Origin of the sequence: Actinomadura sp. NPDC023710 (genome assembly GCF_040639875.1) — a bacterium.
Classification (GTDB): domain Bacteria; phylum Actinomycetota; class Actinomycetes; order Streptosporangiales; family Streptosporangiaceae; genus Spirillospora; species Spirillospora citrea.
Genome location: NZ_JBFAGB010000033.1, coordinates 57,486 through 113,490, shown reverse-complemented (window position 1 = coordinate 113,490; position 56,005 = coordinate 57,486). Strand labels below are relative to the sequence as shown.

The 56,005-nt window shown below is 73.1% G+C and carries 45 protein-coding genes and 1 tRNA gene (1 of these 46 running past the window's edge); 23 read left to right on the top strand and 23 right to left on the bottom strand.

Annotated elements, in window-relative coordinates; all coding sequences use genetic code 11:
- Window positions 1-101: 101 nt before the first annotated feature.
- Window positions 102-1,490: a cystathionine beta-synthase gene (locus AB0H37_RS32330; protein WP_360616698.1), complete on the bottom strand. Its 1,389-nt coding sequence runs from the start codon at window positions 1,488-1,490 to the stop codon at window positions 102-104.
- Window positions 1,491-1,676: 186 nt separating this feature from the next.
- Between AB0H37_RS32330 and AB0H37_RS32325 the strand changes: the two genes are divergently transcribed.
- The 3 genes from AB0H37_RS32325 to AB0H37_RS32315 all read left to right on the top strand — a co-directional run bounded on the left by AB0H37_RS32325 (window position 1,677) and on the right by AB0H37_RS32315 (window position 4,672).
- Window positions 1,677-2,870 carry an SGNH/GDSL hydrolase family protein gene (locus AB0H37_RS32325; protein WP_360616697.1) on the top strand — a complete coding sequence of 398 codons (1,194 nt, stop codon included), beginning with the start codon at window positions 1,677-1,679 and terminating at the stop codon, window positions 2,868-2,870.
- Window positions 2,871-2,996: 126 nt separating this feature from the next.
- Window positions 2,997-4,217 (top strand): acetyl-CoA C-acetyltransferase, encoded by a 1,221-nt coding sequence (locus AB0H37_RS32320; RefSeq protein WP_179832706.1) that lies wholly within the window; start codon window positions 2,997-2,999, stop codon window positions 4,215-4,217.
- 227 nt (window positions 4,218-4,444) lie between these two features.
- Window positions 4,445-4,672 carry a DUF4287 domain-containing protein gene (locus AB0H37_RS32315; RefSeq protein WP_179832705.1) on the top strand — a complete coding sequence of 76 codons (228 nt, stop codon included), beginning with the start codon at window positions 4,445-4,447 and terminating at the stop codon, window positions 4,670-4,672.
- Window positions 4,673-4,845: 173 nt separating this feature from the next.
- Here AB0H37_RS32315 and AB0H37_RS32310 read toward each other — a convergent pair whose 3' ends face one another.
- The 3 genes from AB0H37_RS32310 to AB0H37_RS32300 form a co-directional block, all read right to left on the bottom strand.
- Window positions 4,846-5,637, bottom strand: coding sequence for a Bax inhibitor-1/YccA family protein (locus AB0H37_RS32310; protein WP_329094902.1), 792 nt, complete (start codon window positions 5,635-5,637; stop codon window positions 4,846-4,848).
- A gap of 557 nt (window positions 5,638-6,194) precedes the next feature.
- Window positions 6,195-6,267: transfer RNA gene (locus AB0H37_RS32305), tRNA-Leu, on the bottom strand.
- Between the two features lie 113 nt (window positions 6,268-6,380).
- Window positions 6,381-7,730: an NAD(P)/FAD-dependent oxidoreductase gene (locus AB0H37_RS32300; protein WP_329094903.1), complete on the bottom strand. Its 1,350-nt coding sequence runs from the start codon at window positions 7,728-7,730 to the stop codon at window positions 6,381-6,383.
- Between the two features lie 247 nt (window positions 7,731-7,977).
- Here AB0H37_RS32300 and AB0H37_RS32295 point away from each other — a divergent pair, with 247 nt between their 5' ends.
- The gene (locus AB0H37_RS32295) at window positions 7,978-8,607 is read left to right on the top strand and encodes a DUF4232 domain-containing protein (RefSeq protein WP_360616696.1); all 630 of its coding nucleotides are present in this window, start codon (window positions 7,978-7,980) and stop codon (window positions 8,605-8,607) included.
- Here AB0H37_RS32295 and AB0H37_RS32290 read toward each other — a convergent pair.
- The gene (locus AB0H37_RS32290) at window positions 8,604-9,425 is read right to left on the bottom strand and encodes a uracil-DNA glycosylase (RefSeq protein ID WP_179832701.1); all 822 of its coding nucleotides are present in this window, start codon (window positions 9,423-9,425) and stop codon (window positions 8,604-8,606) included. The genes AB0H37_RS32295 and AB0H37_RS32290 overlap by 4 nt on opposite strands.
- 140 nt (window positions 9,426-9,565) lie before the next feature.
- On the opposite strand from AB0H37_RS32290, the gene AB0H37_RS32285 reads away from it, so the two are divergent.
- Window positions 9,566-10,342 (top strand): DUF2510 domain-containing protein, encoded by a 777-nt coding sequence (locus tag AB0H37_RS32285; protein ID WP_360616695.1) that lies wholly within the window; start codon window positions 9,566-9,568, stop codon window positions 10,340-10,342.
- A 158-nt stretch (window positions 10,343-10,500) separates the two neighbouring features.
- Here AB0H37_RS32285 and AB0H37_RS32280 read toward each other — a convergent pair whose 3' ends face one another.
- The 4 genes from AB0H37_RS32280 to eno form a co-directional block, all read right to left on the bottom strand.
- Window positions 10,501-11,454 (bottom strand): Ppx/GppA phosphatase family protein, encoded by a 954-nt coding sequence (locus AB0H37_RS32280; RefSeq protein ID WP_329094910.1) that lies wholly within the window; start codon window positions 11,452-11,454, stop codon window positions 10,501-10,503.
- Window positions 11,451-11,996, bottom strand: a complete 546-nt coding sequence (locus AB0H37_RS32275) for a DUF501 domain-containing protein (protein WP_179832699.1) — start codon at window positions 11,994-11,996, stop codon at window positions 11,451-11,453. Before AB0H37_RS32275 ends, AB0H37_RS32280 begins: the two co-directional genes overlap by 4 nt.
- 51 nt (window positions 11,997-12,047) lie before the next feature.
- Entirely contained in the window at window positions 12,048-12,512 is a 465-nt protein-coding gene (locus tag AB0H37_RS32270; RefSeq protein ID WP_329094912.1) for a septum formation initiator family protein, read from the bottom strand.
- Between the two features lie 79 nt (window positions 12,513-12,591).
- Complete coding sequence (gene eno, locus AB0H37_RS32265) at window positions 12,592-13,875, bottom strand: phosphopyruvate hydratase (RefSeq protein WP_179838404.1); 1,284 nt, start codon at window positions 13,873-13,875, stop codon at window positions 12,592-12,594.
- Between the two features lie 235 nt (window positions 13,876-14,110).
- Here eno and AB0H37_RS32260 point away from each other — a divergent pair, with 235 nt between their 5' ends.
- The 4 genes from AB0H37_RS32260 to AB0H37_RS32245 all read left to right on the top strand — a co-directional run bounded on the left by AB0H37_RS32260 (window position 14,111) and on the right by AB0H37_RS32245 (window position 18,299).
- A complete protein-coding gene (locus AB0H37_RS32260) occupies window positions 14,111-15,157 on the top strand; it encodes an ABC transporter substrate-binding protein (protein WP_329094914.1) in 1,047 nt (348 codons plus the stop codon).
- Entirely contained in the window at window positions 15,154-15,930 is a 777-nt protein-coding gene (locus tag AB0H37_RS32255) for an ABC transporter ATP-binding protein (RefSeq protein ID WP_360616694.1), read from the top strand. Before AB0H37_RS32260 ends, AB0H37_RS32255 begins: the two co-directional genes overlap by 4 nt.
- Complete coding sequence (locus tag AB0H37_RS32250; RefSeq protein WP_329094916.1) at window positions 15,920-16,798, top strand: ABC transporter permease subunit; 879 nt, start codon at window positions 15,920-15,922, stop codon at window positions 16,796-16,798. The genes AB0H37_RS32255 and AB0H37_RS32250 overlap by 11 nt, the downstream gene beginning before the upstream one ends.
- 142 nt (window positions 16,799-16,940) lie before the next feature.
- A complete protein-coding gene (locus AB0H37_RS32245) occupies window positions 16,941-18,299 on the top strand; it encodes a HAMP domain-containing sensor histidine kinase (protein WP_360616693.1) in 1,359 nt (452 codons plus the stop codon).
- Window positions 18,300-18,338: 39 nt separating this feature from the next.
- Here AB0H37_RS32245 and AB0H37_RS32240 read toward each other — a convergent pair whose 3' ends face one another.
- The 7 genes from AB0H37_RS32240 to mfd all read right to left on the bottom strand — a co-directional run bounded on the left by AB0H37_RS32240 (window position 18,339) and on the right by mfd (window position 27,852).
- Entirely contained in the window at window positions 18,339-18,695 is a 357-nt protein-coding gene (locus tag AB0H37_RS32240) for a tetratricopeptide repeat protein (protein WP_179832694.1), read from the bottom strand.
- Window positions 18,696-18,747: 52 nt separating this feature from the next.
- Window positions 18,748-18,966 carry a hypothetical protein gene (locus tag AB0H37_RS32235; protein ID WP_360616692.1) on the bottom strand — a complete coding sequence of 73 codons (219 nt, stop codon included), beginning with the start codon at window positions 18,964-18,966 and terminating at the stop codon, window positions 18,748-18,750.
- Between the two features lie 60 nt (window positions 18,967-19,026).
- On the bottom strand, window positions 19,027-19,971 hold the full coding sequence (locus AB0H37_RS32230; RefSeq protein WP_179832692.1) for an NADP-dependent oxidoreductase: 945 nt from the start codon (window positions 19,969-19,971) through the stop codon (window positions 19,027-19,029).
- Between the two features lie 102 nt (window positions 19,972-20,073).
- Window positions 20,074-22,527, bottom strand: a complete 2,454-nt coding sequence (locus AB0H37_RS32225) for a transglycosylase domain-containing protein (protein WP_360616691.1) — start codon at window positions 22,525-22,527, stop codon at window positions 20,074-20,076.
- A 70-nt stretch (window positions 22,528-22,597) separates the two neighbouring features.
- On the bottom strand, window positions 22,598-23,572 hold the full coding sequence (locus AB0H37_RS32220) for a MazG family protein (RefSeq protein ID WP_360616690.1): 975 nt from the start codon (window positions 23,570-23,572) through the stop codon (window positions 22,598-22,600).
- A 5-nt stretch (window positions 23,573-23,577) separates the two neighbouring features.
- Window positions 23,578-24,234: a hypothetical protein gene (locus AB0H37_RS32215; RefSeq protein ID WP_179832689.1), complete on the bottom strand. Its 657-nt coding sequence runs from the start codon at window positions 24,232-24,234 to the stop codon at window positions 23,578-23,580.
- 39 nt (window positions 24,235-24,273) lie between these two features.
- Complete coding sequence (mfd, locus tag AB0H37_RS32210; protein ID WP_360616689.1) at window positions 24,274-27,852, bottom strand: transcription-repair coupling factor; 3,579 nt, start codon at window positions 27,850-27,852, stop codon at window positions 24,274-24,276.
- Between the two features lie 259 nt (window positions 27,853-28,111).
- On the opposite strand from mfd, the gene AB0H37_RS32205 reads away from it, so the two are divergent.
- The 6 genes from AB0H37_RS32205 (at window position 28,112) to AB0H37_RS32180 (ending at window position 35,486) form a co-directional block, all read left to right on the top strand.
- Window positions 28,112-28,996: a class I SAM-dependent methyltransferase gene (locus AB0H37_RS32205; protein ID WP_329094931.1), complete on the top strand. Its 885-nt coding sequence runs from the start codon at window positions 28,112-28,114 to the stop codon at window positions 28,994-28,996.
- Window positions 28,997-29,126: 130 nt separating this feature from the next.
- Window positions 29,127-30,596, top strand: coding sequence for an adenylyl-sulfate kinase (gene cysC, locus AB0H37_RS32200; RefSeq protein ID WP_329094933.1), 1,470 nt, complete (start codon window positions 29,127-29,129; stop codon window positions 30,594-30,596).
- 103 nt (window positions 30,597-30,699) lie between these two features.
- A complete protein-coding gene (locus AB0H37_RS32195) occupies window positions 30,700-31,668 on the top strand; it encodes a sulfite exporter TauE/SafE family protein (RefSeq protein WP_329094935.1) in 969 nt (322 codons plus the stop codon).
- Complete coding sequence (locus AB0H37_RS32190) at window positions 31,646-32,437, top strand: WecB/TagA/CpsF family glycosyltransferase (protein WP_179832684.1); 792 nt, start codon at window positions 31,646-31,648, stop codon at window positions 32,435-32,437. The genes AB0H37_RS32195 and AB0H37_RS32190 overlap by 23 nt, the downstream gene beginning before the upstream one ends.
- A gap of 106 nt (window positions 32,438-32,543) precedes the next feature.
- Window positions 32,544-33,815, top strand: coding sequence for a hypothetical protein (locus tag AB0H37_RS32185; protein ID WP_360616688.1), 1,272 nt, complete (start codon window positions 32,544-32,546; stop codon window positions 33,813-33,815).
- Between the two features lie 57 nt (window positions 33,816-33,872).
- A complete protein-coding gene (locus tag AB0H37_RS32180; protein ID WP_179832682.1) occupies window positions 33,873-35,486 on the top strand; it encodes a DNRLRE domain-containing protein in 1,614 nt (537 codons plus the stop codon).
- A gap of 127 nt (window positions 35,487-35,613) precedes the next feature.
- Here the strand turns inward: AB0H37_RS32180 and AB0H37_RS32175 are convergent, their stop codons facing one another.
- A complete protein-coding gene (locus AB0H37_RS32175; RefSeq protein WP_360616687.1) occupies window positions 35,614-38,454 on the bottom strand; it encodes a PKD domain-containing protein in 2,841 nt (946 codons plus the stop codon).
- A 398-nt stretch (window positions 38,455-38,852) separates the two neighbouring features.
- On the opposite strand from AB0H37_RS32175, the gene AB0H37_RS32170 reads away from it, so the two are divergent.
- From AB0H37_RS32170 to AB0H37_RS32135, 8 genes are all read left to right on the top strand, one after another.
- Window positions 38,853-40,256 carry a hypothetical protein gene (locus AB0H37_RS32170; protein WP_229810288.1) on the top strand — a complete coding sequence of 468 codons (1,404 nt, stop codon included), beginning with the start codon at window positions 38,853-38,855 and terminating at the stop codon, window positions 40,254-40,256.
- Window positions 40,253-41,479, top strand: a complete 1,227-nt coding sequence (locus tag AB0H37_RS32165; RefSeq protein ID WP_360616686.1) for a hypothetical protein — start codon at window positions 40,253-40,255, stop codon at window positions 41,477-41,479. The genes AB0H37_RS32170 and AB0H37_RS32165 overlap by 4 nt, the downstream gene beginning before the upstream one ends.
- Window positions 41,476-42,339 (top strand): sulfotransferase domain-containing protein, encoded by an 864-nt coding sequence (locus AB0H37_RS32160; protein WP_360616685.1) that lies wholly within the window; start codon window positions 41,476-41,478, stop codon window positions 42,337-42,339. Before AB0H37_RS32165 ends, AB0H37_RS32160 begins: the two co-directional genes overlap by 4 nt.
- A 7-nt stretch (window positions 42,340-42,346) precedes the next feature.
- Window positions 42,347-43,822, top strand: coding sequence for a hypothetical protein (locus AB0H37_RS32155; protein ID WP_329094946.1), 1,476 nt, complete (start codon window positions 42,347-42,349; stop codon window positions 43,820-43,822).
- 89 nt (window positions 43,823-43,911) lie between these two features.
- Window positions 43,912-46,041: a hypothetical protein gene (locus AB0H37_RS32150; protein ID WP_360616684.1), complete on the top strand. Its 2,130-nt coding sequence runs from the start codon at window positions 43,912-43,914 to the stop codon at window positions 46,039-46,041.
- Window positions 46,028-47,686 (top strand): polysaccharide biosynthesis C-terminal domain-containing protein, encoded by a 1,659-nt coding sequence (locus AB0H37_RS32145; protein ID WP_360616683.1) that lies wholly within the window; start codon window positions 46,028-46,030, stop codon window positions 47,684-47,686. Before AB0H37_RS32150 ends, AB0H37_RS32145 begins: the two co-directional genes overlap by 14 nt.
- Complete coding sequence (locus AB0H37_RS32140) at window positions 47,670-48,989, top strand: ParB N-terminal domain-containing protein (protein ID WP_360616682.1); 1,320 nt, start codon at window positions 47,670-47,672, stop codon at window positions 48,987-48,989. Before AB0H37_RS32145 ends, AB0H37_RS32140 begins: the two co-directional genes overlap by 17 nt.
- Window positions 48,986-50,314, top strand: coding sequence for a chromosome condensation regulator RCC1 (locus AB0H37_RS32135; protein ID WP_360616681.1), 1,329 nt, complete (start codon window positions 48,986-48,988; stop codon window positions 50,312-50,314). The genes AB0H37_RS32140 and AB0H37_RS32135 overlap by 4 nt, the downstream gene beginning before the upstream one ends.
- A gap of 14 nt (window positions 50,315-50,328) precedes the next feature.
- Here AB0H37_RS32135 and AB0H37_RS32130 read toward each other — a convergent pair whose 3' ends face one another.
- The 6 genes from AB0H37_RS32130 to AB0H37_RS32105 all read right to left on the bottom strand — a co-directional run.
- Window positions 50,329-51,174 (bottom strand): hypothetical protein, encoded by an 846-nt coding sequence (locus AB0H37_RS32130; protein ID WP_360616680.1) that lies wholly within the window; start codon window positions 51,172-51,174, stop codon window positions 50,329-50,331.
- A 92-nt stretch (window positions 51,175-51,266) separates the two neighbouring features.
- Entirely contained in the window at window positions 51,267-52,163 is an 897-nt protein-coding gene (locus AB0H37_RS32125; RefSeq protein WP_329094960.1) for a glycosyltransferase family A protein, read from the bottom strand.
- A gap of 85 nt (window positions 52,164-52,248) precedes the next feature.
- A complete protein-coding gene (locus AB0H37_RS32120) occupies window positions 52,249-53,511 on the bottom strand; it encodes a GTP-binding protein (protein ID WP_329098391.1) in 1,263 nt (420 codons plus the stop codon).
- 47 nt (window positions 53,512-53,558) lie between these two features.
- Complete coding sequence (gene cysD / locus AB0H37_RS32115) at window positions 53,559-54,476, bottom strand: sulfate adenylyltransferase subunit CysD (protein ID WP_179832671.1); 918 nt, start codon at window positions 54,474-54,476, stop codon at window positions 53,559-53,561.
- Window positions 54,477-54,600: 124 nt separating this feature from the next.
- Window positions 54,601-55,545 (bottom strand): 3'(2'),5'-bisphosphate nucleotidase CysQ, encoded by a 945-nt coding sequence (locus AB0H37_RS32110; RefSeq protein ID WP_329094962.1) that lies wholly within the window; start codon window positions 55,543-55,545, stop codon window positions 54,601-54,603.
- 178 nt (window positions 55,546-55,723) lie between these two features.
- Window positions 55,724-56,005, bottom strand: the end of a protein-coding gene (locus tag AB0H37_RS32105) for a sugar transferase (RefSeq protein ID WP_329094964.1). It continues 1,194 nt past the right edge of the window; only the last 282 of its 1,476 coding nucleotides appear in the window; its start codon lies off the right edge, out of view — the gene reads right to left on this strand; it ends in the stop codon at window positions 55,724-55,726.

Here is a 56,005-nt window from a genome sequence, read left to right as displayed (position 1 = left end):
CCATCCCGGACACACGCTCAATGCTCCAGCAGGCGCAAAAGCCTCAGCTGCTTCTCGTCGATCTCCAGGCGCTCGGCCGTTCTCCGGTCGTCTCCCCCGGGTCAGCCGGTGGAGTCGGACAGGAACGCCAGCAGGTCCTGCCGGGTGATGAGGCCCTTGGGCTTGCCGTCCACGAGGACGACGGCGGCGCCGGACTTCTCCAGGACGCCGACGGCCTTGCTGACCGGCTCGCCGGAGCCGAGCGTCGGCAGCGGCACCGACATGTGCGACTCGACCGGCTCGGTCATCTTGGCCTGGCCCTTCACCATGATGTCGAGCAGGTCGGTCTCCCCGACCGAACCGACCACCTCGGCCGCCATGACCGGCGGCTCCTCCTTCATCACCGGCAGTTGCGACACCTCGTACTCGCGCATGATGGCGATCGCGGTCTGCACGGTCTCGTGCGGGTGGACGTGCACGAACTCCGGCAGCGTGCCGCCCTTGCGGGTGAGCACCTCGCCGACCCGCGCCTCCTCGGTGGAGGGGGTGAGGAAGCCGTAGTCCGCCATCCAGCTGTCGTTGAAGATCTTGCCGAGGTAGCCGCGACCGCCGTCGGGCAGCAGCACCACGATCACCGCGTCCGGATCGGCGCGCTCGGCCACGCGCAGCGCGGCGACGACGGCCATCCCGCAGGACCCGCCGACGAGCAGCGCCTCCTCGCGGGCGAGGCGGCGCGTCATGGTGAAGGAGTCCTTGTCGGACACCGCGATGACCTCGTCGCAGATGCCGCGGTCGTAGGTCTCGGGCCAGATGTCCTCGCCGACGCCCTCGGTGAGGTAGGGGCGCCCGCTGCCGCCGGAGTAGACCGAGCCCTCCGGGTCCGCGCCGACGATCCGGACCCGCCCGCCGGAGACCTCCTTGAGGTACCGGCCGACGCCGCTGATCGTGCCGCCGGTGCCGATGCCCGCGACGAAGTGCGTGATGCGGCCCTCGGTCTGCTCCCACAGCTCCGGCCCGGTCGTCTCGTAGTGCGACTGCGGGTTCTGCGGGTTGGTGTACTGGTTCGGCTTCCACGCGTCGGGGATCTCGGTGACCAGGCGGTCCGACACCGAGTAGTAGGAGTCGGGGTGCTCGGGGTTCACCGCCGTCGGGCAGACGACGACCTCGGCGCCGTACGCCCGCAGCACGTCGATCTTGTCCTTGCCGACCTTGTCGGGGCAGACGAAGACGCAGCGGTAGCCGCGCTCCTGCGCGACCATGGCGAGCCCGACCCCGGTGTTGCCGGACGTCGGCTCGACGATCGTCCCGCCGGGGCGCAGCTCGCCGGACTTCTCGGCGGCGTCGATCATGCGGACCGCGATGCGGTCCTTCACCGACCCCCCGGGATTGAAGTACTCCACCTTGGCGAACAGCTGCGGCTCCCGGCCGCCCCCCACGCCGGCGGTCACCTTGCGCAGTCGGACGAGCGGAGTGTTGCCCATCAGTTCGACGAGCGAGTCGTGTACGTGCACCGCGACATCCTTGTCGTTCAGTGTGTTGATCTTAATGATGCGGCCCTGTTCCGCCGCCGGTCACAAGCGCGAACCGGCGCGGGGGCCGAAAGGTTTCCCGTTCCCGACGGTAGCCGAGATCGGCCACCGCAGGTATCGCGGCCCTTTCGCGTGGGTAGGAACTTATTCACGGAGGGTCAGCGCAGTATGTGGAGAGCATTCACCGCGCGGCGCATCGCCGCCGCCGCGGCCTACGGCGGTGGAGGCATCACCGCACTCGGCGGCATCACGTTCGGCCTGCTGCTGATGCAGGCCAGGCTCGCCCGCAGGACCATCCTCGCACGGCCGAACGGCGACCCGCCGATCGCCGACGGGCTGTACGGCGGGACGCGCGGCGGTGAGCCGCTGTCGCTGGTCGTCCTCGGCGACTCGACCGCCGCCGGGCTCGGCGTGCACGCCTCGGAGGAGACGCCCGCCGCGCTGCTCGCGGCCGGGCTGTCCGCGATCGCGGGACGTCCCGTCCGGCTGACGAACGTGGCCCGGTCCGGATCCCGCTCGCAGGCGCTCGGCGGCCAGGTCGACCAGGCCCTGCAAGCCCGTCCCGACGTCGCCGTCATCATGATCGGCGCCAACGACGTGACCGGGCGGGTCCCGGCCGCCGAGTCCGTCCGCCACCTCGCCCGCGCGGTGGAGCGGCTGCGCGGCGCCGGCGGCGAGGTCGTCGTCGGCACCTGCCCCGACCTCGGCTCCGTCAAGTCGCTGATGCCGCCGCTGCGCTGGTTCGCGCGGCGGGCGAGCCGGCAGCTCGCCGCCGCCCAGACGATCTCCGTCGTCGAGCGCGGCGGCCGGTCGGTGTCGCTCGGCGATCTGCTCGGCCGCGAGTTCGCCGCCGACCCGCTCTCGATGTTCAGCGAGGACCGCTACCACCCGTCCGCCCGCGGCTACGCCGCCGCGTCGGCCGCCGTGCTGCCGTCGATGGCGTCCGCGCTCGGCCTCGGCCACGACCTGTCCGACCACCTGACCGCGGACGTCCTCCCCGTCTACCTGGCCGCCGCCGAGGCCGCCGAGCGGGCCGGTACGGAGGTCAGCGGCGCGTCGGTCGCCGGGCTCGACCGCGGCCCCCGGGGCCGCTGGGCCACGCTGCGGTATCCGCTGCGCCGCCCCGCGCTGCGCCTGCCCCGGCGCCACGGGTCCGATCGCCTTCCCCCCGAGGACGACGGGGCCTTCACGGAGCCGGGGCCCGCCCGGTCACCGGTGGCGGGCCCCGGCCGTCCGGGACACCGGCCGCGCTGGCGGTGGCCTGGCCGGTGGCGTCGGCCCCACTCTCCGGTGCTCGGCGTCCCGGGCGCATGGGGCGGCGGTCACCCGGCCGCCGGGACCTGGCCCAGGTGGGCGAGGTAAGCCCACACTTATTGGACACGCCGTCCATCAGGCCCGGGGGGCGGCGTGTACGCCGCGGGGGACCAGCGGCTAGATTGCTGGTGACCGGTGAGTAACACCGTTGGCCGCTGAGAAGGAGACCCGCACATGCCCGAGGCAGTCATCGTCGCAACCGCGCGCTCGCCGATCGGGCGCGCCTTCAAGGGGTCGCTCAAGGACATCCGGCCCGACGACCTCACCGCCCAGATGATCACCGCCGCGATGGCGAAGGTCCCGCAGCTGGACCCGAGCCAGATCGACGACCTGCTGCTCGGCTGCGGCCTGCCCGGCGGCGAGCAGGGCTACAACATGGGGCGCGTGGTGTCGGTCCTGCTGGGCTGGGACAACGTGCCCGGCGCCACCATCACCCGGTACTGCTCGTCCTCGCTCCAGACGACGCGGATGGCGCTGCACGCGATCCGCGCCGGGGAGGCCGACGTCATCGTCTCGGCGGGGGTCGAGACCGTCAGCCGGTTCGCCAAGGGCAGCAGCGACGGCCTGCCCGACACGCAGAACCCGCTGTTCGCCGATGCCCAGGGCCGCACCGCCAAGGCCGGCGAGGGCGGCGCCCCCGCGTGGCACGACCCGCGCGAGGACGGCGCCCTGCCCGACATCTACATCGCGATGGGCCAGACCGCCGAGAACGTGGCGGCCCTGCGCGGCGTGTCCCGGCAGGCGCAGGACGAGTTCGGCGTCCGCTCGCAGAACCTCGCCGAGAAGGCCCTCGCCAACGGGTTCTGGGAGAAGGACATCACCCCGGTGACGCTCCCGGACGGCTCCGTCGCCGCCAAGGACGACGGTCCCCGCCCTGGCACCACCTACGAGAAGGTGTCGCAGCTCCAGCCGGTGTTCCGCCCGGACGGGACGGTCACCGCCGGCAACTGCTGCCCGCTGAACGACGGCGCCGCCGCGGTCGTGGTCATGAGCGACACCAAGGCCGCCGAGCTGGGCATCACCCCGCTGGCCCGCATCGTGTCGACCGGCGTCACCGGCCTGTCTCCCGAGATCATGGGCCTCGGCCCGGTGGAGGCGTCCCGCAGGGCCCTCGCCAAGGCCGGGATGACGATCGACGACATCGACCTCGTCGAGATCAACGAGGCGTTCGCGGCGCAGGTGCTGCCGTCCGCCGACGAGCTCGGCATCGACCACGACAAGCTGAACGTCAACGGCGGCGCGATCGCGGTCGGCCACCCCTTCGGCATGACCGGCGCCCGGATCACCTCCACGCTCCTCAACGGCCTCAGGTTCCACGACAAGCAGTTCGGTCTGGAGACGATGTGCGTGGGCGGAGGCCAGGGCATGGCCATGGTCCTGGAGCGCCTCTCCTAGAGGTAAGCCCGACCTTGCCTGGGGAAACGGAACCCACACCAGCGCATGGTGGCCCGCACGAAACCGCCCACGGGCGGCTTCATGCGGGCCACCTGCGCGTTTCCGGGGATCATCCCCGTTACAGATGATCTACGTAACGCAATAGATAGGTCCCCGTTAGGGGGTTGTCACATGCGGAGAGGTGTTGCAGAGTCGGCAGGAAGAGCCCCGCGACCTGGAGGTGCCAATTGTCACTGAACCACTCGCCGGAGACCCACAGCAAGCTGATAGCCCGCATTCCGCAAGTCACCGGACGTGACATCCCCGAGTGGTTCACCACGATCGAGGACGGACCCTCGTTCACCCGCTGCGAGGAACGCAGCACCTGGCTGGCCGAGGAGCACAACCTGTCCCACGGCTACGCCGCCGCCCTGGTCCGCGAGCACGAGCGCACGCGCCGCGCCCGCCACTACTGAACTGAGCACGCGCCTCCCCCGGGAGGACGCGCGGTCCGACTTCACAACGAACGTGGCGGGATCCCGCCAGAGGATGCCCCCGCCGTCGTGCCGCTGAGCGCCACGACCTTGGCGCAGAGATCCCGCACAGATCAGCCCCACGCCGTCCGGCGCGGGGCTGATCGTCGCGAGGGCTAGTCGCGCCCGGAGAAGTAGCTGAGCAGCCGCAGGATCTCCAGGTAGATCCACACCAGGCTCAGCACCAGCCCGAACGCGCAGTACCAGGCGAACTTCTCGGGCGCCCCCGTCCGGACCCCGGTCTCGACCGCGTCGAAGTCGAGCAGCAGGAAGAAGCAGCCGACGAGGATCGCGGCGACGCTGAAGATGTAGGCGAGCGGGCTGCCGGGGTCGCGGATCCCGATCCCGTGGTCGCCGCCGAACAGGTGCACCACCAGGTTGACGATCATCAACCCGATCAGCGCGAGCCCGGCGGCCATGACGAAGCGGGCGAACTTGGGCGTGACCCGGACGATGCGCAGCGCGTAGACGGCGAGGGTGGCGCCGAACGCCAGCGCCGTCCCGACCACCGCCTGGAAGACCACCCCGTGGTAGAGGTCGTTGTAGGAGTGGCTGACGAGGCCGACGACGACGCCGTAGACCGCGGCGAACGCCAGCACCGTCGCCGCGTTCGCCTTGCGGCCGAACGCGATGAACGCCCAGATGCCGATCTCGGCGATGAGCGCCACGACCAGCACGGGCGCGGCGAGCGAGGTGGGCACGAGCGCCCACGCCAGCGCCGCCGTGATCATCAGCGTCACGAGCGTCAGGAACCCGCGGACGACGACGTCGTCCATGGTCATCGGCCTGGTGGCGGCCGGCGCGTACCCGGGCGCGCCGTACCCGGCCCCTCCGTAGGGCTGCGCGCCGTACCCTCCGGCCCGCTGGTCGAAGGCGCTCCCCCGGAACGCGGGGTTTCTGCTCTCCATCAGGTCTCCACTTCGGCCGACGTGACCTACCAGTCTAAACCGCGGTCCCCCCAGTTGATCAGCCCAAAACCCGCTCACCGGCCACCGGTTCCAAGCCCTCACGGACGCGCACAGACCTCGCCCCAAAGAGCGAAGGCGAAGCCGAGCCCCCACAGGTACGCACCGACCCCGACCCGGGAAAGCGATGGCGAAGCCGAGCATCCGCGGATGCTCACATCGGCCCGAAGAGCGACGGCGAAGCCGAGCCCCCCAGGTGCGCACCGAGCCCGGCCCGGGTAAGCGAAGGCGAAGCCGAGCACCGCCCGGACATACACCAACCTGAGCCACGGACGAAGCCGAGCATCCGCGGATGCTCACAGACCCGGCCCGGAGAGCGAAGGCGAAGCCGAGCCCGGCCGGACACGCGCCGACCTCAGCCACCGGGAATGCGATGGCGAAGCCGAGCCCCCGCGAGGGCGGAGCCCGAGCATCGGGGGTTCCAGGGGGTCGCCCCCTGGGCGGACACCGCGAGCCCCGGCGAAGCCGATCAGAGATCGGCGAGCAGGGTTCGCCGCACGTGCCCCTGGTCGGACTCGAACCGACACACTGGCTCTTTTAGGGAGCCCGCCTCTGCCGTTGGGCTACAGGGGCGGGGTCATCATATCGAGTCAGTGGCTGTCACCGCCGTCTCCGGGGGCCGTGAGAAGGGAGCTCCGGCGGCCGGGTTCGGCCAGTGGAACGGTCCGGGCGGTCAAGCGCGGTTGTCAGATGTCGTGCTTGCGGCCGGCGGCGAGTTCGAACTCCTGGCGGGGCCATTCGAGTTCTCCCAGCGAGACGATCTCGCGGCGGAAGAACGCGGAGAGCGTCCAGTCCATGGTGATGCGGAACTTGCGGTTGACGGTCGGCATGCGCGACAGGTGGTAGGTGCGGTGCATGAGCCACGCGGGGAGGCCGCGGAGCTTGAGCCCGTAGACGTTGGCGACGCCCTTGTGCAGGCCGAGGCCGGCGACCGAGCCGACGTAGGCGTGCACGTACGGCTTGCGGGGCTTGCCGCGCAGGTCCGCCACGATGTTGTCGGCGAGGCGCTTGGCCTGCCGGACGGCGTGCTGGGCGTTGGGCGCGGTGAAGTCCCCGGTGTCGGTGAGGTCGGGGACGGCGGCGTTGTCGCCGGCGGCGTAGACGCCGTCGAGCCCTTCGACGGTGAGTTCGGCGGTGGCCTTGATGCGGCCCTTGTCGTCTAGGGGCAGGTCGCTCTCCTTGACGACGGGGTGCGGTTTCACGCCGGCCGTCCAGACGAGGGTGCCGGCCTCGAACTCCTCGCCGTCGCTCAGCACCATGCGCCGCTTCTCGGCGGACTTGAGCAGCGTGTTCATCTTGACCTCGATGCCGCGACGGCGCAGGGCCTCGGCGGTCCAGCGGCCCATCTCGGGGCCCACCTCGGGGAGGATGCGGTCGGTGGCCTCGACCATCATCCAGCGCATCTCCTTCTCGTCGATCGTCGGGTACCACTTGCAGGCGTCGCGGGCCATGTCCTCCAGCTCGGCCATGGCCTCGACGCCCGCGAAACCGGCACCGACGAACACGAAGGTGAGGGCGCGCCTGCGGACGGTCTCGTTGTCCGGGTTGGACGCGGCGATGTCGAGCTGGTGCAGGACGTGGTTGCGCAGGAAGATCGCCTCTTCGACGGTCTTGAAGCCGATCCCGCTCTCGGCGAGGCCCGGGATGGGCAGGGTCCGCGAGATGGAGCCGAGGCTGATCACGAGCATGTCGTACTCCACGTCCCGCTCCGGCACGCCGGCGGTGTGCGCTCCGGCCGGCCGGAGGGTGACCCGCCGGGAGGCGCTGTCGATCCGCGTCACGAACCCGTTCACGATGCGGCAGCGGTTCAGGACCTTGCGCAGCGGCGCGACGACGTGGCGGGGCTCCAGGTTCCCCGCGGCCGCCTCCGGCAGGAAGGGCTGGTAGGTCATGTAGGACTGCGGGTCGATGACGGTGACGGAGACCTCGCCGCGACGCAGTTCGCCGCGCAGCCTCTTCTGCAGGCGCAGGGCCGTGTACATGCCGACGTACCCGCCGCCGACGATCACGATCTGTTTCGTGCGCTGGATTGGCATATCCGGAGCGATACCCGGTTATGCCGCGGGCTCACGCCCCAGGAGAGGCGCGAACTTCCTCAGCGCGCCCGACATCTCAATCGATGTACCGCCAATAGGGAGACGGCGAGGTCAGGGCCCGACGGGGGCGCCAAGCGGTCGCGGGCGGCGGATCGGTGCAGGGGCCGGTCCGCCGCGCCACGGCCGCTTGGCCAAGGCCCTGCCTCGCCGTCGAACTCTTTGCAGGACGGCTCCCACGGGGGAAGTGATGCCACGAATCATCTGGGGGACCATCACCGTCGCCGCCTTCACCGCTCTCGCGGGTTGCGGCGGAAGCAGCTCGGCAGCCGGGCGCACATCGTCCGAGGGGGACGGCCCGACGCCCACGCCGACCGGTGGCGCGAACTTCGGCTCGCCCGACCCGACGACCGTTGGGCAGGCGACGCCCACCGTCAGCCCCGGGAACGGGACCGGCGCACAGGAGCCGCACTGCACCACGGGAATGCTCACCGTGACCCTCAGTGGTCTCGACGCGGGCACCGGCAACCGCTACGCGGCGCTCACGCTGACCAACAAGTCCGGAAGGCCCTGCACGGCCGGCGGCTGGTCCGGGCTCCAGCTCCTCGGTGCGGCCGGGAAGATCCCCACCAAGGTCTTCCGGGAGGGAAGGGCGCGCACGATCGTGATCCCCGGCGGCGGCCACGCCTACGAGCGGCTGCACTGGGCGGTCGTCCCCGCCGACGACGAGACGGGGACGACCTGCGAGCCCGTCGCGACCGCCCTGAGGGTGATCCCGCCGAACCGGACCGAGCCCATGAACGGGAAGTGGCGGTACGGGCCGGTCTGCCGGTACGGCGAGATCCGGTTGACGCCCCTCGCCACGACCCCTCCGGCCTAGTGGAAGTCGCGGGCGCGGACGAAGACCGCGTCCAACATGTCCTCGGTGACGCGGCCGGTGAAGGTGTTCTGCTGGCTCGGGTGGTAGCAGCCCAGCAGCAGGACGGGGTCGCGCCGGGACGCCGACGGCGGTGGCGCCAGCTCGACCTCGGCGCCGTGGCCGAACTTCGGCCGGGGGCGCGGCACCGCGTACCCGGCCTGCTTCAGCGCGGGCCACACGCCCTGCCAGGCGAACCCGCCGAGGCACACCACGCAGCGGACGCTCGGAGCGACCTGCTCGACCTCGCGCGCGAGCCACGGCAGGCAGGTCGTCCGCTCCAGGGGCGTCGGCTTGTTGTCGGGCGGGGCGCACCGGACGGTCGCCGCCATCCGCGCGCCGAGCAGCCGCTGCCCGTCGCCCGCGTGGACGCTGGTCGGCCGGGCCGCCAGCCCGACCCGGTGCAGGGACGCGAACAGCCAGTCGCCGGAGCGGTCGCCGGTGAAGATGCGGCCGGTGCGGTTGCCGCCGTGCGCGGCCGGGGCCAGCCCGACGATCAGGATGCGCGGCCGCTCGTCGCCCCATCCGGCGACGGGACGGCCCCAGTACCGCTCGTCCGCGAAGGCCCGGCGGCGCTGGACGGCGACCTTCTCCCGCCACTCCACGAGCCGGTCGCAAGCGCGGCACACCGACTGGCGGGCGCACAGCTCGTGCAGATCGGGCGCCCCGGCGGCCAGCTCGATGACGTCGCCGGCGCCGTGCGCGACGGGGGTCGCGGGGGCGGCGGGGTCTTCCGGCCACCCTGACCCGGGCGGCACGAACGGAGGGTTGGCGGGCGGCATACCACCGATCGTCCCACGCCACAGCCGATGGCCGGGTTCCGCCCATGGCGGGTGGGAGGCGGGTCCGGTCGGTACGATGCGTTCGCCGGTCGGGGAGGCAGGTGTCTCGGCACGCGCGTTGTGCGAAGCGGGAGGCAGGAGTGTCGCAACCAGGCTGGTACCCCGACCCCTACGGCACGGGCAGCCTGCGCTGGTGGGACGGCGAGACCTGGACCGAGCGGCTGAACCCCGAGCCCGACCGGCCGCCCCGGCTCCCGCGCAGGGAGCAGCCGCAGGACACCGGGTCCGCCGGCGGGGCTCACCACGCCGCCCCGCACGCGCCGACCTGGGACCGCGCCCCGTCCGTCCCCTCCCTGGAGGTGAACGTGCGCGGCCTGCACCTGCACGCCGACGACCAGGGCGTCGCCTACGGGGACGCCTCGCTCGCCTGGCCGCACGTGGAGTGGGTGGCGTACTGGGCGGCGGAGCGCCCGGCGGGCGGCGGCCACCTCCCCGGCACCCAGTGGATCTTCCAGGCGGGGCGGTACCCGTTCCGCGGCGGGCTCCGCGTGGAGGTGGTGATCGAGCCGGGCGCGCTGCCCGGCCGCGCGCCGGGCCCGGACGGCGAGCCGGAGCGCGTCTGGGGGCGGCTGATCCAGCTCTGCCAGGAGCAGGCGGAGCCGCGGCTCGTCGAGGAGCTGGCCGGCCGCGTCCGCGCGGGCGAGTCGGTCGACGTGGCGCAGGGGCTGACCGTTCATCCGGGCGGCGTGCGCGGCAACCGGGTTTCGCTGAGCTGGTCGTCGATCTCCGCCGCGACCGTCGACCGGGGCCGGGTCTGGATCCAGCAGGCCGGCGGCACCACGCCGATCCTCTACGTCCCGCAGCAGAACCCGAACGCGGTGCTGATCCCCGCCCTGCTGGCGCGGCTCAAGCACTAGGGCGGAAGTGGCCTGGGCCACGCACGCGAACGCGTCACCTGCCCGGTGGAGCGAAGCCGGAGGCGAGCGGAACCGGGCAGATCGCGAAGCGATGCCGCGTTCGCCCAGGCACGGTCACGTAGCGAGCCGCCAGGCGAGCGAAGTGGGCCGGGACTGAATCAACACAGCGACCAGGCGATGCCGTCGAGGATGTCGTGCTCGCTGACGACGACGGCCCCGAACCCGTACTCGCGCATGATCCGGTCGAGGATGAGCGCGCCCGCGCCGATCACGTCGACGCGGCCGGGGTGCATGACGCCGAACTCGGCGCGCTCGGCGCGGGTGGCGTGCAGCAGCCGCCGCGTCACCTCGTGCACCTGGCCGGCGGTGATCCGTGCCAGGTGGATGCGGTCCGGCTCGTAGGTCGGCAGGTCCAGCGCGATGCCGGCGACCGTGGTGACGGATCCGGCGAGCCCCACGAGGGTGCGCGCCTCGTCCACCGGGACGGTCTCCCGGACGGCGGCGAGTGCGGTGTCGATGTCGGCGGCGGCGTTGGAGATCTGCTCGGGCGAGGGCGGGTCGTCCTTCAGGTGCCGCTCGGTCATCCGCACGCAGCCGATGTCGATGGAGCGGGCCGCGGCCGCCGAGGAGCTGCCGAGCACGATCTCGGTGGACCCGCCGCCGATGTCGACGACCAGGTAGGGGCGGGCGGGGCGCAGCTTCGCCAGCTCGCGGGTGGCGCCGGTGAACGACAGCCCGGCCTCCTCGTCCCCGCTGATCACCTCGGGGACGACGCCGAAGATGTCGACGACGCCGCTGACGAAGTCGGCCCGGTTGGCGGCGTCGCGGGTCGCGCTGGTCGCCACCACCCGGGTCTTGACCGGCCCGCGCCCGTCGCCGTGCCGCTCGATCAGCTCGGCGTACCCGCGCATCGCGGTGAAGGTGCGCTCCAGCGCGGCGGGCGACAGCCGCCCGGTCTCGTCGACGCCCTCCCCCAGCCGGACGATCTCCATCCGGCGCTCGACGTCGGTCAGGGTGGCGGCGCCCTCGCCGTCACCGCCTCCGGCCGCGATGTCGGCGATCAGCAGGCGGACCGAGTTGGTCCCGCAGTCGATGGCCGCGACGCGCGTCACCGCGCCTCCCCGGGTTCAGGTTCCGATTCGACAGGTTCGCCAGGTTCGATCTGGACGCAGGGCCCCGAGCGCCACCAGTCGGGCAGCGCGTCCAGGGCTTCGCGGCCGAACGGGTTGCCGCCCGGCACCGCCAGCTCGTGCGCGACGAGGGCGTGCAGGCACTTGACGCGCTCCGGCATTCCGCCGGCGCTCTGCATGCCCTCGGGAAGCGGTTCGACGCCGTCCTCGCGTGCGGCCTCGTCGCGGCGGCGCAGGTAGTCCTCGTGGGCGGCGGCGTACTTCGCCGCCAGGGACGGGTCGTCGGCGAGCCTGGCCTGCATGTCGCGCATGACGCCGCTCCCCTCCAGCGTCCCGATGGCCGAGGCCGCCTTCGGGCACGTCAGGTAGAACAGCGTGGGGAAGGGCGTCCCGTCCGGGAGCCGCGGCGCCGTCTCGATCACGGCGGGCAGCCCGCACGGGCAGCGTCCCGCCACACGGCGGACGCCGCGCGGCTCGCGCCCGAGCTGGGCCGCGACCGCGGCCGTGTCACGTGCATCGATCATGTATCCACCCGCGGATCCGGGGATCCGTTCTCCTCCGCGCCTCAAGGAACGTCAGCGGGGCCTGTCGGCGGCCTCCACCGACCGCCACAGCGTCTCGTACCAGGGTGGCCTGCTCTCCGTTCCGCTCTTGCGGGACTGCTGCCCGTCCCCTTCGCCGCCGTCCAGGACGATGTAGCACTTCACGTCAGGACGACAGTAATGGAGCCGCCGCGTCGCCTCACGCTCAATGTACGACTTGTCGCCCAGCTGTTGCTTGCGTTGGGCGAGGATCTCGACCTGGCGGCGGGACACCGCCTCCTGGCGGCGCAGATCGGCGATCTCCTTGCGCTGGGCGATGTACTCGCGAACAGGGTAGGCGAGGCTCAGCGCGATCGCGCACATCACGACCGCGAGGATGGCGGCGCGGCTCGTCAGCGCCGGGTTCGAGCGGCGTGTCCGGCCGCTCCGCGCCCCGTTCTCGCCCGACCCGCGGTCGGCGTCGCCGTGGCCGGTCTCGTGGTCGTCGCCCTGCGCCATCGTGTCCCCTGCCTGTGGCTCGGCTGCCGGAACCCGGTGCCCGGCGGGACGGGGACGCCGCCCCGCCGGGTCACGCGGCTCAGCCCTGCGCGTCGAAGCGCGGGAACGCGGCGGCGCCGGCGTAGCGGGCGGCGTCGTCCAGCAGCTCCTCGATGCGCAGCAGCTGGTTGTACTTGGCGACCCGGTCGCTGCGGGCGGGGGCGCCGGTCTTGATCTGGCCGCAGTTGGTCGCGACGGCGAGGTCGGCGATCGTGGTGTCCTCGGTCTCGCCGGAACGGTGGCTCATCATGCAGCGGTAGCCGCTGGTCTGCGCGAGCGAGACGGCGTCGAGGGTCTCGCTGAGCGTGCCGATCTGGTTGACCTTGACCAGCAGCGCGTTGGCGGCGCCGGACTTGATCCCGCGGCCGAGGCGCTCGGGGTTGGTGACGAAAAGGTCGTCGCCGACGAGCTGGACGCGGTCGCCGACGGCGGCGGTGAGGCCCTCCCAGCCGGCCCAGTCCTCCTCGTCGAGGGGGTCCTCGATGGAGACGAGCGGGTAGCTGCCGAGCAGCTCGCCGTAGTAGGCGGCCATGTCGTCGGCGGACCGCTTGGTGCCCTCGAACGCGTACTGGCCGTCGGCGTGGAACTCGGTGGCGGCGACGTCCAGCGCGAGGGCGATGTCGCGGCCGGGGGTGAAGCCGGCCTTGCGGATCGCCTCCAGGATGAGGTCGAGGGCGTCCCGGTTGCTCGGCAGCTCGGGGGCGAAGCCGCCCTCGTCGCCGAGGCCGGTGTTGAGGCCCTTGGACTTCAGCACCGACTTCAGCGCGTGGTAGGTCTCGGCGCCCCAGCGCACCGCCTCGGCGAAGGTGGCCGCGCCGATCGGCGCGATCATGAACTCCTGGATGTCGACGTTGGTGTCGGCGTGCGCGCCGCCGTTCAGGATGTTCATCATCGGGACGGGCAGCAGGTGCGCGTTCGGGCCGCCCACGTACCGGAACAGCGGCAGGCCCGCGGAGTCGGCGGCCGCCTTGGCGACGGCGAGGCTGACGCCGAGGATGGCGTTGGCGCCGAGCGCGGACTTGCCGGGGGTCCCGTCGAGGTCGATCAGCAGCTGGTCGATCAGGCGCTGGTCGGAGGCGGGGTAGCCGACGAGCTTCTCGTCGATGGTCTCGTTGACGGCCTTGACGGCGTTCCGGACGCCCTTGCCGCCGTAGCGCTCGCCTCCGTCGCGCAGCTCGACCGCCTCGAACTGGCCGGTGGAGGCGCCGCTCGGGACCGCCGCGTGCGCCTCGGTCCCATCGGCGAGCAGCACCTCGACCTCGACGGTCGGGTTGCCGCGGGAGTCAAGGATCTCCCGGGCGAGTACGGCCTCGATCGACGACACGGGGAACCCCCTGATGGTGCGGATGGTCGGTGCGGTCACCGAGCCTATCCGCGCGGCCCGGCCGCCGCCCAACCGCCTCGCCGTGGCCCGGCGAGAGGCATACATAAGGGACGTACGCAGCGAAACCCGCTCCAGTTGGCGACCGCATCGTGCCAGGAAGGCGACTTGACGCGGAGAACGCCCGCCTTATCTACTATGCAGGTCAAACAGACTTGATTGATAGGGAATCATGACAATGCATCGTGGACTCCGCGGGCGCATCGCCGGCGTGGCACTGGCCGTTCTGGTCGCAGCGGGCACGCTCGGCGCCTGTGGCGGCGGCGATGAGGAGTCCGGCGGGGACGCGGCCCCGCTCCGGCTCGGCTACTTCCCGAACATCACCCACGCGACCGCCCTGGTCGGCGTCGAGAAGGGCATCTTCGCCAAGCACCTCGGCGCCGCGCCGAAGACCGCGACGTTCAACGCCGGCCCGGCCGCCGTGGAGGCGCTGTTCTCCGGCGCGATCGACGCGACGTTCGTGGGGCCCAACCCGTCCATCAACGCCTGGTCCAAGTCGCACGGCAAGGCGGTCCACATCATCTCCGGCGCGGCCTCGGGCGGCGTGTCGCTGGTGGTCAAGCCCGGGATCAAGGACGTCCAGGGCCTGCGCGGCAAGAAGATCGCGACCCCGCAGCTCGGCAACACGCAGGACGTCGCGCTGCGGTACTGGCTGAAGAAGAACGGTCTCACCGCGAACAAGGACGGCAGCGGGGACGTCAAGATCGTCCCGCAGGAGAACGCCCAGACGCTGCAGACGTTCGCGCAGGGCGACATCGACGGGGCCTGGGTGCCCGAGCCGTACGCCTCGCGGCTGATCCTGGAGAACAAGGGCGAGAGGCTGCTGGACGAGAAGTCGCTGTGGCCCGGCGGCAAGTTCGTCATCACCAACCTGCTCGTCAGCCAGGAGTACGAGAAGAAGCACCCGGAGCAGGTCAAGAAGCTGCTCCAGGGCGTCGTCGAGGCCACCGACTTCATCAACCAGAGCAAGCCGGACGCCGAGAAGGTCACCAACGACGCCCTCGCCAAGCTGAGCGGCAAGCCGCTGAAGCAGGACGTGCTCACCGCGGCCTTCAAGGAGATCGACTTCACCACCGACCCGGTCGCGTCCTCGCTGGTCGCCGGCGCCGCCCACGCCGAGGAGATCGGGCTGCTGGAGAAGACCGACCTGGCCGGGATCTACAACCTGGCCCCGCTCAACGGCGTGCTCAAGGCGGGCGGGAAGGCACAGGTCAGCGACCGATGACCGCGGACACGGCGGTCCGCCTCAGCGAGGTCTCCAAGGCGTTCGGGACGGGCGGGTCCGCGCTCCTCGCGCTCGACAAGGTCTCCCTGGACGTGGCGCCGGGCGAGTTCACCTGCCTGGTCGGCGCGTCCGGCTGCGGCAAGAGCACCCTGCTCAACCTGGTCGCCGACCTCGACCGCCCGAGCGCCGGGACGATCGACAAGCGCGGCGCGCGGGTCGCGCTGATGTTCCAGGAGCCCGCTCTGTTCCCGTGGCTGACCGTGACCGGCAACCTCGAACTCGCCCTGAAGATGCGCGGCGTCCCCCGGGGCGAGCGGCGGAGCCGGGCGGGCCGCCTGCTCGACTCGGTGCACCTCGGCGGGTTCGGGGGCAGGCGCCCGCACCAGCTGTCCGGCGGCATGCGGCAGCGGGTCGCGCTGGCCCGCGCCCTGGCCCTCACCGAGGACGACGCCGGCGAGGGCCAGGGGACCGTCCTGCTGATGGACGAGCCGTTCGGCGCGCTCGACGCGATGACCCGCGACCTGCTGCACGACGAGATCGAGCGGATCTGGCGGGAGCGCGCCCTGACCGTGCTGTTCGTCACCCACAACGTCAGGGAGGCGGTGCGGCTCGGCGACCGGGTGGTGCTGCTCAGCAGCCGGCCCGGCCGGGTCGTGCAGGAGTTCCCCGTCCCGATGGAGCGGCCGCGGCGGATCGACTCCCCCGAGGTCGCCTCCCTGGCCGGGACCATCACCGACCGGCTTCGCGAGGAGGTCGTCCGGCATGGCGCATGACACGGTGAAGGGGGAGGCGCGGCTCGACCGCGAGCTGGCCGGGCTGGACGCGCTGGAGCTCGGCGGCACGACGCGCGCCCGGCTCCTGCAGCGGGCGTGGTCGGCGGTGTGGCCGATGATCGCGGCCGTGCTGATCGCGCTCGCGGCGTGGCAGCTGGTCGTGTGGAGCGGCTGGAAGGAGCCGTGGGTGCTCCCCGGCCCCCGGGACACGCTCCCGGTGTTCTGGGACCAGCTCACCTCGGCGCGGTTCTGGGAGGCCGTCGCGCTGACGATGCGGCGAGCCGTCGTCGGATTCGCCTTCGCCGTGGCGGTCGGCGTCGTGGTCGGCGCGCTCGTGGCGCGGTTCCGGGTGCTGCGCCGGGCGTTCGGGTCGCTGATCACCGGCCTGCAGACGATGCCGTCGATCGCCTGGTTCCCGCTCGCCATCCTGCTGTTCCGGCTCAGCGAGAGCGCGATCCTGTTCGTGGTGATCCTCGGCGCGGCCCCGTCGATCGCCAACGGGCTGATCGCGGGCGTCGACTACACGCCGCCGATCCTGCTGCGCGCGGGGAAGGTGATGGGGCTGCGCGGCCTCGCGCTGTACCGGCACCTGATCATGCCGGCGTCGCTGCCCTCGTTCGTGGCGGGGCTGAAGCAGGGCTGGGCGTTCGCGTGGCGCAGCCTGATGGCGGGCGAGCTGCTGGTCATCATCGGCGACACGACCTCGCTCGGCGTGCTGCTGTCGCAGGCCAGGGAGCTGAACAACACCGCCGACATGATCTCCTACATGCTGATGATCCTGATCCTCGGCATCGTGATCGACCAGCTGTTCGGTCTGGTGGACGGGGCGATCCGGCGCCGCTGGGGCCTCGACGAGGGCTCGTCCTAGAAACCTTTACCCGGCGACCCGGATGGGGTCCGCCCGTTCAGGTATGAACTCCCGGTACTGACATGACCTGCAGCGCACCCGGGAGGTCGTCATAGGCGTCCGGCTCCGCCGGCCGTCACCGAGCGGCTGGATCTGGCGAGCCGTGCTGCGTCACCCGGAGATCCGGTTCCGGGTGACGGTGACGGCCTCGCTGGTCGCCTTCGTGCTGTCGTCGGCGCTGTGCGCGGTGCTGCTGATCCTGCTCAACAAGGACGCCTACCAGGACCTCGTGCGGCGGCTGGCGCGCGACAACCGGCGGACGGCGACGGCGATCCAGACCGGGCAGCTGACCCTGGACATCTCCCCCACCACCGACAACCTCCAGCAGGTGGTGAACATGCGGGGCGAGGTGCTCGCGGCCACGCCGCGGATGCAGGGTCGCCAGAGGGTCCGGTTCCCGCCGCCGACGCCGTTCGAGGAGAACCGGACCGGCCGCAGCTGCCACGTCGACGCGCCGGGCGGTCGCTGCTTCGTGGTCGTCGAGCGCCGGGTGGGGCTCGGGGCGGACGCGCTGTACATCTACTCGCTCGCCCCCGTGGAGGGGCCGCTGCCGCGCCCGGCGATCGGGGTGCTGATCCTGCTCGGCGTCCCGTTCCTCACCTTCCTCGCCGGCTACGGGACGTGGCTGTCGGTGAGCCGGGCGCTGCGTCCGGTCGACCGGATCCGCCGGGAGCTGGACGAGATCACCGCCACGGACCTGAAGCGCCGTGTCCCGCAACCGCACCGGCGCGACGAGGTGGGGCGGCTCGCCGAGAGCGTGAACGCCACCCTGGACCGCCTGGAGGAGGCGGTCGCGCGGCAGCGCGCGTTCGTCTCCGACGTGTCGCACGAGCTGCGCAGCCCGCTCACCGCGCTGCGCATGGAGCTGGAGCTGGCGGTGTCGGCTCCGGACGACACCGACGTGGCCGCCGCGCTGCGCGCCATCCTGCTCAACACCGAGCGGCTGTCGGCGGTGGTGGACGACCTGCTCGCGCTCGCCCGGCTCGAAGCCGACCGCACCTCCCCCCGTGAGCGGGTGGACCTGACCGAGATCACCGACCAGGAGGTGCTGCGCCGCCCCCGCCGCGCCCAGGTGACGGTGCTGTCGGAGGGACCGGTGGCGGTGCGGGGCGGGCGCAGCGATCTGGCGCGGCTGCTGACCAACCTCGTCGACAACGCCGACCGGCACGCCGCGCACGAGGTGACGGTGATCCTGCGCACCGAGCCGCCCGCCACCGCGGTGGTCGAGGTGATCGACGATGGCACGGGCGTCGCGCCGGAGGACCGCGAGCGGGTGTTCGACCGGTTCGCACGGCTGACCGAGGGCCGGCACCGCGACGCCGGCGGCACCGGCCTCGGCCTGGCGATCTCCCGCGACATCGCCGAGGCCCACCGCGGCTCGCTGATCCTCACCGACCGCATCGACGGCGTCCCCGGCGCCCGCTTCGTCCTGCGCCTCCCCCGCGACGACTCCCCGGAGTAGCCGTCCCCGCGGGGACGGCTCTCCCGGTGGACGGGGATCTCAGGCCAGGTCGGCGGCGGTCACGGAGACCTCGATCTCCTCGGTGGGGTCGACGCCCATGGCGCCGGCGAGCTTGCGGAAGGCGCGGGCCTCGTCCGGGCGGCTGCGCCGCTCCAGGGTGCGGGCCAGGGCCTCGTAGGCCCAGCCGTTGCACGGGTCGAGCTCGACCAGCCGGCGGAACGTCTCCTCGGCGCGGCCGAGCTGGGCGCTGTGGAAGTAGGCGCGGCCGAGCAGCTCGACCGCGGCCCGGTTGCCCGGGTCGCCGGCGGCGATCGGGGCCAGCATGCGCGCCGCGCCCGCGTAGTCCCGGGCGTCGAAGAACGACGTCGCGCGCTCGAACTCCTCGTAGGTGGTCATGCCTGCGGAACCGGGGGCGGCCGGGCTTTGTTCCCCGGCCGCCCCCGGGCGCTCAGGTCATCCCGAGATCGCTGCGCAGGCGCTCGCGCTCGGCCTCCAGCAGGTCGATCTGCCCCTGCAGTTCCTCGCGCTGGGCGAGGTACTGGCCGGAGTCCACCATGTCCGCGGGGTCGCCGGACGGTTCGGGAAGGTCCGCGCGCAGCCGCTTCAGAGAGTCCTCGATGTCGCGGAGCCGGGCGCGCCGTTCGTCTTCGGTCTCACTCTGGTTCATGTGCCTCCTCCTCCGGCTCTGCATGCCCGTACCGCCGCCGTCCTCACCTCGGCGGCGCCGTCAGATGCGCAGGACGGTCTTGCCTCGGGCGCCGCCCAGCCGGTTGCCGGCCAGGGCGTCGGCCGCCTGCTCCAGCGGAACCTCCCGTTCGACCCGGACGCGCAGCTCGCCCGCGTCGATCAGGTCGGAGAGGCGGTCCAGCAGCTCGGCGGACGGCTGCCCCTGGAAGTTGACGCCGCGCAGCCCCCTGGCCTCCAGGGAGTCGGGGTTCACCGACCAGGTGGTGGAGATGTAGGTGCCGCCGGGCCGGAGCAACTGCACGAGGTGCTCGGCCGAGCGGGTGTCGCCGGCCATGTCGAGGACGGCGTCGATCCCGTCGGAGTGGACGGCGAGCACCTGCCGGTTGAGGTCGCCCGCGGAGTGGTCGACGGTCTCGTCCGCGCCGAGGTGCCGCATCGTGCCCGCCATGTCGGCGCGCGCGGTCGCGATGACCTTGGCGCCGGCGCGGGAGGCGAGCTGCACCACGCCCTGCCCGACGCCGCCGGTCGCGCCCACCACGAGGACGGTCTGGCCGGTGTCGATCCGCGCCTGGTCGACCATGGCGAGCGCGGTCGCGCTCGCGGTCGGCACCGCCGCCGCCTGCGTGTAGATCATCCCTTGCGGCATTCTCGCGACCGGGCCGTCCTCGCGGACGAGGGCGTACTCGGCGTAGCTGCCGAGTCCCCGGTCGACCATGGCGAAGGCCCCGTAGACCTGCTCGCCGTGCCGCAGCCGGGTCACGCCCTCACCGGCCTCCTCCACGACGCCCGCGCCGTCCCGGCCGAGGATCAGCGGGAACGGCACGTCGACGGAGTCCTTGAGCATGCCTTCGGCGATCTTCCAGTCCAGCGGGTTCAGCCCGGCGGCGATCACCCGCACCAGGATCTCGCCGGGCCCCGGTTCCGGACGCGGCAGGTTCATGAGCGCCGGCGTGGCGCCGTATTCCGACACGGCGATGGCTCGCATGACGATGGTCCCCCGAAACGGATCAGCGCGGGTGTCGCGTCCCGCTGTCGATCTTCCCGTGTCGACCTACCCCGCGACTGGACGATCACACGTCGACGCAGGTCACGCAGGGGCCTGCCGGGCCGGTCCGCCCGGTTCGGGGGTGGGCGTGACGGGTGGGACGGTGGGGAGGCCGCCTCCCCGGCGCTGCCCGCCGGGCCGGCGCCCGGCGCCCTTGCTGACGTACAGCGTGATGGTGTCGCCGGGCTCGGCCGACGCGGGCGACATGCCGGCGACGGTCCCCTTCGGGAACCGGCGGGACGCCACGGGCGCCCCGATCCGGGCCTTGAAGCCGGCGGCGCGGAGCCGGGCGACGGCCTCGCTCGGCTTCATGCCGCGCACGTCGGGCACCCTGGCCCGTTCCTCGCCCGAGCCCCTGCTGAAGAAGCGCGACGGCGGGCGGTGGAACGAGCCCGGATCGGTGCGCGACAGCGCCCCGAGCATGCTCTGCCGCCAGATCGGCGCCGGGATCGTCGCCCCGAACACCGAGCCGTAGCACCGGCCGTCCATGCACAGATCGCCCATCGGGTGCTTGTAGCCGCCGCGCGGGTCGCCGACCCACACGGCCGCCGCCAGGTCCGGCGTGTACCCCGCGAACCAGGCGGCGGAGAAGTCGTCGACGGTCCCGGTCTTGCCCGCGGCGTCGCGCCCGAGGCCCATGCCCCGCGCGGTGCCCTTGGTCAGGACGCCGCGCAGGACGTAGTTCACGGCGTCCGCGACGCCCTCGTCCATCGCCTGCTCGCAGTGGCGCCCCGGCACCTTCAGCCTGCGCCCGGACGCGGCGCGGATCTCCCTGATCGCGATCGGCTCGCAGTAGCGGCCGCGGGCGCCGAACGCCGCGTAGGCCGCCGCGAGCCGCAGCGGGGAGACGGGGTTGAAGCCGAGCGTGAAGGAGGGGTACTCCTCCAGCGGCTTGCCGTTCGCCTGCTTCATCCCGAGCCGTTCGGCCATCTTGACCGTGTCGCAGAGGCCGACCTTCTTCTCCAGGGCGAGGAAGAACGTGTTGACCGAGTGGTGCGTCCCGGTGACGATGCTGAACTGCTTGCCGCCCTCGCCGTCGGCGGAGTTGCGCAGGGAGGCGGACGGGTCGCCGACGCGGTCGCCGTCGCAGTTGCGGTAGCCGACGGGCGTGTAGGAGCGCGGAGCCATCATCCGGGTCCCGAACGGCATGCCCTCGTCCAGCGCCGCGGCCAGCGTGAACGCCTTGAACGTGGACCCGGCCTGCATGCCGATGCTGGAGCCGTGGCTGGCGTCGGCGGCGAAGTTGATCCACGTCCGGCCGCGGTCCCGGTCGGGGCCGAGTTCGCGGTCCACGACCATCGCCTTGATCTCGCCGGTGCCCGGCTGCACCATCGCCTCCGCGGCGGCCTTGTGCGCGGAGTTCTTCGGCGGGACGTGCCGGTCGACGGCGCGCTGCGCGGCCTTCTGCGCCCGCCGGTCCAGGGTGGTGCGGATCGTCAGCCCGCCGCGCTTGAGCAGCTTCTCCCGGTCCTCGGCCGTCTTGCCGAACACCTGGTCGGTGAGGATCTCGCGCTGGACGTAGTCGCAGAAGAACGGGGCGTCGCTGGTGACGCAGCCGCTGTGCACGTTGTCGACGTCCAGCTTGACGGGGGCCCGCTTGGCCTCGGCCGCCTTGGCCTGGTCGAGCCAGCCGAGCTCGGCCATCCGGGTCAGGACGGTGTCGCGGCGCTGCCGGGCCGCGGCGGGATGGCGGATCGGGTCGTAGGCGTAGGGGTAGCGGACGACGCCGGCCAGCAGCGCCGCCTCGGGCAGCGTCAGCTCGGAGGCGTGCTTGGAGAAGTAGTGCCGGGACGCCGCCTCGACGCCGTAGGCGCCGTCGCCGTAGTAGGCGATGTTGAGGTAGCGGCGCAGGATCTCGTCCTTGGTGAACCTCTTCTCCAGCGCCACCGCGTACTTCAGCTCGCGGATCTTGCGGGCGGCCGAGACCTCCCGGGCCTCCTGCCGCTCGACGTCGGTGTCGGCCTGGGTGAGCAGCAGGTTCTTCACGTACTGCTGGGTGATGCCGGACCCGCCCTGCGTCACCTGGCCGTTGCTGAGGTTGCTGGCGAGCGCCCGCAGGGTGCCCTGCGCGTCGATGGCGCCGTGCTCGTAGAAGCGGCTGTCCTCGATCGCCAGCACCGCCTGGCGCAGCACCGGGGCGATCTTCTTGAACGGGACGTCGACCCGGTTCTGGTAGAAGAACGTGGCGAGGGTGGACCCGTCCGCGGCGAGGATCTTCGAGCGCTGCGGGACGCCGGAGGTCGTCAGCCCCTCCGGCTCGGACTCGAACCAGCCGGCGGCGTCGCGGGCGCCGACGCCCGCCGTGCACGCGGTCGGCAGCAGCATGAGCGCGACGAGCAGGCCGGCCAGACCGCCGAAGGCGCCGAGGCCGCGCACCGCGCGGGCCTTCTCGGCGCGGGTCGTCGACGGGGTGAGCAGGCGGCGCGGGCGGGGGCGCCGCGCCGCGGGGGCTCCCGTCCCGGGATCCCCTTCGTCAGTTCCGGCCTCGGTCGGCACGCGCTCAGAGTAGACGCGCCTTCCCGGGCGGACCACCCCATCGGCGAGGTTCCGCCCGTTATCCCCCGATTCAGGCGCGTTCTCGCCGCTCCCACGCTCGGACACGATCCCGGAATACCCGGGAAACGGCCCGCAACTCGGACTCGGCGTCCACGCCCCGCTCCCCCGCCTCCCGGACCAGCGCGAACAGCCGTCCGCCGAGCTCGGCCCCGGCCTCCTCCGCCAGCCCCTCGGTGAGGCCGGACGGGGCGTCCATACGCGCGGCGCGGCGCTGCAGTTGCGCGGCCAGCGACAGCGAGGGCTGGCCCATCGGCACGCCGTCGAGCGCCGAGGCGTCCGCGCCGCTCTTCTCCGCCCGCTCGGCCGCCTTGATCTGCTCCCAGTTGGCGTTGACCTCGTCGGCGCCGGAGACGGTGACGTCCCCGAACACGTGCGGGTGCCGCCGGACGAGCTTGTCGACGATCGCGCCCGCCACGTCGTCGATCGTGAACTCGGTCCCGTCGTCGCGCTCGGCGGCCACCACCGAGTGGAACGCCACCTGCATCAGCACGTCGCCCAGCTCCTCGCGGAGCGCGCCGTAGTCGCCCTCCTCGACGGTGTCGAGGACCTCGTAGGACTCCTCCAGCAGGTACGGGACGAGGGTGGTGTGCGTCTGCTTGCGGTCCCACGGGCATTCGCGGCGCAGCGTGTCCATCACCGACACCAGGTCGAGCAGCCGTGCGCCGGGCAGGTCGTAGGAGCCGTGCAGCACCTCGACGTCCAGCGGGTCGTCGACGACCAGGGCCCCGACCCCGCGCATCAGAGCCTCGTCGCCCTCGGGCGCGGCCACCCACAGCACGTCCGCGCGCCGGGCGTCGGCCACCAGAACGGCCGGGTCGGGCTCCTCCACGAGGTCCGGGACGACGCCGGCGTCGAGGAGCGCGGGCAGCAGCGGGTGCCCGTCCCGGAGGCGGACGGCGTCCGCCGAGCGGAGCGCGTCCCAGGCCCGCCAGGTCAGCAGGCCCGGCGCGACCCGGTGCGTGGTCGCCAGCAGGGTGAGGCTCATCGGCCTCAGATACCCGAATCGGGGCTGGACAGCCGGTAGACGATCGGGGCGACCTCGAACTTGGCGGGGTCGTAGTGCCCGTAGCGCGGGTTGACCTTGATGTGCATGCCCGCGGCGGTGCGCTGGAACAGCTCGTTCCACTGCCGGCCGGCCTGCTCGGTCGCCGGGTTCAGCCGGTTGTCCAGATCGGCGCCGAACCGCTGCATGACCGCCAGCTGCGTCGCCACCAGCCGGGCCAGGTCGCGGGCGTGCGCGCGGGGCAGCCCGCTCGCCAGCGTGATCGACTGGGCCCCGCCCTGGTGGTCCAGGGCCTGGAGTGCGCCGTCGACCTGCCCGCCGGTGACCTCGACCCCCGCCCGGCGCGCCACCTTGTCGGCGACCCTGAAGTTGATCAGCAGGGTGAGCGCGCCCTGCAGGTCGGACTCGGACTCGCCGGCGACCTGCGGCGCCGGGTTGGCGGGGTTCGCGCGCAGCTCGTTGGCCGCCGGGTCCGAGCGGAACTGCGCGCGCCAGTCGCGGACGGTCTGGCTGAGGGTGGTGACGGTGATGCGGTCGTCGCCGACGAGTGCGGCGGTGCCGACCTTCGGGGAGCCGCCGCAACCGGCCAGCGCGGCGGCCGCCAGCACGGCCGCCACCGCCGCCTTCACGGACTTACCAGGCACGGATTCCTCGTCTCGTCGCCGGATCGGTGCGGCGCCAGCCTAGCGCCGCGCCGCGGACTCCAGGAACAGCGCGTCCACCAGGTCGGTCGCCCACTTCAGCAGCTCCTGGTCGCGCAGCGGGCGGCCGCCGAGCTGCGCGGTCTTCGGGGCGGGCACGAGCAGGGTGTCGGTCGCCGGCTTCAGGATGCTCTTCGGGTACAGGCGCTGCAGCCTGACCTGCTTGGAGTCGGGGAGGTCAACGGGCATGAACTTGACGAAGGTGCCCTGGAGGGTGACGTCGCTCAGCCCCGCCCTGCGGGCCTTGGCCCGGAACCGGGCGACCTCCAGCAGGTTCAGCACCGGGACGGGCAGCGGACCGAACCGGTCCTTCAGCTCCTCGTGCACGGCGCCGATCTCGTCCTCGGAGGTGATCGCGGCGATCCGCCGGTAGGCGTCCAGCCGGAGCCGCTCGCCCGGCACGTACTCGTGCGGCAGGTGCGCGTCGACGGGCAGCTCGACCCTGGTCTCGACGGCCTCGGGCGCTGCGCCGCCCTCCTTCAGCTCCCGCACCGCCTCGCCGACCATCCGGACGTACAGGTCGAAGCCGACGCCCGCGACGTGCCCGGACTGCTCGGCGCCGAGGATGTTGCCCGCGCCGCGGATCTCCAGGTCCTTCATCGCGACGTACATGCCGGCCCCGATCTCGGTGTGCTGGGCCAGCGTCGCGAGCCGCTCGTGCGCGGTCTCGGTGAGCGGCTGCTCCGGCTGGTAGAGGAAGTAGGAGTAGGCCCGCTCCCGGCCGCGCCCCACCCGCCCGCGCAGCTGGTGAAGCTGCGACAGCCCGTACATGTCGGCGCGGTCGACGATGAGGGTGTTGGCGTTCGGGACGTCCAGCCCGGACTCCACGATCGTGGTCGCGACGAGGACGTCGTAGTTCTTCTCCCAGAAGTCGACCATGACCTTCTCGAGCTCGTGCTCGTTCATCTGGCCGTGCGCGACCGCGATCCGCGCCTCCGGGACGAGCCGCGCCAGGTTCGCCGCCACCTTGTTGATGGAGCGGACGCGGTTGTGCACGAAGAACACCTGGCCCTCGCGCAGCAGCTCGCGCCGGATCGCCGCGGCGATCTGCTTCTCCTCGTACGGGCCGACGAACGTCAGGACGGGGTGGCGCTCCTCCGGCGGGGTGAGGATCGTCGACATCTCGCGGATGCCGGTGAGGCCCATCTCCAGCGTCCGCGGGATCGGCGTCGCCGACATGGCGAGCACGTCCACCTGCGTCCGCAGCCGCTTCAGCTCCTCCTTGTGCTCGACGCCGAACCGCTGCTCCTCGTCGATGACCACCAGGCCGAGGTTCTTGAAGCGGGTCTGCGACGACAGGATCCGGTGCGTGCCGACAACGACGTCCACCGAGCCCTCCGACACCCCCCGCAGCGTCTCCTCGATCTCCTTGTCGGACTGGAACCGGCTGATCGGCTTCACCACGACGGGGAACGCCGCGAACCGCTCGGCGAACGTCGACAGGTGCTGCTGCACCAGCAGCGTCGTCGGCACGAGCACCGCGACCTGCCGCCCGTCCTGGACGGCCTTGAACGCCGCCCGCACGGCGATCTCGGTCTTGCCGTAGCCGACGTCGCCGCAGATCAGCCGGTCCATCGGGACGGGCCGCTCCATGTCGCCCTTCACCTCGTCGATGGCGGCGAGCTGGTCGGGCGTCTCGTTGTAGGGGAAGGCGTCCTCCAGCTCCCGCTGCCACGGGGTGTCGGGCGCGAACCCGTGGCCGGGGCTCGCCATCCGCGCCGAGTAGAGCCGGATCAGCTCCCCGGCGATCTGCTTGACCGCCTTGCGGGCGCGGGACTTGGCCTTCTGCCAGTCGGCGCCGCCGAGCCGGTGGAGGCTGGGCGCCTCGCCGCCGACGTAGCGGGTGAGCTCCTCCAGCTGGTCGGTCGGGACGAACAGCCGGTCGCTCTTGGCGTACTCCAGGATCAGGTACTCGCGGGTGGCGCCCTGCACCGTCCGGCTGACCATCTCCACGTACCGCCCGACGCCGTGCTGCTCGTGCACCACGTAGTCGCCCGTCTTGAGCTGGAGCGGGTCGATGCCGCCGCGCCGCCGCGACGGCATGCGCCGCGCGTCCCGCGTGGACGACTTCTGCCCCGACAGGTCGGTCTCGGTCAGCACCGCGAGCTTGACCGACTCCCAGGTGAACCCGTTCTCCAGCAGCCCGGTCGTGACCGTGACGACCGACGGATCGGGCGCCCCGGCCAGATCGGCGAGCCGAGCGCCGACGCCCTCCTCCCGGGCGAGCTGGACGAGCCGCTCGGCGGGCCCGTGCCCGGCGGTGACCAGCACGACGCGCCAGCCGCCGTCCGTCCAGCCCTTGAGGTCGCCGACGACGCGGGAGGTGTCGCCGCGGTAGGCCTCCGCCTGCTGCACCCCGAGGCTCAGCGCCTCCGCGCCGCCGTCCGGGGACTCGGCGTCCGGGAGCTCGCCGACCGCGCCGCCCGCCGCCAGCGGGCTCAGCGCCGTCACGCTCCACCGCGGCAGCCCCAGCTCCGTGCTGTGCTCGCGGACCTCCTCCAGCGAGCGGAACGCCGCGGCGCCGAGGTCGATCGGCGCCTCTCCCCCGGCGGCGGCGTTGACCCAGCTCGCCTCCAGGAACTCCTGGCTCGTGCGGACCAGCTCGACCGAGCGGGTGCGGATCCGCTCCGGCTCGCAGACCAGCAGCGCCGACCCGTCCGGCAGCAGGTCGGTCAGCAACTCCATGCTCTCGGCGAGGACGGGCGAGAACGCCTCCATGCCCTCCACGGTGTCGCCGTCGGCGATCCGGCCGAGGATCTCCTCCAGGGCCGGGTGCTCCTGCGCGAGCAGCTTCGCGCGCTCGCGCACCTTCTCCGTCAGCGGCAGCTCACGGCACGGCGGCGCCCACAGCCCGCCCTGCGCGACCTCCAGCGAGCGCTGGTCGGCGGCCTTGAAGTAGCGGATCTCCTCGACGGTGTCGCCCCAGAACTCCACCCGGAGCGGGTGCTCCTCGGTCGGCGGGAACACGTCGAGGATCCCGCCGCGCACCGCGATCTCGCCGCGCTTCTCCACCAGGTCGACGCGGTGGTACCCGGCCTCCACCAGGCGCCGGACCGCGTCGTCCATGTCGGCGTCCTCGCCGGAGGCCAGCCGCACCGGCTCCAGGTCGGCGAGGCCGGACACGATCGGCTGCAGCACCGCGCGGACCGGCGTCACCACGACGTCCAGCGCGCCGCCCTTCGCCGAGCCGTCCCCGCCGGGGGGGCCGCCCGCGCCCGGGTGGACGAGGCGGCGCAGCACCGCGAGCCGCTGCCCGACCGTGTCCGAGCGCGGCGACAGCTTCTCGTGCGGCAGCGTCTCCCAGGCCGGGAAGTGCGCGACGCGCCCGGGGTCGAGCAGGCTCGACAGGGCGGCGGTCAGGTCCTCGGCCTCGCGGCCCGTCGCGGTCACCGCGAGCACGACGCCCGCGCCGTCCTCGCCCAGGCGGCGGCTCAGCGCGGCGGCCAGGATCGGCCACAGCGCGGCGGGCGCGACGATCTCCCGGTCCGTGCGCGGCCGCGTGAGCGCGTTCCGCAGACCGGGGTCGGTGCATGCAAGGTCAACAAGTCCAGAAAGCGTCATTATTCGCCCGATATTCGCCCGCAACTTGGCCGATCACCCCGGGGCAGGGCAGGCCGAAAACCCGGAATCCAGCCGGACCCGGTACCGCGTACCAGCGTACGCGCCCCCGGCGGCGCTCGTTCAGGCGGCGCCGAAGGCGCCCTTCCAGGCGGGCGCCGCTCGCCGTCCGTGCCCTGACCGGCACGGACGGCGACACGGCCGTCGCCAAGAAAAGGCAAATAGCGGACGGAGCGCAGCCAAGCGATTACGCTGCGAGATTGTGACCGATCTGCGTACGTCGCCGGTCAACGGCGGCGATCTCTTCTCAGAACGCGCCCGCCAGTACGCCCTGGAGAACCCCCTGCAGCGGATCCACATCCTCGAAGCGGGCTGTGGCTGGGGTACGGGCCTGGATCTCGGCGACCACGAGCGCGAGGTCACGGGAGTCGACCGGGAGTCCCCGGAGCTGCGCGCCTACACCTGCGAGCGGCCCGACCTCGACACCTGGCACCTCGGCGACCTGCGCACCGTCCCGCTTCCACCGCGCGCGTTCGACATCGTCCACGCCTCGTACCTGATCGAGCGCATCCCGCACGCCGAACTGGTGCTCGACAGGTTCGTCGCCGCGCTGAAGCCCGGCGGGCTGCTGCTGGTGCACCTGCGCGACCGCGACACCGCGTTCGGGTTCCTGGACCGCACGCTCCCCCGCTGGCTGCGCGCGTCCGGCCGGCGCCGCCTCCGCCCGGGGCGCGCGCCGTTCGCCGAGCGCCCGCGCCGGGCCCGCGGCGCCCACGCCCGCGTCCCGTACCCGGCGGGCGAGCTCGGGGCCGACGCTGGGCAGGCCCCGGCCCGGGAGGTCCTGACGGCACCGGAGCCGGCCGCGTCACGGCCGGTGCCGGTGGTCCGGACTAGCCCGCCCGCGGCGATCTACGACCGGGTCGCGTCCCGGTCGGGTCTGCGCTGGTACTGCGTCATGCGCGGGCTGGTCGTCGCCGAGGAGTACACCTCGCGGCAGGCGCTGGAGGCCCTCGGGGCCGGAACCGGCCTCGCCGACCTGCTGTGCCGGCTGGTGTCGGCGGTCACCCGGGGGCGCCTGACGGCGGACCACAGCGAGGTCACCCTCGTCATCCGCAAGCCCGAGAACCGCTTCGCGCGGGTCATCTGATCGGGGGCGGAGGGCCGTCCCGGCCGGGGCGGGCGTGCGAACGGTCAGGCCGGGGCAGTATTTTTCCTGCGAAACCCCTGCTCGCCACGGATGAGCCCGGCCGCCTCGCCGGGCGGGATCGGAGATCGCGGTGACCGCCGAAGCAGGCCTTCCCGACACGCTGCGCGACCTGCCCGCCTGGACCCCGGATCCGGTCGAGCTCGCCGACCTCGAACTCGTCCTCGCGGGGGTGTACCGCCCGCTGGAGGGCTTCCTCGGCTCGTTCGACACCGCCATGGTGATCGCCGGGGGACGGCTCGCGGACGGCACCCCGTGGCCGGTCCCGGTCACGCTCTCGGTCCCCAAGGAGCTGACCGGCCATGAGCGGGTCGTCCTGCAGGACCCCGAGGGCGTGCCGCTCGCGGTGCTGCGGATCGGCGAGGCGTGGCAGGACCCGACGACCCAGGGCTGGCGGCTCGCCGGACCGCTGGAGGCCCTCCGCGCCCCCGCGCACGGACCGTTCCACCGCCTGCGCCGCCGCCCGGACGAGCTCGACGCGTTCGAGGGCGACGTGCTCGCGGTGGCCACCCGCGAGCCCCTGCACCGCAAGCAGCTCGGCCAGCTCCGCCAGGTCGCCGAGCGGCTCGCCGCGAAGGTCCTCGTCCTGCCGCTGCTGGGCGGCGAGCACGACGAGTCCCTCGTCCGTGCGCTGCTCGGCGTCCGCAAGGAGCTGCCCGACGGCGCCCAGATCATCCCCGTGCCGCTGCCGGCGCGCGGCGACCGGGAACGCGACATCCTGCTCCGCGCGCACGTCGCCGCCGCCTACGGCGCCACCCACCTGCTCGCCGAACGGGAGATGGAGGGCACCGCCGTCCCGCTCGTCGTCCCGGAGCCGTGGGCCTACGACGCCGACGTGGAGGTCTGGCGGCCCGTCGCGCGCATCGAGCCCGACCACGTCCAGGCGGAGCTGACCCCCGAGCGGCTGAACGAGCTGCTGGACGCGGGCGAGCCCGTCCCCGACTGGTTCACCCCGCCCGCCGTCGCCGCCGAACTGGCGCTGGCGCGCCCCCCGAAGCGCTCGCGCGGCATCACGGTGTTCTTCACCGGCCTGTCCGGCTCCGGGAAGTCCACGGTCGCGCGCGGCCTGGCCGACGCGCTGGTGGAGCGCGGCGGCCGGACGGTCACGCTCCTGGACGGCGACGTCGTCCGGCGGATGCTGTCGGCGGGCCTGACGTTCTCCCGCGCCGACCGCGACCTCAACATCCGCCGCATCGGCTTCGTCGCCGCCGAGATCACCCGGCACGGCGGCACCGCCGTCTGCGCGCCGATCGCCCCCTACGCCGCCACCCGCGCCGAGGTGCGGCGGATGGTCTCCGCCGTGGGCGACTTCATCCTCGTGCACGTGGCGACGCCGCTGGAGGAGTGCGAGCGCCGCGACCGCAAGGGCCTGTACGCCAAGGCACGCGCCGGGCAGATCCCCGAGTTCACCGGCATCTCCGACCCCTACGAGGAGCCGGACGACGCCGACCTGACGCTCGACACCTCCCGGCTGGCGCCGGACGAGGCGGTCGCCCGGGTCCTCGACCTGCTGGTCGGCGGCGGCTGGGTGCGGGCGGAGTAGCCCCCTTCGTCCCATCCGTCCCTCTTGTCCGGTATTTTCCCGATCCAGCGGGCATCACCTATCGTGTTAGCCATAATTCCTACATGACAGGTAGGTCATGCCGATGGACTTCGATTGGACGATGGCGCTCGGCTCGTTCCTCGTCGCCATCATCGTCGGGCTGACCGGCATGGGCGGGGGCGCCCTGATGACGCCGATGCTCGTGACGTTCTTCGGAGTGAGCCCGCTCGCCGCCGTGTCCAGCGACCTGGTCGCCGCCGCCGTGATGAAACCGGTGGGCAGCGCCGTCCACTACCGGCAGGGCACCATCGACATGCGGCTGGTCAAGTGGCTGTGCCTGGGCTCGGTGCCCGCCGCGTTCTCCGGCGTCCTGCTGGCCCGCGCGCTCGGCCACGGCGACTCCGTGGAGAACGTCATCGGCAAGGCGATGGGCGCGGCCCTGATGATCGCCGCCGCGGGCCTGGTGCTGCGCGGCTACCTCGCCTACCGGGGCCGCGCCGGATCCACCGGAGACGGCGACCCGTCCCCGAAGATCACGGTCCGCCCCGTCCCGACCGTGCTGATCGGCGTCGTCGGCGGCCTCGTCGTCGGCATCACCTCGGTCGGCTCCGGCTCCCTCATCATCGTCGCGCTGCTGGCCCTCTACCCGGCGCTCAAGGCCAACCAGCTCGTCGGCACCGACCTGCTCCAGGCCGTCCCTCTGGTCTTCGCGGCCGCCATCGGCCACCTGCTGTTCGGCGACTTCCGCATGGAGGTCACCGCCGCGCTGCTCGCCGGCTCGATCCCCGGCGTCTACCTCGGCTCCAGGATCTCCTCCCGGGCCCCGAGCACCCTGATCCGGCGAGTGCTGGCCCTGGTGCTGGTCGCCTCCTCGCTGAAGATGTTCGGCGTCCCGGCCGTCCCGCTCGCCTGGACCATGGTCGTCCTCACCGCCGCCACGGTCGGCGCCTGGCTCGCGCTTCGCCACCGCGCCGCGCCGCGCCGGGATACGCTCTCCTCTCCGGTCGTTTCCCCCGGCGTCGCCGGTGCCTCAGGAGAGCAGAGCGAACGTGGACCCACGATGGCCGCATGACACCGTCGACGTCCTCGGCGTACGGGTCAGCCGCGTGGACGTCGCACGGTTCCGCTCCTTCGTGGCGGCGGCCGTCAAGGAGCGGTCCAAGCTGACGGTCACCTTCGCCAACCCGGACTACGTCCTCAGGGCGCAGAAGGACCCGGGGCTGCGCGACCTGATGAACGGCTTCGACCTCAACCTCCCCGACGGCTGGGGCGTCGTGCTGGCCGCGAAGATCTTCGGGCGCCCCGTTCCCGGCCGGATGGCCAACGACGACCTCACCGACGACCTGTTCGGCCAGCCCGCCGAGGAGGGCTGGCGCGTCTTCCTGTTCGGCAACGCGCCCGGCATCGCCGAGGCCGCCGCCGCGAACGTCCGCGCCTGGTACCCGGGCGTGGAGGTCGCGGGCACCCAGCACGGCCACTGGGCGGACGAGCAGGGCCGCATCCCCGCGGAGACCGCCGAGCGCCTCGTCGAGGAGATCAACGACGCGGCCCCGGACATCCTGCACGTCGGCCTCGGGACACCGCTGCAGCAGCGGTTCGTCGCCGAGTACCGCGACCGCCTCACCGCGCCGGTCATCATCACGTGCGGCGCGTACTTCGAGCACCTCGCCGAACGGCGCGACTACTACCCCGCCTGGGTCACGAAGCTGCGCGTCGGCTTCCTCTACCGCCTGGCGCGCGAGCCCCGCCGCCTCTGGCGCCGCTACACCGTCGAACTGGGCGCCTACCTGGCCCGGGTCCTGCACCATCGCCTGCGGCACGGAAGGGCGCCCGCCGACTGAGCCACAGGCCTCCATGACGCACTTTCCAGGAACCAATACCCGTTATCTAGCTATGTGGTAGGACAAGATGCCATCAGCGTCCCCGGCCGCATCCCGGAGCACCTTCATGCGCCCCACCATCGCCTGCCTTACGGCCACCGCGCTCGCGGTGCTCACCGTCCCCGCCGCCACGGGCACGGCCTCCGCCGACATCTCCCAGTCGGCGGTCGTCTCCGCCAACCCGGTGAACAACACCCCGCACGTGCTGGACGGCACCGTCCGCGCCATCACCGTCGTGGGGAACTGGGTCGTCGTCGGCGGGAACTTCGAGGAGGTCCGCGAGGCCGGCAGCGGCAAGAAGACCGTCAAGCGGCACAACCTGTTCGCCTACGACATGCGGAACGGGAAGATCAGCACGGCCTTCGTGCCGAAGGTCGACGGGACCGTCCACGCGCTGCAGCCCGGGTCCAGCGACTGGATCTACGCGGCCGGGACCTTCACGACCGTCAACGGCACCAAGACCGGCACGGTGACCGCCCTCAAGGTCTCCACCAACAAGGTCCACACCGGCTTCAAGCCGAACGTGAACTACCGGGTCTACACCATGGTGGTGCGCGGCGCCCGGCTCTACCTCGGCGGCATGTTCACCAAGGCGGGCGGCAAGGCGCGCACCGGTCTCGCGCGGGTCGACAGGCTCACGGGCGTCGCCGACAACGCCTTCAACTTCACCGTCACCGAGCCCCGGTCGGGCGACCTCAAGGTGTACCGGCTGGCGGTCGACCGCACCGACACCCGGATGGTCATCAACGGGACGTTCACCAAGGTCAACGGGGAGAGCCGGCCCCAGATCGCGATGATCAACCTGGGCAAGGGCACCGCGAAGCTGTCGACCTGGTCGACCCAGCGGTACTCCACCCCCTGCAACCTCGCCGCGTTCGACACCTACATGCGGGGCATGGACTTCTCCCCCGACGGCAAGTACTTCGTGGTCGTCACCACGGGCGGCCCCTACGGCCAGACCCAGATGTGCGACTCGGCCGCCCGCTGGGAGTCGTCGCCCACCGGGTCCGGGCAGAAGCCCACCTGGGTCAACTGGACGGGCGGCGACACGCTGCTGTCCACCTCGGTGACCGGCTCCGCGGTCTACGTCGGCGGGCACCAGCGCTGGCTGAACAACCCCTACGGGCACGACTCCGCCGGTCCCGGAGCCGTGTCGCGGCCCGGCATCGGCGCGCTCGACCCGAAGACCGGCAAGGCGCTCCCGTGGAACCCCACGCGGACGCTCGGCCACGGCGTCGAGACGCTGGTCGCCCACCCGAAGGGGATGCTCGTCGGCAGCGACACCGACCAGCTCGGTCACGAGTACCACGGCCGCCTCGGGATGTTCCCCACGGGGTGATCCGGCGGCTCGCATGAGATGAAGAGCGGGGACGTTCTGCGGGAGGGGACGGGGGCCGTGGTCCATCACGAACAGCGCAAGGTGGTTCCCGGCGGGCATCACCGGCCGGACGCGCGCCGTTCCCTGCCCGTCCCGCCGGACGGACCGCGCCGACGGCGCGACCGGCGGCGCGGGCCCCGCCCGTTCTTCTACGTCACCTCCGCGAGCGCCCTGCTGGTGCTGGGCGGCTCCGCGGGTGCGGTCGCCCTGTCGGGGACCGGCACGACCCACAACGCCCGGACGGCCGGCGCGCGCGCGAACGCGGTCGTCTCCGCCACGGCGGACACCTACGTCGTGCGCGAGATGCCCGGCACGACGTTCGGCGACGCAAAGAAGATCACCGCCTCGGCCTGGCCCGACTGGCACACCGAGGCCTATGTCGCGTTCGAGGTGCCGCCCGGCACCCCGGCGGTCACCCGGGCCCGGGTGGAGATGACGTTCGACCGGCCGGAGAACCGGCCGCGGCGGGTCGAGCTGCGCACCCTGCCCGGCGCGTGGACCGAGGACGGCACGTCCTGGGGCAACCGCCCGGTCGCCGGACCCGTCGTGGCGACCGCCCCCACCGGCTCGGGGGGCAAGGTCTCCTTCGACGTCGGTGATGTGGTGACCGGCCCCGGCCTCTACGCGTTCGCCGTCACCGGCCCGGGCCCCCGGACGGCGGTCTCGCTGCACTCCCGGGAGACGGCCGAGGGCCCGCGCCTCGTCCTGCGGACCCGGCCGGGCGCACGGCCTCCGACGCCGAGCAGGTCGCCGGAGACGTCCGGCACGGCGCTTCCCGCGCCCGGACCGGAACCCACCTGGGAGACCCCGCAGCCGGTGAAGACCCCCGGGACGTCCCCGGCCGGCGGGCGGACGCTCTGCGGCCTCTCCCTAGAACTCAAGCCGGGTGAGACCTTCCAGAAGTCCCTCACCCGCCTGGACGCCGCCTACGGCGGCCTGGAGACGGTCCGGCTGTTCTACCAGGGCGTCCCGCCCGCGTGGCCGGGCAAGCCCGACACCGGGAAGCGCCCGCCGATCATCTCGTTCAAGCTGGCGCCCAAGGACGTGCTCGCCGGCAAGTACGACCGGGAGCTGACCCGCTGGTTCGCCACCGCGCCCCGCGACCGCGACCTCTACTGGGTCTACTACCACGAGCCCGAGGACAACATCGCCTCCGGCGAGTTCACCGCCGCCGACTACCGCGCCGCGTGGCGGCGGCTGCGGTCCCTCGCCGACAAGGCGGACAACCCCCGCCTCCACGCCACCCTCGTCCTGATGGGCTGGAGCCTCGACCCGCTGTCCAAGCGCGACTGGCGCGACTACTACCCGGGCCGCGACGTCATCCAGGTCCTCGGCTGGGACGTGTACAACCTCGGCTGGAAGAAGGGCCGCTACGACGACCCGGCCGCCATGTACGACCGGGTCGTCGCGGTCAGCAAGGGCGAGGACCTCCCGTTCGGCATCGCCGAGACCGGCAGCTACCTCGTCGCCGGCGACAACGGCGACAGGCGCGCCGCCTGGCTGAACGCCACCAACGCCTACCTCGCCAAGCACCGTGCCCTGTGGGTCGCCTACTTCGACCTCGACTGGAACACCGGCGACTTCCGCCTCCTCGACACCCAGAGCCGCAGGGCCTGGAGCGACTTCTGCTGAAGGCCCCTCCTGCGGCCCGGTCCCCCCACACCCGTCCGGGCCTTGACGGCCCAGGCCCCTGACGCCCGACGTGCCACGCCCCCCGCCGGAGACCCGGCGGGGGGCGTGGCACGTGCGGTGACGCGTCCTACTTGCGGGCCAGGATGATGGTCCACAGCGCGGCGCGGCTGGCGGCGTCGGTCGTCGCCGTCTTGCCGCCGTAGGTGCCGGTGGCGACCGTGCCGTTGCTGTCGGCGACCAGGGCCGTGATGCGGCCGCTGCCCGAGCCGATCCCGGTGCCGCGGGTCTCCACGCCGGCCGGGGCCGTCCAGGAGGTCGTGCTGGACGACTTGTCCGCCCAGTACGTCACCGCCCAGGACCCGGCGGCGTCCACCTGCGCGGACGGGCTGGTGTGGGAGGTGCCGGAGCCGGGGTCGCTGCTCTTGGCCACGGCCGCGACCGGGTCGGTCGCGTTGGTGCCCTCGTAGGCGAGCAGCCGGATGTCGGCCTTGGTGTAGGCGCTGAACCCGATGCCGACCTGCGTACCGGCGTCACCGGCCTGGGCGACGCGCTTCCAGACGACGGACGTCGCGGTGCCCGCCACCTGCGTGCCGACCTGCGTCCAGCCGGACGGCGGGGTCGCCAGCGTCGCCTCGCTGCTGTTGAACGTCAGCATGAGGATCATGCCGTCGCCGGGCTGCACCGCGGGCGGGACCTGCGCCGTGGCGGTCTGGACGTTGCCGTTGCCGCCCGCGCCGCCGCGGTAGCCGATGTTCACCTGGTTCGAGGCGACCGTCACGTCCTGCGACCTGGTGCCCTTGCCGCCGCGGTCGTCGGTCACCGTCAGCTTGACCGTGTAGGTGCCGGCCGCGGCGAACGCGTGCTGCGGCGTGGCGCCCGTGCCGGTCTCGCCGTCGCCGAAGTCCCAGGCGTAGGAGGCGATCGAACCGTCGGGGTCGGACGAGCCGCCGGCGTTGAACGTGCAGTTCAGCCCGTCGCAGTCGCCGGTGAACGCGGCGCTCGGCGGCTGGTTCGGCGTCCCCGCGTAGAGGAACACCGTCCGGCCGCGCCAGTCGGCGGTGCTGACCTCGGTCGACGATCCGGACGGCACTCCCGCCGCGGAGAACGCGACCCGGTAGAGCCGGCCGTTGCCGTTGTTGACGTAGTAGAGGTTCGCGCCGTCGACGAACATGCCGCCGACCGAGCTCCAGCTCATGCCGGGCAGGTTGTTCACCGCGACGAACTCCTGTGCGCCGACGACGTTGCTCTCCGGGTTGAACGTCCGGTAGTAGAGCGAGGACTGCCCGCGCGTGTAGTAGACCCGGCCCTTGGCGAAGAACATGCCGGTGATGTTCTGCACCTGCGAGTGCCAGGTCGTCATGGTGGCGAGCTGGTCGGCGGTGTCGATGGTGGCGGCCGTGCCGAGCGCGGTGCCGTCGAAGGTGCGGCGCCGGAACAGTCCGTCCGACGAGCCGTAGAAGAGCTCCCCGTTGACCATGAAGGCGCCGCGCGCGGTCCGCCAGTCGATGCCCGCGGTGCCGTCGTCGACCGCGGCGCCGGCGGTGGTGCCGTCGAACGAGCGGTGCCGGAGGTAGTTGGCGGCCCCGAAGCCGATGCCGCCGCCGGAGTAGACGTTCCCGGGCAGCTCGCCGGTGCTGTAGGCGGGAACGGCCGCGCCGCCGGCGACGGGGAACATCGCGAGCTTCTGGTGGAACTCGCCGCCGACGTTGTCGGTGTCGCTGCCGATCCACAGGCCCTCGTCGGTGGCCAGCATGTCGAAGACGCCGACGCCCTTGTCGCGACCGGGGTTCCAGCTGAACGGCAGGCCGCTGACCGGGTCGAGCGCGACGATGCCCTCGCGGCCGACGGCGCCCTGGCCGGGGTTGTCGCCGGCGAACGGGTTGTTGGCCCACCGGAAGTGGCCGCCGGTGTAGACGGCCGTGTCGGTGATCTCCACGGCGTAGGTGGTGTCGCCCCCGGTGAAGTTCACCCAGGTCGGCTGCTGGCCGCCGCCGGTGGCGGGGCTCTCCCAGCGGGCCTGGGTGTCGCACAGCTTCGCGGAGCCGCCGTAGGCGCCGGTGGTCGTCACCACGAAGTACGAGCCGTCCGGAGAGAACTCGACGTCGCGCATGTAGGTGTCGAACGACTGCGAGCACTGGTCGGCGTAGCGGGTGGTGTCCCAGTTCGCGAGCTGCGCGGACGGGCCGGTGAGGTCCACCATGACGATCTGGCGCCGGGTGCTGCCGGCGACCGAGCTGAAGTTGCCGATGCCGACGAGCTTGGAGCCGTCCGGGCTGACGTCCATCTTGTAGATCTGGGTGACGCCGTCGCCGGTCTGGGTGCCGGCGAGGTTCAGGTTCACGAAGTCGTCGCGGTCACCCGTCTGGGGGTCGAGGGCGGCGAGGGCCACCCGCGCGGCGCCGCCGACGGTCGCGAAGGTGCCGCCGACGTACAGCCGGCCGCCCGCCAGCCGCAGGTCGCGGACCTTGGCGTCGAGCTGCGGGTCGAACGCGGCGATGGGGGCGCCGGTCTGGGCGTTGATCCTGGCGAGCACGAAGTGCCGGACGCCGTTGATCTCGCTGAAGCTTCCGCCGACGTAGATCGACTGGCCGTCGGGGGCGGGCAGCAGCGCGCTGGCCTCGCCCTTGTTGAGGTCGGGCGCGAAGCCCGGGTCGATGGCGCCGGTGGCGGCGTCGAAGGCGAACAGCCGGTTGCGGACCAGCGTCGGCTTGTTGGCCCCGACCTCCTTCACCTGGGTGAAGGAGCCGCCGACGTAGATCTTGCCGCCGATCTTGATGATCGACTTGACCTCGCCGTCCAGCACGTTCGGCGTGTAGTTCGCCGGGTCGGCGTTGACGACCTTCCCGTGCCCGGGCTCGGACCCCCGCTGGTCCGCGCGTGCCGGGGCGCTCGCGGCGAGGCTCCCCGTCAGCGTCCCCAGCGCGAGCGCGGCCCCCACGGCCAACGCCCCCCACCTGCGTCTGCCCATCGACCCCTCCGTGCAAGATAGAAGTAAGCGCCATGTTCCCCGTGAAGGCACACAGCGCCGCGCAATCGTAGCCAGCGGGCTACCGGTACCACCGTTTGATCACTAACTTTTCGATCTCGGCCGCCGAACTGCACGGCGGACCGCTTGCCGCAGGACCCCCTGACTCGCCTCGGCGGGCACGCCCATCGCGTCTCGCGAGGTACGCTGCGCACCTCGAAAGGACGCTTGCCGGGTCTCACCGGACGACCGGATCGCGTGGCCGAAGTCGGCCACCGCCCGCTGTCGCCCCTGGTAAGAGACAGGACGTCCTTCCATGGGCGACGTGCGTCCGGGACCGGACGGCGCGGTCCGCGCGCCCGAAGGCGCGTCCCACGGAAACGGAGCGGTGATTGGCCGGGATGCGAGGGATCGCGGGGAGCACTCCTCTCGCGACGCCGCGGCTGCTGCCCTGGCGCCTGCGGCCGGGCTGGCCGCTCACCGTCGCGCTGCTCGGTTTCCCGCTGTGGTGGATCCTCGGCCTCGCGAACGTCGTGCTGCTGGTCATCAGCGTGCCCATGGCGATGACGCTGTGGCGGCGGCGCGGCACCCTGGTGGCGCCCGGAGGCTTCGGGGCGTGGCTGTTCTTCCTGCTCTGGGTCGTGCTGGGCGTGTTCGTGCTGTGGGCCGACGCGCCCCTCGCCGAACCGGGCGGCGGGTTCAGCCGGCTCCTGGTGTACGGCTACCGGCTCGCCTGGTACCTGTCCTCCACCATCGTGCTGCTCTACGTCGGTAACATGAGCGAGCGGGAGCTGCCGTCGGGCAAGATCGGCAGGCTCCTCGGCTACATGTTCATCGTGACGACCCTCGGCGGGCTGATCGGGTCCTTCTTCCCGTCGATCCAGCTCACCTCCCCGGTGGAGATGGTGCTGCCGCACGGCCTGACCTCCAACTCCTTCGTCCGCGACATCGTCCACCCGAGGGTCTCCGAAGTGGAGTCGATCCTCGGGTTCGAGCAGTCGCGGCCCATGGCGCCGTTCGCCTACGCCAACACCTGGGGCGCCGCCTACGCCTTCTTCCTCCCGTACTTCCTGCTGACCTGGATCGTCCGCGCCGACATGCGGCGCCGCGCGTTCGGGCTGGCCGTCCTCGCCGCGTCACTGTGGCCGGTCGTGTACTCGCTGAACCGGGGGCTGTGGGGGGCGCTCGGCGCGATCGGCCTGTTCGGCGTCGCGAAGCTGCTCCAGGTGGGCGGTCCCCGCGTGATCGCCTGGACGGCCGGGATGGCCGCGGCGGGCGCGATCGTCGTGGCGCTGTCCCCGCTGCCCGGCCTCGTCCAGGACCGCCTCGACAACCCGCACAGCAACAATCGCCGCACGCTGCTGGCCGAGGAGACCACCCGCAGCGCCCTCACCGGCTCCCCGCTGGTCGGTTTCGGATCCACCCGCAACGTCCAGGGCGACCTCGGCCAGGTCTCCGGCGGCGACAAGATCGGCTGCAAGGCGTGCGGCTCGCCGCCGCTCGGCACCCAGGGCCACCTGTGGCTCCTGCTGTTCGCCAACGGCATCGTCGGGACGATCGCGTTCTGCGCGTTCTTCGCCGTCCGGTTCCTGCGGCACTGGCGGGAGCGCGGCGCGTACTCCCTGGCGGGCTGCGCCGTCCTGATCGCCTGCGGCCTGTTCATGATCACCTACGACATGGTGGAGGTACCGCTGTACACGGTGATGATCGCTGTGGGCCTGATGTGGCGGGCGAGCCGGGACGCCCGCGCGCAGGCCCGGCCGCGCGCCCGTGCCCGGGTCGCCGCCGAGGAGGCGCCGCTGTGAGCGCATCAGAGGAGACGCGGGCCGCCTGGATCGCGGCGGTGCGGGACCTGTGGCCGGACGCGCGGGTGGAGGCCGTCGGACCGGGGCGCTCCGAGGGGGCGCGCCGGGAACTGGCGTTCCTGCCGGACGCGGAGCGGCCGCGGCTGCTCGTCCCGGCGGGGATGCCGCGCGCCACCGCGGCCGCGCTGCGCCGCTACAGCCACGACCTCGGCGTGAAGCAGCGCGCCTCCCGCGGCCTGACGGCGGCGGCGGTGCGCACCGGGCTGCCGGAGCGGACGCTGCGCGACCGGCTCCGCGTCACCGGCGGCGGCCCCTCCATCGAGGACCGGCTGTCGGACCTGCTCGGCCGGCCGGTGGTGGTCAGCGTGGGGCTCGGGAGCGCCCGCGCCAACCGCAAGCCGATCCTGCACGTGCTGTCGCCGCGCGGCGAGCCCGCGGCGTTCGTCAAGATCGGCGACACCGGCACGGCCCGCGCCCTTCTCGACGGCGAGGCCGCCGCCCTCACCTACCTGAACGCCCACCTGCCCCCTTCGGGGTCGCGCGGGCGCCCGCACGTCCCGCGGCTGCTCCACCACGGCACGTGGCACGGCCTGGACCTGCTCGTCCTCGAACCGCTCCCGACCGGCGCGCTCGGCTGGCGTCCGCGGAGCCGGGCCCCCGTCTCCCAGATGCGGGCGCTGTTCGAGGTCGGCGGCGTCGAACGGGCGCCGCTGCGCGGCAGCGCCTACTGGGAGGAGATGACCGCGAGCCCCGGCCTGGTCCTGGACGAGCGGCAGCGCGCCGTCTTCGGCGAGGTCGTGGAGTTCGTCGGCAAGGCGCACGGCGATCTGGTCCTGGACTTCGGCGCCTGGCACGGCGACTGGACGCCGTGGAACATGGCCTGGCACCGCGGCGTGCTGCGCCTGTGGGACTGGGAACGGTTCGCGCGCGGAGTCCCGAACGGGTTCGACCTGCTGCACTACCGGCTCCAGGAGGCGATGCGCACCGCGTCCGGGCCGCCCTACACCAGCTGGCCGGACGGCGCCGCCGCCCTCCTGGAGCCGCTCGGGCCGACGGGCCACGCCGCGGAGGCGACCGTCCGGCTCTACCTCGTGGAGCTGTGCCGCCGCTACCTGCTGGCCGCCCAGGAGCCGATCGGCGGGCCGCTGCGCGCCGACACCGAGCGGCTGCTGGCGCTCCTGCACACCACTACACAGGACACGATTTCGGGAGGAACCCCGTGATCTCACGCCGTGACGCCCCCCCGTGGGTCAAGGAGGCGGGCCGGGCCGCGACACGCACCGGAGGGCGGCTGACCTCGGGCGCCCGGATGCTGCCGGACTTCCTCATGGTCGGCACGCAGCGCGGCGGCACCACCTCGCTGTTCCGGGCCCTGGCGGCGCACCCGGCGACCGTCCAGCCCAACTTCCACAAGGGCGTGCACTACTTCGACGTCAACTACCCGCGCGGTCTCGGCTGGTACCGGGGGCACTTCCCGGTCCGCGCGCTCGCCGAGCGCCGCGCCCGGGGCGCCGCCCCGCAGGCGTTCGAGTCCGCCGGCTACTACATGCACCACCCGCTGGCGCCGGAGCGGATCGCCGGCGACCTGCCCGGGGTGAAGCTCGTCGTCTTGCTGCGCGACCCGGCGGTGCGGGCCTACTCCGCCCACAAGCACGAGCTGGCGCGGGGGTTCGAGACCGAGCCGTTCGAGCGGGCCCTGGATCTGGAGCCCGAGCGGCTCTCCGGGGAGGTCGAGAAGATCAGGGCCGACCCCGCCTACGTGAGCCACGGCCACCGGCACCACTCCTACCTCGACCGCGGCCGCTACGCCGAGCAGATCGAGCGGCTGTTCGCCCTCTTCGGACGGGACAGGGTGCTCGTGCTGTTCGCGGAGGACTTCTTCACCGAACCGGAGCCCTGCTACGACTCCGCCCTGGAGTTCCTGGGACTGCCGGCGTGGCGGCCCGCGTCGTTCGAGCGGCACAACGCCCGGCCGGGCTCCCCCCTGCCGGACCGCCTGCAGCGCCGCCTGGCCGACTACTACGCCCCCTGGGACGACAAGCTCGCCGCGCTCCTCGGCGCCGAGCCCGCCTGGCGGCGATGAGGCGGCGATGAGCAAACGCTCCCTCGGCTCGGCCAGCGTGCAGGCGGAACCGCCGCTCGCGCCGGACTCGATCCCGGTGACCCGCTACGCGGGCGTGGTCCGCCGGCACCTGGTCGCGCTGCTGATCGCGCTGCTGGCCGGGTGCGCGATCGGGGTCGTGAAGATCGTGCTGACGCCGACGACCTACACCGCGCAGATCTACGTGCTGGCGCCGCCGGTCGCGCTGCACCCCTCCATCGACATCGGCTCGGCGATCGACACCAACACCCGCGCACCCCGCGAGACGACGATGGACACCGAGGCCCAGCTCGTCTGGTCCCACCCGGTGCTGTCCAAGCTGGTGGAGCGGCCCGGCTTCGACGCGTCCGACGCCGAACTGCGCGACCGCATCGGCCTGACGGTGCCGTCCAACACCCACGTGCTCACGATCTCGGTGCGGGCCGGCACGCCGCGCACCGCCCAGGACGGCGCCCGGGTCGTCGCCGACTCCTACCTGACGCTGCGGAACCGGATCCTGGGCCAGGTGCTGGAGCACAACCGCCAGGCGCTGGAGCACAACGCCGAACTGCTGAAGAAGCAGCTCGCGGCCCTGCCCGGCGACGAGGACGAGCTGCGCCGGCTCACCACCCGCACGCGCCGCCAGGCGCTCGTGAAGCAGATCCGCGACGTGGAGAAGCAGGTCACGACCATCAAGAGCAAGCAGGAGCAGCCCGGCGAGGTGCTGCGCGGGGCCCCGCTCCCCCGGCGGGGCGACGATCCCGGCCGCGACGTCGCGGTCGCGACCGGGATCGGCGTCGCGCTGCTCGGCTGGATCGGCTACGTGGTGGTCCGCGAGACGCGGCCGCGCCGCATCCGGCGCCCCGCCGACCTGCGGCTGCACAGCCGGCTTCCGATCATGGTGGAGGGGACGGCGCTCGGCACCGGGCACCGCGAGGTCGCACGGCGGCTGCGCAACCTGGTCTTCGACGCCGACGCCACCACCGTGCTGGTCACCGGGGTGCCCGGATCCGCCGGCACCGAGGTGGCCTACGAGCTGGCCGAACTGTGCACCGAGGGCGGCTCGGCGACGACGGTGCTGCGCGTCGTGGCCGACGGCGAGCCCTTCCACGAGCCGCCGGCCGCGGCCGGGACCGGCCACTCCTTCAACGTCCGGCTGGTGCGCAGCGACGACGACCGGCAGCTCACCCGGGCCGTCGACAAGGCGGGGAGCGTGTCCCGCATCGTCGTCATCACCACACCCGACATCAACGGCGCGGACACCATCGCCGCGGCCGCGGCCAGCGACGTGGCCCTGGTCGTGGTCGAACGGGGACGGGCCCTGGACCGCGAGGTCGCGAGCGGGGTGCTGGCCCTCGACCAGGCCGCCAGCCCCGCGCGCGTGATCGTCCTGACCGCGCCCGTCCTGCGCGGGCCCGCGTCCCCGGCGCCGCGGCGCGCCCCGAACCGGTCCCCGGTCGGGGCCGCCGCTCCCGGACGAGGTTGAGATGAACAGAGCCGTCTTCTTGCAACGCGCGGTTAAAGTCGAGATGAACACTCCGCCAAGAACGATTCTGATCGATGAGGGGGATCGTCGTGGGAGCTGACCGGACGGCCGACGCCCAGGGAGGGCAGCTGCTCGCCTTGGTCCGGCGCTATCTGGGGGCGCTGATCGGCCTCGCCGTGCTCGGCACCGCGGCCGGCGTCGTCCTGGAGATGGCCGTGCCGCCGCCGTTCAAGGCGACCGCGACGGTACTGGTCAGCCCGCTGGAAGGCAACCCGTACTCGCCGGAGGGCCGCGGCGACGACCTGGTGAACCTGCAGACGGAGGCGCAGCTGGTCGCCACCGACAGCGTCGCCAAGATCGTCCAGAAGAAGCTCGGGCACGAGGCGGAGGGCGACATCGGGGTCTCGGTCCCGCCCAACACCCAGGTGCTCAACCTGACCTACACCGCCGGCAGCTCCGGCAACGCCCGCGCGGGCGCGCAGGCCTTCGCCGACGCCTACCTGGAGTACCGCACGCAGCGCGCGCAGGGCGTGGTGAACAACCAGCTCGCCAAGCTGAAGGCGCAGTCGGCCAGGGTCGAGCGCCTGCTCCAGCGGGCGAACAACGAGCTGGCCGCCTCCTCCGGCTCCCGGCGCTCCACCCTCCAGCAGCGCGTCACCGCCTACACCAACCAGCTCGGCGTCATCGACGAGCAGTCCAACGACATCGCCAGCACCCCCCTCGACCCCGGCCAGGTGATCACCCCGGCGGACGCGCCGGCCGGGCCCGGCATCGTCCGGCCCGCGATGTACGGCGCGGGCGGCCTGCTGCTCGGGCTGGTCGCCGGTTTCGTGATCATGCTGCTGCGGGAGCGGCTCAACCAGCGGCTGCGCAACGCCGAGACGATCGAGGGACTCGGCGTCCGGACGCTGTCCACCATCCCGGCGGGCGGCCCGTCCGGCGACACGCTGGCCCTGGTCAGCGCGCCCAAGAGCCCGGTCGGCGAGGCGTACCGGCGGCTGCGCGCCGCGGTCGTGGCGACCGCGCCGCAGACCCCGGTGGCGCTGCTGATCAGCAACGCCACGCCGGGCGGCGGCGCCCGCATGGCCAGCGCCAACCTCGCGGTCTCGCTCGCCTTCGCCGGCGCGAAGACCATCATGATCGACGCGACCACCGAGGACGCCGACATCAGCACCCTGTTCGGCGCGCGCCCCGGCGGCAAGGGGCTGTCGGACACCCTGCTCAGCGGCACGGACCCGGCGACCCTGCTGATCCACACCGACTCGCAGCTGCGGCTGCTGCCGCGCGGGCCCCGCGCCCGCGAGGCCGCCCACCGGTTCAGCGGCCCGCGGATGCGCGAGACCGTGAAGGTGCTGCGCCGCCGCAGCGAGTACCTCATCGTGAACGCGGCGAGCCTGCACGACGCGGACGCGCAGGCCCTGTGCACGTTCGTGGACGCGGTCGTGCTCGTGATCAACCAGGGCGTCACGACCCGTGAGGAACTGCGGCAGGCGTACGTGGAGGCCGAGCGCGCCGGCGTCACCGTGCTCGGCGCCCTCCTGGAGCCGCCGGAGCCGCGCGGAGGGCGCGCGGCGCGGCAGGCCCCCGCCGGCGCCCGCCAGTCCCGCCCGCCGCAGGGCGGCGACGTCCGGGGCGCCGCCGAGCCCCACCTCCCGGAGACCCGCGGCGGCAAACGCCGCGCGCCGGAGCCCCCCCTCGCATGGGCCGAGGACCAGCCAGGCGTCCCGAAGGACGAGCCCGACGAGAACCCGGCCGACTCCCCGTCCCTGGTCACGCAGGCGCTGCCGCAGGTCAAGCAGCCGCCGCCCCGGACGGGCGAGGCGCGGCCGGCGCCGTCCGGGCGGCGCGGCGCACCGCAGCCGGAGCCGCGGCGCCGTCCCCTTCCGCCCGCGCTCGACCCCCCGTCCGGGCCGGGCAAGCCCGTCGCCCCGAGGCCCGTCTCCCCCACGGAGGTCACCCAGGGCACGGGAGCGGTGCGCCCGCGCCCGGCGGCGCCCTCCGACGCCGAGCCCGCCGAGCCCGCCGACGCGGAGACCGACGAGGCGCTGGAGTCGGCCGCGACGCGGACGCAGGAGGACATCTCCAAGTTCATGCCGCCGGATCTGCCGGAGGACGGCGCGGACGGCACGCCCCCGGCGGCGCCGAAGGACGCGGCGCCGGACGTCGCCCCCCGCTACGGCAAGAAGGCGCACAAGGCCGGCCGGCATGCCGGCCCCTGAATCCGGCGAGACCGCGGCGGACGAACCCAAGCCGTCCGGGCCGGGCGGCCCGAACCTGAACAGGCTGGCCAGGGGCGGCGCCCTGAACCTCGTCGGCGCCGCCGTCGCGGGCGTCCAGGGCCTCGCGCTCGTCTTCCTGGTCGCGCACCTGTACTCGCAGCGGATCGCGGGCACCTTCTTCGCGGCGACGTCGCTGTTCATCATCCTGCAGGCCGTGTCGGGCCTCGGCACGGACGCGGGCCTGCTGCGCTGGCTGCCCCGCCACCTGGCGCTCGGCGACCGCGGCGCGGCGCGGCGGACGGTGCCGGTGGCGCTCGTCCCGGTCGCGGTGACCGCGCTGGCCGCCGGCCTCGTGCTGGCCCTCACCGCGCCGTGGACGGCGGGCCACATCGGCGCCGACGACCCCCGCCAGGCCGTGGACATGGTCCGGGTGCTGGCGCTGTTCCTGCCCCTCGCCGGGGCCCACGATGCTCTGCTCGCGGCCACCCGCGGCCACGGCTCGATGCGGCCGACCGTCCTCATCGACAAGATCCTGAGGCAGACGCTCCAGGTCGCCGGGGTCGTCGTGGCGGCGCTGCTGACCGACGACGCGGTGTGGCTCGCGCTGGCGTGGGCGGCACCGTACCTGCCGTGCCTGGTCGTCGCCCTGCTCTGGTACCTGAAGATCAGCCGCCGCAGCCGCGCCGAGGCTCCGGTGACCGCGGAGGCCGAGGCCCCGTCCGGCTGGCGTTCCCTGGCCGGCGACTTCTGGCGCTTCACCGCGCCGCGCGCCTTCGCGCAGATCTGCCAGACGGCGTTCCAGCGCGCCGACATCGTGCTCGTCGCGGCGCTCAGCTCGCCCCGCGAGGCGGCGATCTACACCGCCGCGACCCGGTTCATCGTGATCAGCCAGCTCGTCACCCAGGCCGTGCAGAACGTCATGCAGCCGGCGGTGAGCCGGCTGATGGCGCTCGCCGACCGCGCGGGCGCGCAGCGGGTGTTCGCGGTGTGCGCGTCCTGGAACCTCGCGCTCGCCTGGCCGGTGCACCTGTCGATCGCGGTCGGCGCGCCGGTGTACGTCGGCTCCTTCGGCGCCGGCTACCGCGGGTCCGGCGAGGTCGTCACGGTCGTCCTGGCGATGGCGATGCTGGTGGCGACCGCGACCGGCGCCCGCGACGTGATGCTGCTGATGGCGGGGCGCAGCGGGCTCAGCCTGGTCAACCAGAGCGCCGCGCTCGGGGTGAACCTGGTGCTGAACGTGCTGCTGATCCCGCCGTTCGGGATCGCCGGGGCGGCGGTGGCGCGGGCCTGCGGGCTGCTCGTGCGGACGCTGCTGGCCCTGGTCCAGGTCCGCCGGATCCTCGACATGACCCCGGCGAGCGCGGGGCTGTTCTGGGCGGGCGGTTCGGCGCTGGTCAGCTTCGCGGCGGTGCCGCTCGCGGTCCGGCTGGCCGCCGGCTCCGGCGAGGCCGCCCTCGCGGGCGGGCTGATCCCGGGCGCGATGCTGTACCTCGCCCTCCTCTGGGCCGGCCGCGAGCGGCTGTCCCTCACCGCCTTCGCCTCCCTGCTGCCGGGGAGACGCGGCCGCGCCGCACCCGCGGGCGCCGCCGCCTCGCCCGCCACCGAAACGACATCTGCCAGGAGCATGCATGCCCACGGGAATTGACCAAGTGCGCCGTAAGTCCCGCGCGGTGCTTCGCAAGAGCGGGCTCGCCCCGAGCGGCCCGGTGTACGGGCGGCTGGTCGACGCCGGGCGCTCGCTGCCGATCCCGGCCGCGGCGCGCGTCGCGGTGTCCACCGCCGTGCTGCGGCGCCCGTGGAAGGTGCCGGTCCGGTTCGACCAGCTGCTCGTCGGCGCGCAGGGCGGCTGGACGGCCCGCGAGTTCGCCGACCGCACCGGCGACCTGCTGTGGCCCTCGACCCCGTTCCTGGACGGCCCGCACGTCGGGCTCCTCCGGCTCGCCGACGACCGGCCGGAACTGACCGACGCCGAGATCCTCTCCAGCGCCTACGGCAGGCTCGGGCTGCGCTGCATCGAGGCGGGCGGCAGCTACTTCGGCGGCACCGACGAGGCCGGCGTCCTCGCGGCCGCCCGCGCCTTCGTCGCGCGGTACCGCGGCGAGGACGCGCCCGGCGCGGCGCCCCGCCCGGAGCAGAGCGGGCCGCAGGACCCGGTGCTCGTCGCCCCCGTCCGCGGCTCCGACCAGTACCAGATCCTCGACGGGCACCACCGGCTCGCCATCGCCGCGATGAGCGGCGCCGACGGCGCCAACGTCGTCGCCAAATGGCTGCCCGTCACCACCCCCCTGCAGGACCTCCTGCTGAAGATGAGCTGGCTCGACGGCACCCACGAGCTCTACCAGCCGATCGAGGCGCCCGAGCTGAGGTCCGGCTGGACGACCGTCCGGCAGTGCACCGACCGGCTCGCGAAGATGGACGCGTTCCTCGGCGAGCGCGGCCTCTCCGGGGGCCGCTACCTGGACGTCGCGAGCTGCTACGGATGGTTCGTCGCGAAGATGGCCGAGCGCGGCTTCGACGCCGAGGGCATCGAGCGCGACCCGCTGGCCGTCCCGCTCGGCCGGGCCGTCTACGGGCTCCCGGACGGCGCCGTCTCCACCGGAGACTGCGTCGAGTTCCTCGGCGGGCACGACGCCGGCCGCTGGGACGTGGTGTCCTGCTTCAGCCTCCTGCACCACTTCGTCCTCGGCCGCGGCTCGGTGAGCGCCGAGGAGCTGATCCGGCTGCTGGACCGCGCCACCGGCCGGGTGCTGTTCTTCGACACCGGCCAGGACAACGAGGCGTGGTTCGCCGACTCGCTGCGCGGCTGGGACCCCGCCCGCGTCGCGGAGTTCCTGCGGGAGAACACCGGCTTCGACGAGATCGTCGACCTCGGTCCCGACGAGGACGCCCGGCCGCCCTACGAGGACAACTACAGCAGGCACCTGTTCGCCTGCGTCCGCGCGGCGTGACCTCGCCGCGCCGCCCGCTCGCCGCGCTCATCGCCCTCCCGGTGCTCCTCGCGGCGGCGGCGTGCGGCGGGACGGCCGCGCCCGCGAGCGTGCCCCGGGTCTCCCCGCCGCCCGCCGCGGGCTCGGCGGGCGCGCGGAGCGGCACCGTGTGGACGAGCGGGTTCAACGGGAGCGGGCAGCTCGGCCGGCCGGGAGCGGCCGCCGATCCCCGGCTCGCCCCCGTCACCGGCGTCGGCGGCCGGGGACGGCTCGACCGTACCGTCGCCGTCGCCGGCGGCGGCCGCCACTCGCTGGCCGTTCTCGACGGCGGGCAGGTCGTCGCGTGGGGCGCCAACGACGACGGCCAGCTCGGCGACGGCACCACCCGCGACAGCGGCGCGCCCGTCCGCGTCCGCGCACCGGACGGGCGGCCCGGCCGGCTGGACGACGCCGTCGCGGTGGCCGCCAACAACGACTTCTCCATGGCGCTGCGCCGCGACGGCACCGTCGTGACCTGGGGCGAGGGATCGTCCGGGCAGCGCGGCACCGGCGAGCGCACCGCTCCTCCCGTCCCCACGACCGTACGGGCACCGGACGGGCGCGGGGCGCTCACCGGCGTGACGGCGATCGCCGCGGACGGGCACACCGAGTTGGTGCTGCGCGCCGACGGGCAGGTGCTCGCGTGGGGCGCCAACGCGGGCGGCATGGTCGGCGACGGCACCCGCGAGGACCGGGCCCTGCCCGTGCCGGTGCGCGGCCTGGACGGGGCCGCGCGGCTGGACGGCGTCGTCCGCATCGCGATCGGCGGCCAGCACGGGCTGGCGCTGCTGCGGGACGGGCGGGTCGCGTCGTGGGGCCGCAACGAGCTCGGCCAGCTCGGCGACGGGACGCGCCGGGACCGGCTCACGCCCGCCCTCGTCTCGGGTGTGGGCGGCAAGGGCGTCCTCGACGGCGTCGCCGCGGTCGCCTCCGCGGAGAAGCACAACTACGCGCTCCGCGGGGACGGCACCATCGTCGCCTGGGGCAACAACACCGCCGGCCAGCTGGGGGACGGCACGGTGAAGCCGCGGACCGCCCCCGTCACCGTCGTCGGGCGCAGCGCGCCGAAGCTGCGCGGCGCCACCCGCGTGTTCGCCGGGGAGGCCTACGGCGCGGCGATCCTGACCGACGGGACGCTGCTGACCTGGGGCGCGGGCGGCAGCGGCCAGCTCGGCTCCGGGAGGAGGGCGCCCCGCAGCCGTCCCGGCACGGCGCTGACGGCCGAGGGAAAGGTGGCGGCCGACGCCCTGTCGGTGGGCGTCGGCGAACGCCACCTGATCGTGCTGGCGAGGTCCGAGGGGCCGTAGCCCGCCCGGAGTCCTCAGGGATTCCGGGGCGGCTCCGGCCTGGCGTCGCCGGGCTCCGGCCCGCCCGCGGGAGGCTGGGCCCCGGGAGGCTGGGCCCCGGGTGCGGGCGGCGGCGCCGCGGCGGCGCCGGGCGCCGGGGCTCCGGTCCCGCCGGCGGGCGCCGGAGTCGCGGAGCGGCGGCGCCACAGCAGGAACCCGGCCCCGGCGGCCGCCACGACCACCGCGCCGCCGCCACCGAGCAGGTAAGGCATGGCCGAGCCGTCGTCCTCCCGGACCTCGGCCCCGGTGGCGCGCTCGGTCGGCTGCGACTGGGCGAGCGTCCGCTCCTCCTGCTGCTTGACCGACGCCTCCGGTGCGGGCTTGCCGTTGTTGCCCGGCTTGCCGGTCTTCGGCGGCGCGTACTTCGACTCCGGGAGCGTCTGCACGAAGCGCAGCAGCGCCAGGTCGGGCTTGCCCTTGCTGCCCTTCACGGCCCCGTCGTAGATGGACTTCACCCGGGCGCCCGGCAGCGCCGTGGAGGACACCCGGAGCTGGTCGCCGGCCAGCACCGCGTAGGTGCCCTTGCGCTTCATCAGGCCCGGCAGCCGGCTGAGGACCTGTCCGGGGTCGTTTCCAGGGGGCAGAATCGCGATGAAGACCGCGACGGACCGGCCCTGCGCCGTGCGGAGCAGTTCCTGTGCGCCGTCCGACTGGTAGTACTTCGCGTGGGAGTCGACGTAGTAACCGCTCTCGCCGATGCCCTCGGCGACCGCGTCGAGGTCGACGCCCGCGAAGGCGGGCGTCGCGGTCATTCCGAACGCCGGCACGAAGGCCAGCGCCAGCGTCCCGGACGCGACGATGCGGCGGGAGAAGTGGTTCACGGAAGAGGCTCCTTCAACGCTGGGATGGCCATCGACATTACCGGCGCGACTTGGGGAAAGGTGGTCAAAGCCTAGGAATCGGCATCGGTCCGTCAGATGCCGCGGCCGCGGGTGTGCAGGGCCAGCAGGACGCGCTTGCCGGACACGACCCCGGACGCCACGGCCAGCGCGAACGGGACGCGGCGCTCGGCCGGGTTCGCCTTGAGGGCGCGCGCCGACCAGCGCAGCGCGTCCCTGCGGCGGCCCACGGTCGCGCAGCCGAAGGCGAGCTGCCCGTAGACGCGCCCGGCCGCGCCCGGTTCCCTGCCGATCTCCGGGTAGTGCTCCAGGAACCACTCCAGCGCGGCGACCTTCGTCTCCCACGCCTGCGCGTAGTAGGACGTCAGCCCCCACAGGACCCGGACGTACGGCTCGTCCACGTTCACCACCGGGTGGCGGCGGGCGGCGCGGAGCGCGAGATCCCAGTCCTCGCCCTGGCTGCCGGGGATCGTCTCGTCCACCATGCCGATCTCGATGAGCGGTTCGCGGCGCGCCACGTAGGTGGAGGAGTGGACGCTCATCATCCGGTCGCGGATCAGGGCGTCGTAGGTCACCCGGTCCGTCCCGGCCAGCCGGGGCAGTTCCCGCCCGTCGAAGTCGATCAGGATCCCGGAGCTGCACAGCACGGCGTCCGGCTCGCCTTCCAGTGCCTTCACCTGCGCGGCGAGCTTGCCGGGCAGCCACAGGTCGTCGTCGTCGCAGAACGCGACCAGATCGGTGCCGAGGGCGAGGACCCCGGAGTTGCGGGCGCCCGCGAGGCCCGGCGCCCGGGTGTTGCGGATCACCTCGACGCGGTCCCCCGCCAGGGACGGGTCGGGCTCGGCCCGGTCGAAGACGACGACCGCGCGCACCTCGCCCTCGTACTCCTGGGCCAGCACCGACTCCAACGCGCGGCGCAGCAGTTCCGGCCGGTTGTGCGTGGGGAGCACGACTCCGACGGAGGGGGGCATCCAGGGCCTGCCTTGTCGTTGGGGGGTCGGGAGGGGGACGCGGACCGGCGACCGCCGCGGGGCCGGCGGGCCCCGCGGCGCCGGGTCAGCGCGCGCCGGTGATCATGCCGGCGGCGACGGTGTTGTTGGTGGCCTCGTCGATCAGGATGAAGCCGCCGGTGAGGCGGTTGCGACCGTAGTCGTCGACGAACAGCGGCTGGGTCACCCGCAGCGAGATGCGGCCGATCTCGTTCAGGCCGAGGGAGTCCGCCTGTTCGTCGCGGTGCAGGGTGTTGACGTCCAGCCGGTAGTGCAGCTGCTTCACCATCGCCCTCGCGGTGCGGGTCGTGTGCTTGATGACCAGCTTCGAGCGCGGGCTGAGGGCGCGGTCCGGGGTCATCCAGCAGACCATCGCGTCGATGTCCTGCGCGACCTCGGGCCGGTTGTTCGGACGGGCGATCATGTCGCCGCGGGAGATGTCGATGTCGTCGGCGAGGCGCAGCGTCACCGACATCGGCGCGAACGCCTCCGCGACCGGCCCGCCCGGCCCGTCGATGTGGGTGATCGTCGTGGTCAGCCCGGACGGCAGGTGCACCACCTCGTCGCCCGGCTTCAGCACGCCGCCCGCGACCTGGCCCGCGTAGCCGCGGTAGTCGTGCAGGTCGGGGTCCGTGGACGCGTGCGGGCGGACCACGTACTGCACCGGGAACCGCACGTCGATCAGGTTGCGGTCCGACGCGATGTGGACGTGCTCCAGGTGGTGCAGCAGCGACGAGCCCTCGTACCACGGCATGTTCACGCTGCGCTCGACGACGTTGTCGCCGTGCAGCGCCGAGATCGGGATGAACGTCAGGTCCGTGACCTCCAGCTTGGAGGCGAACGCCGTGAACTCGTCCACGATCCGCTCGTACACGCCGCGGTCGTAGTCGACCAGGTCCATCTTGTTGATCGCCACGACCAGGTGCGGGACCTGCAGGAGCGTGGTGAGGAACGCGTGCCGGCGCGACTGCTCCAGGATGCCCTTCCGGGCGTCCACGAGGATGATCGCCAGGTCGGCGGTGGAGGCGCCGGTCACCATGTTCCGGGTGTACTGGATGTGCCCCGGCGTGTCGGCGATGATGAACTTGCGGCGCGGCGTCGCGAAGTACCGGTACGCCACGTCGATCGTGATGCCCTGCTCCCGCTCGGCCCGCAGGCCGTCGGTCAGCAGCGCCAGGTTCGTGTACTCCTCGCCGCGGTCGGCGCTGGTCTTCTCGACCGACTCCAGCTGGTCCTCGAAGATCGACTTGGAGTCGAACAGCAGCCGGCCGATCAGCGTGGACTTGCCGTCGTCGACGCTGCCGGCGGTGGCGAACCGCAGGAGGTCCATCTGCTTGGCCGGCCGGGTCTCGGCGAGCCGGTCGTTCGCGCTGGCCATCAGAAGTAGCCCTCCTTCTTGCGGTCCTCCATCGCGGCCTCGCTCGTGCGGTCGTCGGCGCGGGTCTGGCCGCGCTCGGTGATCCGCGTCGCCGCGATCTCCTCGATCACCTCGTCGAGCGACATCGCGTTCGACTTCACCGCGCCCGTGCAGGACGCGTCGCCGACCGTCCGGTACCGGACGGTCGCCGCGAACTCGGGCTCGTCGTCGCCGCGGTTCGCAAAGCCCGTCTCGGCGTCCAGCAGCAGCCCGTCGCGCTCGAACACCTGCCGGGTGTGCGCGAAGTAGATCGGCGGGAGTTCGAGGTCCTCGCGCCGCACGTAGTCCCAGATGTCGAGCTCGGTCCAGTTCGACAGCGGGAACACCCGGACGTGCTCACCCTGCACGATCTTGGTGTTGAACAGGTTCCACAGCTCGGGGCGCTGGTTCTTGGGGTCCCACTGCCCGAACTCGTCCCGGAAGGAGACCACCCGCTCCTTGGCGCGGGCCTTCTCCTCGTCCCGGCGCGCACCGCCGAACGCCGCGTCGAACTGGTGCTCCTCGATGGCGTCCAGCAGCGGGGTGATCTGCAACCGGTTCCGGGACGCGCGGCGGCCCTTCTGCTCCACCACCCGGCCGCTGTCGATCGCGTCCTGCACCGACGCCACGATCAGCCGGACGCCGAGATCGGCGACCCGGCGGTCCCGGAACTCGATCACCTCCGGGAAGTTGTGGCCGGTGTCGACGTGCATGACCGGGAAAGGGATCGGGGCGGGCCAGAACGCCTTCTGGGCCAGGCGCAGCATGACGATGCTGTCCTTGCCGCCGGAGAACAGCAGCACCGGCCGTTCGAACTCGGCCGCCACCTCCCGGAAGATATGGATCGACTCGGCTTCGAGGATGTCCAGCTGGGACAGTAGGTAATCGCAACGCTGCATGGTCTGGGGCTCTTTCCACACTGTTTGGCAGAGGCAACCGGTGGCACGGAGATGGGCGCATGCCTTCCCACCGGGTCGGAACGCCGGCCCGCGCCGGTTCAGTCCCGCGGTGGGGACGGACTGGTCAGGGCAGCGCGCCGCTCACTTCCCGGATGCCGGACAGCAGCGTTGACGCCGACATGGGATGGCACACCAGGATATCCGGGAGCCGGGGGTCCTCACGGTTGTAGCGCAGCGGCGCCCCGTCGACCCGGGACGCGTGCGCCCCGGCGCCGAGCGCGACGGCCGCCGGAGCCGCCGAGTCCCACTCGAACTGGCCGCCCGCGTGCACGTAGGCGTCCACCTCGCCGAGCAGCACCGCGGAGATCTTCGCCCCCGCCGACCCGATCGGCACCAGCTCCACCTCCGGCTCGATCGCCTCCGCCAACCGCCGGACGAACTCCGGCGGCCGCGTGCGGCTCACGGCGATGCGCAGCTTTCCCGCGTCCGGCGCCGGGACGTGCAGCGGCACCTCGCGGGGCGGCGGCGCCCCGGCGGGCCCGTGCCCGGCGGTGACGGGGTCGGGATCGGTGAGGTCCGTCCGGACGAGCGCGGCGCCGCCCACGGCGTCCGTGCGGAGCGTCAGGCCCTGCGCCGGCAGCGCGACGGCGCCGGCCGCCAGGCGCCCGGTCCCGGACGCGTCCCGTTCCCACAGCGCCACGTGCACGGCCCAGTCGCGGCGGCCCTCCTCGGAGAACTCGCGGGTGCCGTCCAGGGGGTCCACGATCCACACGCGGGAGGCCGTGAGCCGCTCCGCGTCGGCGGTGTTGCGGGTCGGTGCGCGGTCGTCGCCCTTGGACCGCTTCCCGGCGACCGAGGACCGCCCCTCCTCGGACAGGACGGCGTCACCGGGACAGCGCTCCGCCAGCGCCGCCATCAGGTACTCATGCGCCCGCAGGTCGCCGGTGTCCTTCAGGGCCTTCGCGTCCGCGAAGCCCGTCTCGGCCCGCACGCCCAGCAGCAGCCGGCCCGCCGTCCCGGCGAGCTCGGCCGCGAGCGAATGATCGTCTGCCGCCCCTGCCTCGGTCATCTGAGATCACATTCCCGACTCGACTGGTCTGCTCGGTCTACTTTCTCATGCGTCGCGCACGGGCCACGGGACGAGGTCCCGCTCAGCGGCTCGCCCGCCAGTGTCCCGCCGGCGCCGTGTCGCGGGCGGCGCCGTGTCGTGTTCCCGCCGAGGTCCCGTCCCGCGCCGCGGCCGCCGCTCAGTACGCGCCGGAGCCGCGGACGACGGCCGACCAGGTCTTCCACATGATCTGAAGGTCCAGGGCGAGGGTCCAGTTGTCCACGTACCGCAGGTCGAGGCGGACCGACTCCTCCCACGACAGGTCCGAGCGGCCGCTCACCTGCCACAGCCCGGTCAGGCCCGGCTTGACCACCAGCCGGCGGTAGACGTCCCCGCCGTACTGGGCGACCTCGTCCGGCAGCGGCGGGCGCGGCCCCACCAGCGACATCTCGCCGCGCAGCACGTTGAACAGCTGCGGCAG

Excerpts from the sequence above, each read along its gene's own strand:
- AB0H37_RS32325 (WP_360616697.1), top strand. The coding sequence starts at position 1,677 with ATGTGGAGAGCATTCACCGCGCGGCGCATCGCCGCCGCCGCGGCCTAC.
- AB0H37_RS32320 (WP_179832706.1), top strand. The coding sequence starts at position 2,997 with ATGCCCGAGGCAGTCATCGTCGCAACCGCGCGCTCGCCGATCGGGCGC.
- AB0H37_RS32310 (WP_329094902.1), bottom strand. The coding sequence starts at position 5,637 with ATGGAGAGCAGAAACCCCGCGTTCCGGGGGAGCGCCTTCGACCAGCGG.
- AB0H37_RS32300 (WP_329094903.1), bottom strand. The coding sequence starts at position 7,730 with ATGCCAATCCAGCGCACGAAACAGATCGTGATCGTCGGCGGCGGGTAC.
- AB0H37_RS32295 (WP_360616696.1), top strand. The coding sequence starts at position 7,978 with ATGCCACGAATCATCTGGGGGACCATCACCGTCGCCGCCTTCACCGCT.
- AB0H37_RS32290 (WP_179832701.1), bottom strand. The coding sequence starts at position 9,425 with ATGCCGCCCGCCAACCCTCCGTTCGTGCCGCCCGGGTCAGGGTGGCCG.
- AB0H37_RS32275 (WP_179832699.1), bottom strand. The coding sequence starts at position 11,996 with ATGATCGATGCACGTGACACGGCCGCGGTCGCGGCCCAGCTCGGGCGC.
- AB0H37_RS32270 (WP_329094912.1), bottom strand. The coding sequence starts at position 12,512 with ATGGCGCAGGGCGACGACCACGAGACCGGCCACGGCGACGCCGACCGC.
- AB0H37_RS32260 (WP_329094914.1), top strand. The coding sequence starts at position 14,111 with ATGCATCGTGGACTCCGCGGGCGCATCGCCGGCGTGGCACTGGCCGTT.
- AB0H37_RS32255 (WP_360616694.1), top strand. The coding sequence starts at position 15,154 with ATGACCGCGGACACGGCGGTCCGCCTCAGCGAGGTCTCCAAGGCGTTC.
- AB0H37_RS32250 (WP_329094916.1), top strand. The coding sequence starts at position 15,920 with ATGGCGCATGACACGGTGAAGGGGGAGGCGCGGCTCGACCGCGAGCTG.
- AB0H37_RS32240 (WP_179832694.1), bottom strand. The coding sequence starts at position 18,695 with ATGACCACCTACGAGGAGTTCGAGCGCGCGACGTCGTTCTTCGACGCC.
- AB0H37_RS32235 (WP_360616692.1), bottom strand. The coding sequence starts at position 18,966 with ATGAACCAGAGTGAGACCGAAGACGAACGGCGCGCCCGGCTCCGCGAC.
- AB0H37_RS32230 (WP_179832692.1), bottom strand. The coding sequence starts at position 19,971 with ATGCGAGCCATCGCCGTGTCGGAATACGGCGCCACGCCGGCGCTCATG.
- AB0H37_RS32220 (WP_360616690.1), bottom strand. The coding sequence starts at position 23,572 with ATGAGCCTCACCCTGCTGGCGACCACGCACCGGGTCGCGCCGGGCCTG.
- mfd (WP_360616689.1), bottom strand. The coding sequence starts at position 27,852 with ATGACGCTTTCTGGACTTGTTGACCTTGCATGCACCGACCCCGGTCTG.
- AB0H37_RS32195 (WP_329094935.1), top strand. The coding sequence starts at position 30,700 with ATGGACTTCGATTGGACGATGGCGCTCGGCTCGTTCCTCGTCGCCATC.
- AB0H37_RS32185 (WP_360616688.1), top strand. The coding sequence starts at position 32,544 with ATGCGCCCCACCATCGCCTGCCTTACGGCCACCGCGCTCGCGGTGCTC.
- AB0H37_RS32175 (WP_360616687.1), bottom strand. The coding sequence starts at position 38,454 with ATGGGCAGACGCAGGTGGGGGGCGTTGGCCGTGGGGGCCGCGCTCGCG.
- AB0H37_RS32170 (WP_229810288.1), top strand. The coding sequence starts at position 38,853 with ATGCGAGGGATCGCGGGGAGCACTCCTCTCGCGACGCCGCGGCTGCTG.
- AB0H37_RS32155 (WP_329094946.1), top strand. The coding sequence starts at position 42,347 with ATGAGCAAACGCTCCCTCGGCTCGGCCAGCGTGCAGGCGGAACCGCCG.
- AB0H37_RS32145 (WP_360616683.1), top strand. The coding sequence starts at position 46,028 with ATGCCGGCCCCTGAATCCGGCGAGACCGCGGCGGACGAACCCAAGCCG.
- AB0H37_RS32140 (WP_360616682.1), top strand. The coding sequence starts at position 47,670 with ATGCCCACGGGAATTGACCAAGTGCGCCGTAAGTCCCGCGCGGTGCTT.
- AB0H37_RS32125 (WP_329094960.1), bottom strand. The coding sequence starts at position 52,163 with ATGCCCCCCTCCGTCGGAGTCGTGCTCCCCACGCACAACCGGCCGGAA.
- AB0H37_RS32120 (WP_329098391.1), bottom strand. The coding sequence starts at position 53,511 with ATGGACCTCCTGCGGTTCGCCACCGCCGGCAGCGTCGACGACGGCAAG.
- cysD (WP_179832671.1), bottom strand. The coding sequence starts at position 54,476 with ATGCAGCGTTGCGATTACCTACTGTCCCAGCTGGACATCCTCGAAGCC.
- AB0H37_RS32110 (WP_329094962.1), bottom strand. The coding sequence starts at position 55,545 with ATGACCGAGGCAGGGGCGGCAGACGATCATTCGCTCGCGGCCGAGCTC.